This is a genomic window from Bradyrhizobium agreste, from assembly GCF_016031625.1.
Lineage (GTDB): Bacteria > Pseudomonadota > Alphaproteobacteria > Rhizobiales > Xanthobacteraceae > Bradyrhizobium > Bradyrhizobium agreste.
On sequence record NZ_JACCHP010000003.1, the window covers coordinates 337,030 to 393,844 of the forward strand.

Sequence of the window (56,815 nt, forward strand, 5' to 3'; positions counted from 1 at the left end):
GCGGGCAGACGACAGATCCGCCCGCGACCAGAGCGCCGAGCAATCGCGCGCGGATGACCGCGGCCTCAATCCAGATGGAACTTCGCCAGCTCGCGATGCTCGGCCTTGATGTAGCGCACGGTACCGGTGACCGAGCGCATCACCACCGTCTCGGTCTCGATCACGCCGTCCTTGCGGAATTTGACGCCCGAGAGCAGCGAGCCCGTGGTGACGCCGGTGGCGGCGAACAGGCAGTCGCCGCGCGCCATGTCCTCGATGCCGTAGATCATCTTGGGATCGTTGACGCCCATCTTGGCGGCGCGCTCGCGCTTCTCCTCGGAATCGAGGATGAGGCGGCACTGCATCTGGCCGCCGATGCAGCGCAGTGCCACCGCGGCGAGCACGCCTTCCGGTGCACCGCCGGTGCCAAGGTACATGTCGACACCGGTATTGTCGGGATCGGCGCAGTGGATCACGCCGGCGACGTCGCCATCGGTGATCAGGCGCACGGCCGCACCGGTCGAGCGCACGCTGGCGATGATGTCGGCGTGGCGCGGACGATCGAGCACGAGGACCGTGATGCCATCAGGCTTGACGCCCTTGGCCTTGGCGAGGCGGCGGACATTGTCGGCCGGCGAGGCATCGAGATCGACGACGCCCTTGTCGTAGCCGGGGCCGATCGCGAGCTTCTGCATGTAGACGTCGGGGGCGTGCAGCAGCGTGCCGCCGTCGGCCATCGCCATGGTGGCGATCGAGCCCGGCATGTTCTTGGCGCACAGCGTGGTGCCTTCGAGCGGGTCGACCGCGATATCGACTTCGGGACCCGCCTTGAGGCCGACCTGCTCGCCGATATAGAGCATCGGGGCCTCGTCGCGCTCGCCCTCGCCGATCACGATGGTGCCCTGGATCGGCAGCTTGTTGAGCTCGCGCCGCATGGCGTCGACGGCGGCCTGGTCGGCCGCCTTCTCGTTGCCGTGGCCGCGCAACCGCGCCGACGACACCGCCGCCCGCTCCGTCACCCGCACGATCTCCAGCGTGAGGATGCGCTCGAGCAAGGCGTGCGGGGGGACTTCAATATGGGTCGACATCGGCTTACTCCTTCGAAACGTTTGGGACGGACATCTCCGTCCGCATCAACTCACAACGCCCGGTGTTCGTTCGAACGAACGACCGCCTCAGTTCTTCTCGATCCTGATCACCTGTGGCCGTCCGCTGATCACCTTGTCCTTCTGTACGGCGGCGAGCGCACGGCGCACGGCATCCTCGTGCGTGGCATAGGTGATCAGGATGACGGGCACGGGGACCGCCTTGCCGTCAGCGGGCGCAGCGCCGCCATTGGGATGACGCTGCACGATCGACTCGATCGAAATCTTCTGCTCGGCAAGCCGCGTTGCGATCGCAGCCGCCGTGCCGGGGAAATCGCGCGCGAGCAGGCGAATGTAATAGCCGCCCTCGTGGCGCTCCATCGGCGCCTTCTTGGTGTCGCGAAGCTGCCCGATCGGCCGGCCGAACGGGTTGGCGCGGATGCCGCGCGCGACGTCGGCGATGTCGGCAACGACGGCAGATGCGGTCGCCGCACCGCCTGCGCCGGGGCCGACCAGCGTGATCGGCGGAATGCCCTCGCCATCGATCGTGACTGCATTGGTGACACCCATCACCTGCGCGATCGAGGAGGATTTCGGCACCATGGTCGGATGCACGCGCTGCTCGATGCCCTTGGCGGTGCGAACGGCAACACCGAGCAGCTTGACGCGGTAACCGAGATCGGCCGCGGCGCGAAGATCTTCCGGCGCGATGGATGAGATGCCTTCGACATACACGGCACTTTGAGCAACTTTCGTGCCGAAAGCGAGGCTGGCGAGAATGGCGAGCTTTTGCGCGGTGTCGTGGCCGTCGACGTCAAAGGACGGATCGGCCTCGGCATAGCCGAGCCGCTGCGCGTCCTTGAGGCATTCGGTGAAGGACAGGCCCTCCTGCTCCATCCGGGTCAGGATGTAATTGCAGGTGCCGTTGAGGATCCCGTAGACTCGGTTGATGCCGGTTCCCGCAAGACCTTCACGTAACGTCTTGATGACGGGGATCGCGGCTCCGACCGCTGCCTCGAAATTCAGCGCTCCGCCGTGCTTTTCGGCCGCCTTGGCGAGCTTGAGGCCGTGCTTGGCGAGCAGCGCCTTGTTGGCTGTGACGACCGACTTGCCGGCGCCGAGCGCGGCGTCCACCGCCGACAGCGCGGGATCGCCGGCGCCGCCCATCAGCTCGACGAAGCAATCGACCTCCGGATGCGTGGCGAGCGCCATCGGATCCTTCGCCCATTCGACGCCGCGCAAATCGATGCCGCGCTTCTTCGATTTCGAGCGCGCGGTGACGGCAACGACACGGATGCCGCGGCCGCTGCGGCCCGCGAGCACGCGCGCCTGCGTCTCGATCAAACGGACAACTTCGGCGCCCACGGTGCCGAGCCCCGCTATGCCCACTTTCAGGGGTGCAACCATGATGTCTTAGAAAACCTGCCGAAGAGAACTCAACGCCGATTGGCGAGCGGAACGACGTTGTGCAACGTTTCGATCCCGCTTTCAAGGAAGCGGCGCACGCCGCGCGCGGCCTGCCTGATCCGTTGCTCGTTTTCCACCATGGCGATGCGGACATATCCTTCACCATGCTCGCCGAAGCCGACGCCGGGCGAGACCGCGACGCCGGATTTCTCCACCAACAGCGTGGCGAACTGCATGCTGCCGACGCTGCGGAACGCCTCCGGCAGCGGCACCCAGGCGAACATCGAGGCTTCCGGCGGCGGGATGTCCCATCCCGCCCGGCCGAACGATTCCACCAGCGCATCGCGGCGCTTGCGGTAGGTGTCGCGCATCTCCTTGATGCAATCGTCAGGGCCGTTCAGCGCCGCGGTCGCCGCGACCTGCACCGGCGTGAACGCGCCGTAATCGAGGTAGGATTTGACGCGGGCGAGCGCGGCGATCACGCGCTCATTGCCGACCGCAAAACCCATGCGCCAGCCGGCCATCGAATAGGTCTTAGACATCGAGGTGAACTCGACGGTGCAGTCCATCGCGCCCGGCACCTGCAGCACCGAGGGCGGCGGGTTGCTCTCGTCGAAATAGACCTCGGCGTAAGCGAGATCGGACAGGATCAGGATCTCGTGCTTCTTGGCGAAGGCGACGAGGTCCTTGTAGAAATCCAGGTTCGCGACATAGGCGGTCGGATTCGAGGGATAGCAGACGACGAGCGCGATCGGCTTGGGGATCGAATGCACGATCGCCCGCTCCGCCGCCTCGAAGAATTGCGGCGTCGGCTCCGACGGCACTGAGCGGATGACGCCGCCGGCCATCAAGAAGCCGAAGGCGTGAATGGGATAGCTCGGGTTCGGACAGAGGATGACGTCGCCCGGCGCGGTGATCGCCTGCGCCACGTTGGCAAAACCTTCCTTCGAGCCCAGCGTCGCCACGACCTGGGTGTCGGGGTTCAGCTTCACACCGAAGCGGCGGGCGTAATAGGCGGCCTGGGCCCGGCGCAGCCCGGGGATGCCGCGCGAGGCCGAGTAGCGGTCGGTGCGCGGCTTGCCGAGCGTCTCCTTCAGCTTCTCCAGCACATGAGGCGGCGCCGGCAGGTCCGGATTGCCCATGCCGAGGTCGATGATGTCGGCACCGGCATTGCGCGCAGCCGCCTTGGCCCGGTTGACCTGCTCGAACACGTAAGGCGGAAGGCGGCGAATGCGGTAAAATTCTTCCATGGCTCTCTGGGCTCCGGGCAACCGGTCAGGACAGAATCGACAGGCCGCAAGGCCCATTCCGAATGCAGTCGGGCATCATCACGAAAATTACTCAAAATCAAATACTTAGAGCAATCGTCGGCGACGAAGATTGAAGTCGTTCGCCCTGACTCTTGGCTGAACCGAGGTCTTTTAGCACGGCAAAGCGGAGGCGCCAGCGATTACCTTGCCGGTCTCGCGGGTCACCGGCCTATTTGGCGTCCTTGGCGGCAGCGGCCTGGCGATCGCGCGCGGCGGCGAGCTCGGCCTCGATCTTGGCGCGCTGCTCCAGCGGGATGATCGCCTGATCGCGATCCGGCGGCAGATCGTGCACCGGCAGATAGGTCCCGGGCTCCCTGGCACGCGGCGGCGCATCCGCCGGCGCCAGATCCGCGATCTGGCTCGAACACCCGCCCAGGGTGAGCGCCGCAATCAGCACCACGCCGCAGATGGGCAGCGTCTTTTGCAGGTCCCATAACGCCAACACTTGGGAAATCCCCTACTCGTCCCAATGCACGGCCCCGGACAAGCTTACCCAAGACCATGCCCAAGCTCAAACCATTGCTGCCCACAATGGCGCGAGCGAGAAAACAGCCGACATCCAACAAACCGAGCCGTGCGGCCCGATTGTGACGGAACCAAGAAAATTTGTCGCAGTGCAACACATCTTGGAGAGCGTTTAACGTCAAACATGCGAGCTTCGCGGTGACGAATACGGAATGAATCGCTACTGTTCTGCGCATGAGTATGGCCACCACCGATACGCCGAAACCCGAGACGAAGTTCGATGCCGAAGCCTTCGCGATGAACGTCGCACGGGCGATGGAGAGCGGCGGCAAGGCGCTCGCCGCCTACCTCAAGCCGCGCGAGAGCGGCGAGGTGCAGGATCGCCCGCCGGCCGAGCTTGCCGAGGTCGTCAAGACGTTCACATCGGTCGCCGAATATTGGCTGTCGGACTCGTCCCGCTCGTCCGATCTCCAGACCAAGCTCGCCAAGGATTATCTCGACCTGTGGGGCTCGACGGTGCGCCGCATGGCCGGTCAGGACGCCGAGCCCGCGATCGCCCCCTCGCCGCGCGACAAGCGCTTTGCCGATCCGGAATGGAAGTCGAACCAGTTCTTCGACTTCGTCATGCAGCTCTATCTGCTCACGACCAAATGGGCGCAGGAGCTGGTGCGCGACGCCGAAGGCCTCGATCCGCACACGCGCCGCAAGGCCGAGTTCTACGTCCAGCAGGTCACCAACGCGCTCTCGCCATCGAATTTCGTGCTGACCAACCCCGAGGTGCTGCGCGAGACGGTGGCATCCAGCGGCGAGAACCTTGCGCGCGGTCTGCAGATGCTGGCCGAGGACATCGCCGCGGGCAAGGGCATGCTGAAGATCCGCCAGTCCAACCCGGACAATCTCGTCGTCGGCGTCAACATGGCGACGACGCCGGGCAAGGTGATCTACCAGAACGAGATGATGCAGCTGATCCAGTATTCGCCGACGACGGAGAAGGTGTTGCGGACCCCGCTCCTGATCGTGCCGCCCTGGATCAACAAGTTCTACATCCTCGATCTCAAGCCGGAGAAATCCTACATCAAGTGGTGCGTCGACCAGGGCATCACGGTCTTCGTGATCTCATGGGTCAATCCGGACAAACGGCTCGGCAACAAGGGCTGGGAAGACTACATGAAGGAAGGCCCGCTCACGGCGATGGACGTGATCGAGAAGATCACCGGCGAGATGAAGGTGCACACCGCCGGCTATTGCGTCGGCGGCACGATGCTCGCGACCACGCTGGCCTGGCTCGCCGAGAAGCGCCGCCAGCGCGTGTCGTCCGCGACGTTCTTCGCGGCCCAGGTCGACTTCACCCATGCCGGCGATCTCCTCGTGTTCGTCGACGAGGAGCAGATCGCGGCGCTCGAGCAGGATATGAAAACGGTCGGCGTGCTCGAAGGCTCGAAGATGGCCATGGCCTTCAACATGCTGCGCTCCAACGACCTGATCTGGTCCTACGTGGTCAGCAATTATCTGAAGGGCCAGCAGCCGAGCGCGTTCGACCTGTTGCACTGGAACTCCGATGCGACACGGATGACGCAGGCCAACCATTCCTATTACCTGCGCAATTGCTACCTGGAGAACCGGCTCTCCACCGGCACGATGGCGCTCGACAACACCCTGCTCGATCTCTCCAAGGTGAAGGTGCCGGTCTACAATCTCGCCACCCGCGAGGACCACATCGCGCCCGCTGAATCGGTGCTCTATGGCTCGCAGTTCTTCGGCGGCCCCGTGAAATACGTGCTGTCCGGCTCGGGCCACATCGCGGGCGTGGTCAATCCGCCTGCCGCGAACAAGTACCAGTATTGGACCAACGACAACATCAAGGACGTCAGCGTCGCGCAGTGGATGAAGGGCGCCGTGGAGCACAAGGGCTCGTGGTGGCCGGACTGGCGGCAGTGGCTGGGCGAGCTCGACCCCGAGGAAGTCCCGGCGCGGGCGGTCGGCAGCGACGCATTCCCGCCGATCGAGGACGCGCCCGGCAGCTACGTCAAAGTTCGCGCGTAGCGGAATCCGGCGCGTTTCGTATAGATTAATTGTTTGAGCATGATCTTTTTCGGAAAACCGCTACACACTTTTCCGGATCATGCTCGAGCCTCAATCCAGCGACGACACAGGGGACCGGCACTATGACACGCGAATTGTTCTGGCTGACACTGACGGTGATCCTGACGGGAGTTCTCTGGGTTCCCTACATCATCAATCGCTGCCAGGTTCGCGGGTTGAGCGGGGCCATGGCCAACCCCTCGCGCGGCGACAAGCCGCAGGCGGAATGGGCGAACCGGCTGATGTTCGCGCATGACAACGCGGTCGAGAACCTCGTCATCTTCGCGCCGCTGGTGCTGATCCTGAACGCGATCGACTATTCCACGAAATGGACGGTGCTCGCCTGCGCCGTCTATTTCTGGTCGCGCGTCGCACACACCATCGTCTACTCGCTCGGAATCCCGGTGTTCCGCACCCTCGCCTTCACCGTCGGCTTCCTCGCCCAGGCCGTGCTGGCGCTGGCGATCTTCGGATTGGTTTAGTCTCGTGTCCCGGACAAGGCGCGGCACGTCAGTGACGTGCCGTAGAGCCGGGATCCAGAACGCCACAAGCGAAGCAAAGATGGGCCCCGGCTCTGCAGCGCATCACCGAACAGGTGCTGCGCTGCGTCCGGGGCACCGGAGTTAGCCCTATTCTTCCGGCAGGCCCAGCATCAGCCGCATGTTCTGCACGGCTGCGCCGGATGCTCCCTTGCCGAGATTGTCGAGCCGGGCGACCAGGAGCGCCTGGTGATATTTGTCGCTGGCGAAGACGTAGAGCTCGAGCATGTTGGTCTCGTTGAGCGCCTCCGGCTCGAGCCGCCCGCCCTTGCTCGCCTCGTTCTGCAGCGGCATCACCCTGACGTATTTCGAACCGGCGTAACGCTTTGCCATGGCCGCCTGCAGGTCGGCGCCGCCAGGCTTGCCCGGCAGCGTGTCGAGCTGGAGCGGCACCGAGACCAGCATGCCCTGCCGATAATTGCCGACCGAGGGAATGAAGATCGGCCGCCGCGTCAGGTTCGAATAGAGCTGCATCTCCGGCAGATGCTTGTGCTCGAAGCCGAGGCCGTAGAGCTCGAACGACGGCGCGCTGCCATCCTCGAAGCTTGCGATCATCGACTTGCCACCGCCGGAATAGCCGCTCACCGCGTTGACGGTGACGGGATAATCAGGCGCCAGCAGGCCGGCATCGACGATCGGCCGCAGCAGCGCGATCGCCCCGGTCGGATAGCAGCCGGGATTGGAGACCTTCTTCGCCGCCTTGATCTTGCCGGCCTGCTCTGGCGTCAGCTCCGGAAAGCCGTAGGCCCAGTCCGGCGCGACCCGGTAGGCGGTCGAGGCGTCCAGCACCTTCGGCGCGTGAGCCCCCATGCTGTCGACCAGGGCAACGGTTTCCTTGGCGGCATCGTCGGGCAGGCAGAGGATGACGAGATCCACCTCCTCCATCAGCGCCTTCTTGGCGGCGGGGTCCTTGCGCTTGTCGTCCGGAAGCGTCTTCACGACGACGTCGTTCTGGTGCTTCAGCCGCTCATTGATGCCGAGGCCAGTGGTGCCGGAACCGCCGTCGACGAAGACGGTGGCCAGCTTCTTGGCCGCGCTGGTGGCCGGAGCTTTGGTGGTGTCAGCGAGGGTCATGGCGCGCTCCCTTCGAGCATGTTCGTGTCGTCTGCGAAAGCTTGCGGCTTGGCCTGCCGCATCAGTTCTGAAATCTGCCGGGCGTCGGCATCGCCGGCACTGAGCGCACCAGCGATCGCCGCATAATCGGCGTCGGACTTGTGCTGGTTCAGCTTGAAGCTGCCTTCGACCTCTTCAACCGCCATGACCAGACCCACAATCCCCTTCTTCATCGCCTCGAGCCGGCCCGCCGTCATCTTACCCGAGGTCCAGGGCTTCTTCGGCAACAGCCGACTCTCGAATTTGGCGCTGAGCGTGTCGACCTGCACCGACAGCTCCTCATCCGACAGCAGCCGCACCGGCCCGCTCAGATGCACCGACTGGTAGAGCCAGGTCGGAACCTGATCCGGCGAGACGTACCAGTCCGGCGATACATAGGCATCGGGACCGTTGACCGCGAGCAGCCACGACGCCTCACCACCGGCAAGCTTTAGCAGCGGATTGTGACGGGCGAGATGAAACGCGGCGTGCGGCGTGCCGTCAGCCGCATAGGTCAAATAGAACGGCAACGGCGATGCGATCGGCCGCTTGCCGTCGAAGGCGCACATCATGCCGAAGCCGCGCTCCTCGGCGAATTTCAGGCTCGCGGCGCGGTCCTGCTTGAAAAAGGGTGGCGTGTACATCGTGGTCTCCTGCTAGGCCTCCTCGGGGGGCCGCCGGATCAGATCGCGCTGACAGGAGAGAGAATGCCGCGGATCGGATCCAGCGGCAAAGACGATGATCTCAAACGCGATCGACCGCCCAAACCGCTAAGCTGCGGCGGCGGCGACGGGCGAACAGGATGGTCGCGGCGTTGATCATGGCGCGCGGCTATAAGGCCAGCGGGTTCCATGGTCAAGAGCAAATCGGTTCGGTGGGACGGCACCATGCGCACAGATGTCATCGGGCCGCCGTGGAATTTCCATTAGCAAGGGGGGTTCCGGAGAAAGACCGACGCGTCACAACCGCGCCGGTCCAAGCCTTTCATAACCAGCTTCAGGACATCGCCATGACCGAGATTACCCGTCGCGCAACGCTAGCCGGCGCCGCCGCCTCGGCGCTCCTGCCTTTCGTCAAGACCTCGCCCGCGAGCGCCGCCGCGCCCCTGGCCGAGAAACAGAATGCGAGCTTCTATCGCTACAACGTCGGGACCCATCAGGTCACGGTGGTCTGCGATGGCGTTGCGACCGTCAATCTGACCGACAATTACGCCGCCGGCGCCAGCAAGGACGACATAAACAAAGTGTTCGCCGAGTACGACTTGCCGGCCGACAAGGTCACCCACACCTTCAACCCGGTCGTGGTCAACACAGGACCGAAGCTCGTCGTCATCGATACCGGTCTCGGTCCCGACCAGTTCACGCAGACGAAGGGCAAGGTCGGCCAATTCCAGAACAATCTCGCCGCCGCCGGCATCGATCGCGCGGCGGTCGACACCGTGATCATTTCCCACTTCCATGGCGACCACATCAACGGCCTGCTGGCGGCCGAGAACAAGCCCGCCTTCCCCAATGCCGAGATCATGGTGCCGGCGGTGGAATGGAAGTTCTGGATGGACGACGGCGAGATGAGCAAGGGGATGGGCAATCCGATCCTCGAGGGCAATTTCAAGAACATCCGCCGCGTGTTCGATGCCCTTGGCCGCAAGGTCACGCAATATGAGGCCGGCAAGGAAGTCGCGCCCGGCATCACCTCGGTGGCGAGCCCCGGCCACACGCCGGGCCACAATTCCTTCGTCGTCGCCTCAGGCGCCGAGAAGGTGCTGGTGCAGGTGGATATCACCGCGGGCGCAGCGTTCCTGTTCGTGAAGCATCCCGAATGGAACATCGCCTCCGACGTCGACAAGCCGCTGGCCCAGCAGACGCGCCGCAAGCTCTACGACATGGCGATTGCCGAGAAGATGCCGATCCAGGCCTTCCACGCCGCCTTCCCGGGCCTCGTCCGGGTCGAGAAGGAAAAGGACGGCTCCGGTTATCGCTGGATCCCCGCGATCTGGAATGCATCGCTGTAGGCTTTGCCTGAGACCTGACCGGGCGGACCGGTTGCCCGGTCAGATCACCCGCCAGATCCATTCCATGATCTTGGCGAGCACGTCGCCGAACAGCAGGAGCACGGCTGACCAGATCAGCGCCGAGACGAAATTGGCGGCCTGGAAGCTCCAATAGGGCATCTCGAAGATGCCGGCCGCGAGCGGCACCGAGGCGCGCAAGGGGCCGAAGAAGCGGCCAATGAAGATGCTGGGGATGCCCCAGCTGCGCACGAAAGCCTCGCCTCTGGGCAAGAGTTCCGGATAGCGCGACAGCGGCCACATCTGGGCAACCTGCTCCTTGTAGCGGTAGCCGAACCAGTAGGAGACCCAGTCGCCCAGCGCCGCGCCGAGGCCGCCGGCGATCCAGACCGGAACGAAGTTGATGCCGCTGACCCCGATCAGCGCGCCGATCGCCACCAGCGCGCCCCAGGCCGGGACCAGCAGCGAGATGAAGGCTAGCGACTCTCCGAAGGCCAGCAGGAACACGATTGGCGCCGCCCAAGCCTGGTGAACGCGCACGAAATCAGCAAGGGCGTGCGCAAACTGCTCCATCCAAAATAGCCTTCCCGCCCCGTCTCAAGGTGCTGCTCGATGAAAAGGACTGGTAAGCCAAGGACTTGTGTGACATCAAGTCACAAAACCCGACCATCACCAAGGCCCGCACGTCAAATTGCCGGGAAATGGCGAGGCTGCGGCGTAAAATCGCCGGGATTGGCTCCCAACCCACGGCGCCCGGCCCGCCCTACGGTAACCTTTCCGAGTCAGAAGTGGCATAGTCGGCCTAACCGATTCGCCGCTTCCGCGGCCCTCAAAACGCATCAAGATATATGTCCAAGCAGTTGAAGCCAAAAGCAAAAGACGATTTCTTCGGCGGTGACGAGCCGAAGCCCCGCGCCGCCGCCAAGGCGGCGCCGCGCAGTGGCGGGGAAGCCGATTACACGGCGGCCGACATCGAGGTGCTCGAAGGGCTGGAACCGGTGCGGCGCCGGCCTGGCATGTATATCGGCGGCACCGACGAGAAGGCGCTGCATCATCTGTTCGCCGAGGTCATCGACAATTCGATGGACGAGGCGCTGGCCGGGCACGCGACCTTCATCGGAGTCGAGCTGAGTGCGGACGGTTTCCTGACCGTCACCGACAACGGCCGCGGCATCCCGATCGATCCGCATCCGAAATTCCCGAAGAAGTCGGCGCTCGAAGTCATCATGTGCACGCTGCATTCGGGCGGCAAGTTCGACAGCAAGGTTTATGAGACCTCGGGCGGTCTGCACGGCGTCGGCATCTCGGTGGTGAACGCCCTCTCCTCGCGTCTCGAGGTCGAGGTCGCGCGCAGCCAGAAGCTGTACCGCATGACCTTCGAGCGCGGCCATCCCAAGGGCAAGCTCGAGGACCTCGGCAAGGTCAACAATCGCCGCGGCACGCGGGTGCGCTTCAAGCCCGACACCGACATCTTCGGGCAGAAGGCCGCGTTCAAGCCGCAGCGCCTGTTCAAGATGACGCGCTCGAAGGCCTACCTGTTTGGCGGCGTCGAGATCCGCTGGAACTGCGCGCCCGAACTGCTCAAGGGCATCGAGGACGTGCCGGCGGAAGCGACGTTCCACTTCCCGGGCGGCCTCAAGGACTATCTTGCTGCCGCGATCCACGCCGACACGCTGGTGCATCCGGACATCTTCTCCGGCAAGTCGGGGCGCAACGGCGCGCACGGCGCCTGCGAATGGGCGGTGGCCTGGACCGCGGATGCCGACGGCTTCCTCTCCTCCTACACCAACACCGTGCCGACGCCCGACGGCGGCACCCACGAATCCGGCCTGCGCAGCGCGCTGCTGCGCGGCCTGAAGGATCACGCCGAGCGCGTCGGCCAGGGCAAGCGCGCCGCCTCCGTCACCTCGGAAGACGTGATGGTGGGCGCCGCCGTCATGCTTTCAGTGTTCGTGCGCGAGCCCGAATTCCAGGGCCAGACCAAGGATCGCCTCGCCACCGCCGAAGCGCAGCGCATCGTCGAGCAGGCGATGAAGGACCCGTTCGACCATTGGCTGTCGGGCAATCCGAACATGGCCAACCGGCTGCTCGACTTCGTGATCGACCGCGCCGAGGAGCGGCTGCGGCGGCGGCAAGAGAAGGAGACCGCGCGCAAAACGGCCGGCAAGAAGCTGCGCCTGCCCGGCAAGCTGGCCGACTGCACCGATGCCGGCACCGAGGGCTCGGAGCTGTTCATCGTCGAGGGTGACTCGGCCGGCGGCAGCGCCAAGCAGGCGCGCGACCGCAAGACCCAGGCCGTGCTGCCGCTGCGCGGCAAGATCCTCAACGTCGCTTCCGCCGGCAAGGACAAGCTGACGGCCAATGCGCAGCTCTCCGACCTCGTGCAGGCGATCGGCTGCGGCACGCTCGCGCAATATCGCGAGGAGGATCTGCGCTACCAGCGCATCATCATCATGACCGACGCCGACGTCGACGGCGCCCACATCGCCTCGCTCCTGATCACCTTCTTCTACCGCCAGATGCCGCGGCTGATCGACGAGGGCCACCTCTTCCTCGCGGTGCCGCCGCTCTACAAGCTGACCCACGGCTCCAAGTCGGTCTATGCCCGCGACGACGCCCACAAGGAGGCGCTGCTCAAGAGCGCGTTCAACGCCAACGCCAAGGTCGAGGTGAACCGCTTCAAAGGTCTCGGCGAGATGATGCCGGCGCAGCTCAAGGAGACCACCATGGACCCGGCCAAGCGGACCCTGCTCAAGGTGGTGCTGCTGGCCGACGACCGCGACACCACGGCGGATTCGGTCGAACGGCTGATGGGCACCAAGGCCGAGGCACGCTTTGCCTTCATCTCTGATAAGGCCGAGTTTGCAAGCGACGAGCTGCTGGACGTCTGAGGCTAGCACAGAGAGCGCTACACGCTCGCAAGATTGCGCCGCCAACTCGGCTCAGACCTGCTCTTGGAAGCTCCGGCGGGCAGCGCGGCATGAGTTCTTGGGACACGGCTCCCGCTAAACGGTGATTCCTTCTTGCTGATTCCTTTGTCCGGCAAACGGCGATTCTCGAGGCTGAAGCCTCGGGGCGGTTTGCGGGCAGAAAGGCGAACTCGGAAGCGAAGTCCCCCGCAGCCGTGTTCGATGGTTTCACCGATTGCGCAGCAAGCCATTGATTATCTTATAAATTATTTCAACTAAGGTGCACCCGACGTCCGGTGTGTCCTCCGTACAACTGCGGACCCTTTTCCGTCAGTTGTGTCCGTCGGGCAACAGCATTTGGGCGAGAACCGTCTATAGTTCGGGCATCAGATTGGAATGGAACGGCGCTCGCGCTGCACAGGTTGGGGACTTGGATATGAAAAAGATTGTACTCGCTCTGACCGCGATCGCGGCAATGACCGGTTCGGCTTCGGCCGCCGATCTCGCGGCTCGCCCCTACGCCAAGGCTCCGGTGGCCGCTCCGGTTGCCAACTGGACCGGCTTCTATGTGTTTGGCGGCGGCGGCGGCGGGCTCTGGAACGCCGATAGCAACGTTCAGAGCACTGGTGTTGTTGGCCCGTTCGGCACCTTCGGTGCTGCGGGCACCGCGCTGACCCGCGATCAGCGTTTGGGTGGTAGCGGCTGGTTCGGCACGGTCGGTGTTGGCTATGATTGGCAAGCCACCCCGAGCTGGGTTGTGGGCGTCTTCGCCGATGGTCAATTTGGTGACATTCGCGGCTCCCTCAGCGACTCCTTAAATGGCGTTGAAGGACGCGAGAAGCTCCGGACAAGCTACGCCGCTGGCGCCCGGGTCGGTTATTTGGTTGCCCCCAACGTTCTATCGTACGTGAACGCTGGTTATTCCGGGTCGGAATGGTCTGGCGCCAGCCTCTCCTCACTGGCGGCTGGTGGAAGCCCGACGTTCCTGACCACGCCTTCCTTCCGGCGTGACGGCTGGTTCGTCGGCGGTGGTGTCGAAAACAACCTCAACATCTTCGGCATCAGCGCGCCCGGTTGGTTTATGAAGACCGAATATCGTTCTGCCTTCTATGACCGGATCAGCCTGCCTGAGACCTGTACCGTCGCCGGCTGCGGTGTCACTGGGCCGCTTGGTACCGCTGTCACCTTCAAGCCCTGGGTGCAGACCATCTCGACCTCGCTGGTCTACCGCTTCAACTGGAGCGGTCCGGTCGTCGCGAAGTACTGATCTGATCTCACGATCAAACGTCAAAGCCCCGGCATCGCCGGGGCTTTTTCGTATTGAGATCTACCGTCCGACACTCGCCTTGAGCGGTCCATAGGCCCCGGCGAGCCGCGCCTCGATCGCGGCCCAATCCGCATCGGTGATCGCCTCGCCCCGTGCATCGCGAAACGGCCCGGTCAACCCCGAACCGCCGGATGCCGGAATCGTCATCTGCCCTGCCATAGGTCAGCGCCGCAACGCGCGCGATGGTCAGGCCATGATCGCGCGGGGCGACCGCCTCACGTCGCGCCTGCCACCAATCGAGCTCGAGCCGGGCGGCCTGCTCCACGTCGAATGCAAGGGGAGCGGCCGACGCAAGGTTCCGGTAATAGGTCGTGAGCGGCGGCAGCGCCGCAGCCGCCTCCCCGCGCGACCGCGTCGGCTGGAACGTCTTCGCGGCCTCGGCCGCGCTGAGGGCGACGCGCAGGCTCTGCAGCGGCGAAAATCCGAACTGAGCCCGGATCGAGTGATAGAGATGGAGGAACAGCGCGGCATAGCGCTTGTCGTAATAGTCGCGCCACATCGCGGCCTCCAAACGCGCCATCTCGGCCGGATCGAAGGCGCGCAGATCCGCCTGACGTGGGATCGCGGCGTAGGCGACGGCGAGTGCGGCCGCAGCCACCACCCCCAGGATGATCTTGCGCATCGACATGCGTCCTCCTCGCTCCCCTTGCGGCCACGGCCCATTGTATCCGCACCAGAGCTACGGCTAGTCTGACGCCAAGTTTTCGTGGCTGCGGCAAATCGTTGATTGCCGTAGAGCGCGACAGAAGCGGACCGATGGGAGGGAATGCATGCGCAGATTTCTGCTTGTCGCAGGCCTGTTTGCAACCGCTCTCGGGCTGCTCTGGATCGGACAGGGCACGGGCAAAGTTCCGTGGCCGCGATCGAGCTTCATGGTCAACCAGCTGCAATGGGCCGGCTATGGCGCGGCCATGGCAGGCTTCGGGCTGGTGCTGATCTGGCAGAGCAACCGATAGAAGAAACCAGGGAATACCAGAATGACATCCAGCCGGTTTGATCTCCGCGGCAAGGTCGCGATCGTCACGGGAGGCAATGGCGGCATCGGGCTCGGCATGGCGCGCGGCCTCGCCGATGCCGGCGCCGATATTGCCGTGGTCGGACGCAACGAGACCAAGTCCGCCGCCGCCGTGGCCGATCTCAGGCAGCGCGGCGTGAAGGCGATCGCCGTCGCCACCGACGTGACCGACAAGGCGGCGGTCGCAGCAATGATCGACCGTGTCGTCAAGGAGCTCGGCCGCATCGACGTCCTCGTCAACAATGCCGGCATGAGCATCCGCAAGCCGCCGCACGAGCTCGAGCTCGACGAGTGGAACAAGGTGATCGACACCAACCTCACCAGCGCCTTCGTGTGCTCGAAGCTGGCCTATCCGGCGCTGAAGGCGTCCGGCAACGGTAAGGTGATCAACATCGGCTCGATGATGTCGATCTTCGGGGCGAGCTTCGCGACCGCCTATGCGGCCAGCAAGGGCGGCATCGTGCAGTATACCCGCGCCTGCGCCAATGCCTGGGCGCCCGACAACATACAGGTCAACGCCATCCTGCCGGGCTGGATCGACACCGATCTCACCCGCGGCGCGCGGCAGCAGGTTTCGGGGCTGCACGAGCGCGTGCTGGCGCGCACGCCCGCGGGCCGTTGGGGCGACATCGACGACTTCGCCGGCATCGCCGTTTTCCTCGCCTCGCCCGCGTCGAATTTCGTCACGGGCACGGCGATCCCGGTCGACGGCGGATTCTCGGTGATGGCCTGAGGCCGGCCTGCCAGCGCTTCAACAACCCGAAAAGAAGCCCCGGACAAAGGCCGGGGCTTTTGAATTGAGGCAGTGCTTTTCTTGATCGTTGGTCGCGTTGCGTCGACGTGCTCAGTAGCGGGCGATGGTGGGTGCGTCGAACTTGTAGCTCGCGCGCACCACGGCCCACTGAATGTCGCGCGGCTTGGCATCGAAGGTGTAGTTTCCGGAGGTCCCGCCGAGCTGATAGGTCTGGCTGACGAAGGCCGCATAATTGTATTCGAGGCCGACGATCCAGTTGCGGGTGACGCCGTATTCCCAGCCGGCGCCGACGGTCCAGCCGTTGGCCCAATGGGTTTGTCCGCCCGAGCCCGTCGCCACACCGACGGTATCGGTGACCGAGAGGCGGTTGTTCGCGCCGGCATAGCCGCCCTTGATGTAGAAGAGGTTGTTCTGCACCGCGAAGCCGGCGCGGCCGACGACGGTCGCGAGCACGTTGGTACGCCAGGAGAACACGTCGTCCGCGACGCCAAACACGTTGTTTACGACGGTGCCCTTGTTGTCGAGGCCGGAGATCGTGCCCTCCACGCCGAACACGTAGTTGTTGGCCTGCCAGTTGTAGCCGATCTGGGCACCACCCATCACGCCCGAATTGCGCTGACGGAAGCCCTCGCCCGGCGAAAGATCGCCGAACGCCGCGCCCGTGCCGTTATTGATGAACTGCTGGTTGGTCCATGCGCCACCGATGTGGCCGCCGACATAGAAGCCGGTCCAGTTGAACAGCGGTTCGACATAAGCGGGCGCCTTCGTGTAGCGCGCACCGAGATCGGCGGCGGAGGCCGCACCCGTCGAAACCAGAGCGGTCGTGCAGGCGAAGGCGGCAATCAATTTATTACGCATGGTACACCCCGTGTCCTTGGATGGGCGCACGGTCACAGACGGCTCTTACTAAAATTGAAATCAACACGGTTAATGTGGCGGTTGGGCACGCATCGCGCCGTGAATCCGGTGGCGATGTTGCAAGCGTGCAACGCATCGCGCGCAAATTCACACGGCGTTATCCCTACCGAAGTCCTACGATTGCGGTGCGGCGCGCGAATGCACGTGCTCGGGCCGCACGCCGAGCGCAAGCAGGCGCGCCGGAATGCCCTGCAGCCATGGCAGCGCGGTGATGAGCCGCACGATCAGCGGTACCTTCAGCGGCCGATCGCCGCCTTGCAAGGCGCCGCTGATGATGTTGTTCTGCACGACCACCTGCATTGCTTGCGTCATCTTCACCGGGAACTCGCGACGGCGCCTGACGGCATCAAGCTCGTGCTCGGACGGGCAGCCATGCTGCAGCTTGTCCGCCAGGAGGTTCGCGGTCGCAACCGCGTCCTGCACGGCGAGATTGACGCCGACGCCACCGACAGGCGACATCGCATGCGCGGCATCACCGATGCACAACAGGCCCGGCTGCGTCCAGCGCGTCAGACGGTTGATCGCGACGGTGAGCAGCTTGACGTCGTCGAAGCTCTTCACATCAGTGATGCCGGAGCGGAGGATCGGCGCCATGCGCACGACGTCGTCGAGCAACGCCGATAGTCCCCTCGCCTTCACCGCCTCGTACTGTCCCTTGGCGATGACATAGGCGCACTGCCAATAATCGCCGCGGTCGAAGGTGATCATCATCTTGCCGGGCTCGACCCGCGCGAGCACGCGCTCGGTCTCGTCGGGTCGGCGGCCGGCGCGGAACCACAGCACGTCCATCGGCGCGCCGATCTCCTCGACGCTAAGCCCGGCGCGCTCGCGCACCGTCGAATGCCGACCATCGCAGGCGACGGTGAGATCGGCTTCGATGTCGATGATGCCGTCAGGCGTCTTCGCCCGCACGCCGGCGATCGTCTCGCCGCGGCGGATCAGATCGATCGCTTCCGTGCTCATCATGACCTCGAGCGAAGCAAAGCGCCGGCCGGCCTCGCGCAAAAAATTCAAGAAGTCCCATTGCGGCATGAAGGCGATGAAGGGGTATTTGGTATGGAGCCGGCTGAGATCGGCAATGCGCACCGGCGTGCCGCCAAACAGACCATCCATCTTCTGCAGGCGCTGGTGCGGCAGCTTCAGGAAGCCGTCGATCAGGCCGAGTTCATCCATCACCTGAAGCGTCGACGGATGCACGGTGTCGCCGCGGAAGTCGCGGAAGAAATCCGCGTGCTTCTCCAGCACCACGACCTCGATGCCGGCCCTCCCCAGGAGGTAACCGAGCATCATGCCGGCAGGCCCCCCGCCGACGATACAGCAACGGACTTTCTTCGTCCGCTTCGCTTGTTGATCGGATGTCATTGCCGCCGCGATCTAGCTATCGATCAAGAAATGCTTGACGATACTAGCGCGGTTCACGCCGAAGGCGGTCTCAATTTGCAGCGATAGCCCGCGCGGCCCGTTCGCAGCATACAAAGGCCCGCAGAGCGCGGGCCTTTGCCTGAAGCCGGATGACTATTTCTGGTCTTCGTTGCTGGTCCCGGTCCCTGGACTGCCGATCGGCAAGCCATTGGGCGCATGACCGACGCCCGAGTTTCGCTCAGCTTGGGCGGCAGCAGGCGTCCTACCGTTCGGGGTCGGTGGCTGAACGTTCGGATTGTTCAGGCTGGTGTTGGTGTTGACGTTCGCTCCGGTGGTGGTGCCGTGGGTTCCCATTCCGGAGGGAGCCGATGGTCCCGAATTGGCGCTGCTGGGGGACGTGCCCGTTCCGGCACCTGAGCTTGCCGCAGATCCCGCGCCGGCGCCACTGGCACCGCCCGCACCGCCGCCGCCACCTCCGCCTTGAGCAAGAGCGGTCGTCGAGACTGCAGCACAAGCGATCATCACGAGAATGGATTTGCGGATCATGGATCGTCTCCCTGGTTTGGCAGACAATCCAAGCGACCAATGAGTTGTTCCTTGCGCCAGAATCGACGTTCGCTTGCTTCAGGGCCTTTGCGACTTGCGTTTCCTCCCCGGCGGCCAAACAGACGGTCAATTATTGCTCCGGTTCGCGCTCCTGAAGCTCTTGATCTCCGACACGCTGCCGTCGCGATAGGTCAGCTCCACCGAGACGGATTTCGTGCTCGGCGCGAGCTTCATGTAGAGCGGCATGCCGGCGGTGACTGCGCTGGGGTCGCGCATGTCGCAAGGCGGCATCTTCAGCACCTGGTTGGGCACGGCGGTGTCGATGCCGATGCGCACCTCGCGGATAGCGCAGCGGTAGGAGACGAGGTGGGTGTAGTAGACGAGCAGCCCGTTGAACTCGCGGAACGACAGCCAGCTCGTCGAGGTCATATCGAGGATCTTGCGCTGGTCGCGGATCAGCGCAGCCTCGGGATCGAACCTGATCGGGAACGGGCCCTGCATGTCGCCGGACTGATCGACGTAACGGACCTCGATGGTCCCGGCCTGCGCATCCGGCGGCAGCTCGATCGACGGGTTCGGCATCCGCTTGCGCGTGCGCGGATCGAGCGTATCGATGAAGCCGGTCTCGCGGAAATCGCCCTGGCCTGCCATGCGCCAGGAAATGCCGAGCGTCGGATCGGCGAAGGAGAAGGTCACGCTCCATCCGCCATTGTGCCGCGAGAAGCTCGCGATCGGCGCGTTGAGGGTCTCCTCCTTGGGCATCTTCGGCACCGACACCGGCGGCAGCGCCGCAAGCTTCGTTGGCGGCGGATCGTCCGAACGCGCGACGGCGTCTTTGGCGAGGCCGCTGAGGAAGACATCGTCGACCATCTGGTCGAAATAGACCGGCACCTGCCTGTGCTTCACGCTCTCGGCCATCTCGCTGACGGCACGGCGGGTGCGCTGCGCCACCTGCACCAGATTCTCGCCGGGCTTGAGCAGCTCCTTGGCGAAAGTGCGCGTGAACACCGAGTTTGGATTGGCGTCGTCATTGGAGAGGCGATCGAGCGCGGTCTGGCGGGGACCGGCGGAGAACACCGAGAACACGCCCTCCGGCAGCTGCGTCATCGGCGCGAGCCCGCCGCCGCCGGCAACCGCGCGGATGCCCTTGCGCTCGAACGGATTGTTGCGGCAGGCGTCGAACACCAGGATCGAGGTTCGCGCCTTCTTGTTCTGCAGCCGCTCGACGATGCGGTCGGCCAGGATCGAGGCGTCGCGCACCAATTCTTCCTGACCTTCGGTCGCCGCCGGCACGTCGGTCGGCAGCAGATAGTTCTGGCCGGCGATCTCGAAGCCGTGGCCGGCGTAGAAGAAGAACGCGGTGTCGCCGGGCTCGATCGCCTTGTCGAAGGCGAGCAGCGTCTCGGAGAATTGCTGCCGGTTCTGGTTTTCCGCGACCATCACCGAGAAGCCGAGCTGGCTCAAGGTGTCGCCCATGGTGCGGGCGTCATTGACCGCCTTGAGCAGCTTCGGCACGTTCTTGTATTCGTTGTTGCCGACGACGAGCGCGACGCGCTTCTCTGCCCAGGCGGGCGCTGCGAAACCGCTCAGGCTTGCTGCGAGGCCAAGGGCCGCCAGAATTCTGAAAAGCCGACGCGTCATTGCAAAATATCCCGTTGCAGAACCGGCCCTGCCGCCGATCTTCGAACGGCAGTTCCTGGGACCCCCTGCCGCTGTGTGATAGTCGGCCCAGACCTGACCACGGTTCAAGGACCCGGGGCTCCGATTGGACGATCCGGCTATGGCCGATTCCGCTGGAATCTGCTTCCTTCTGAACAATTTCGCCGGAAGCGAGGGCGCCGTGTTGCATTGGTGTACGGACGAGGTCGACCCGAAGGATCGCTTCGACTATTGGCGCGAGGTGCGCGCCAAGGGGTTGTTCGGCGTCACCGCCGAGCTCGCGCGCGAGCGGCGCGCGGACTTCTTCGGCGAATTCTCGCTGCGCCAGCTGGGCGGCGCCGGCCTCGTCGAGCTGAAGGCCTCGCCCTACACGGTCGAGCGCAGCGCGTCGGACATCGCCAACGCCCCGGGGGAGGCGATCTGCGTCTATCAGCAGCTCGGCAGCGGGAGCTGGTTCGGCGGCATGCGCACGAATGGCAGCTTCGCCACCAGCCATACCGATCAGCCTTACCGCACCGCGCCGCTGGGCATCGGGGGCTTCCACCTGCGGATCCTCAAGATCCCCGTGAGGCACATCCCGGTGCAGGACAAGCGCCTGCGCGAGCTGACGCCCAGGATCTTCAACGATCCGGCCCTGGCGCCCCTGCTCGCAGCATGCTTTGCCGATCTCGGCGAGATCGCTGCGGACGATGCGCCCTCCGCCGCCCAGACCTCCTTGGTCCAAGCCACCTTGGTTCAAGCCACCTTGGTTCAAGCCTTGGCCCATCTGGCGCTGATCGAGCGCGGCATCGTGCGGCCCGGCAGCCGGCGGGGACAGGCCGCGCTGCGGACCGCCCGCCTCTCGCAGGCCCGGCGGCTGATCGCGCGCCAGCTTCGGGACCCCAATCTGGCGCCGGCCATGGTCGCCGACCTGCTCGGCGTGTCCGTGCGTCACCTCCACATGCTGTTCGAGACGGCGGAGAAAAGCTTCTCCCAGACGGTGACCGACGAGCGCCTGAAACAGAGCCGGAAGCTGCTGCGCGAGGCCCCGGAGCGGCTGATCGCGGATATCGCCGCCTCGTGCGGCTTCGAGAGTCTGGCGACCTATTACCGGGTGTTCAATGCCGCCTATGGCATGGCCCCCGGCGACTTCAGGCAAAGGGCTCGGACGAGCGTTAGCTCCCCCGGGGGAAAACCCCAGCCGCGCCCATGATTTGGGCAAAAACCTCAGGTTTTTTAGAGCCTTCCCGCGCCCGCTCCATTGACTTTGGCCAATTCCCCCCTATGTTCCGGGGCGACGCGGCTCAGATCGAAGATCGATTCCTGAGCCTTGCGCTTTGTTCGCGTGAGTCAGCACCCCCAGCTTCTTTGAGAGCGCGCCGTTTCGGGGTGGAACGCGATAGCCTTACTACCCTCGATTCCGAACGGCGGTTTCGACCAGAGGCTCAATGTCCTTTTCAAATCTCGGACTGTCCGAAAAAGTCCTCGCCGCAGTGGCGGCCACCGGTTACACCACCCCCACCCCCATCCAGGAACAGGCGATCCCCCACGTCCTCGCACGCAAGGACGTGCTCGGCATCGCCCAGACCGGCACCGGCAAGACCGCGGCCTTCGTGCTGCCGATGCTCACCATCCTCGAAAAGGGCCGCGCCCGGGCGCGCATGCCGCGCACGCTAATCCTCGAGCCGACCCGCGAGCTGGCGGCCCAGGTGAAGGAAAACTTCGACCGCTACGGCGCCGGCCAGAAGCTCAACGTCGCCCTCCTGATCGGCGGTGTCTCGTTCGGCGACCAGGATGCCAAGCTGATGCGCGGCGTCGACGTGCTGATCGCGACCCCCGGCCGCCTGCTCGACCACACCGAGCGCGGCGGCCTCCTGCTCACCGGCGTCGAGCTGCTCGTCATCGACGAAGCCGACCGCATGCTGGACATGGGCTTCATCCCCGACATCGAGCGCATCTGCAAGCTCGTCCCCTTCACGCGGCAGACCCTGTTCTTCACCGCGACCATGCCGCCGGAAATCCGGCGCATCACCGAGGCCTTCCTGCACAATCCGCAGAAGGTCGAGGTCTCCAGGCCCGCCACGACCGCCGTCACCGTTACGCAAGCCCAGGTGCCCGCCGGCCGCGAGGCGCACGAGAAGCGCGAATTGCTCCGCCGTTTGCTGCGCGAGGCCAAGGACCTCAAGAACGCGATCATCTTCTGCAATCGCAAGCGCGAGGTCGCGATCGTTCACAAATCGCTGCAGAAGCACGGCTTCAGCGTCGGCGCCCTGCACGGCGACATGGACCAGCCGGCCCGTATGGCTGCGCTCGACCAGTTCCGCAAGGGTGAGCTGCCCCTCCTCGTCGCCTCCGACGTCGCCGCCCGCGGCCTCGACATCCCCGAGGTCAGCCACGTCTTCAATTTCGATGTTCCCCACCACGCCGACGACTACGTCCACCGCATCGGCCGTACCGGCCGCGCCGGCCGAACCGGCACCGCGATCTCGATCGTGACGCCGCTCGACCAGAAGTCGATGGCGGCGATCGAGAAGCTGATCGGCCAGAGCATTCCGCGCGCCGAAGGCGATTACGACGCCCCCGCCGAAGTGGGCGATCAAGGCGACCGTCCGCGCGAGCAGCGCGGCCGCGAGCGTTCACGCGGCGGACGCGGCAAGCCGCAGCGCGGCGAGCGGCGCGGACATGACCGCGAACGCAGCCACGAGCCGCGCGAAGCGCGTGGCGAAGCACGCCCGGCTGGCGAGGCGAGGCCCGCACGCGAGGCACGGCCTCCGCGCGAAGCCAGGCAATCATCCGAGCCGCGCCATGGTGCGCGCCCGCAAGCGAATTCGTCGCATGTGCCCTCGATCGGCCGTCCCGAGCCGCGCCGCCAGCGCGAGGTCGACAGCGAGCCGGGCGATCACTCGCATCTGCCGGCGTTTCTGCTGCGTCCCGTGCGTTCCCCCGCCGGCGCCTGAAGCGCGTTGGCGCTGCAGATTTCGATTGAAGAACCTCACTTTGCAATTTTTTGGATGTCTCCGTGAACGTATATTTACGGGGCGTTCACGATCGTCCGTTAGCCTACGAACATAATTTAGGGATTGCTGCGGTCGATGGCGCGTCGGCCGCTGTGGGGATGTTCAGTGATCAAGGTGCTCGACGAACACGAACGCACGCTGGCGTTCGCCGAGGTGGCGCTCGGCCAGATCCGATCGCTCAGACAGACGGCCATTCCCCGCAATTACGAGATCTGGTACGTCTACGCCACCGGCTACAACGCACCACTCAACAAGATCATCAATGAGACGCTGGCGCGCAGCGGCAAGCTGACCGAGGCCGATCTCGAGCAGATCTACGAGACCTATCTCTCCCACATCAAGACCACCGACCGCATCGACAAGGTCGGCGCGCGCGTCGTCGGCGAGATCGACGACGTGGTGAAGGTACTGGGCGAGGCGCTCGGCATGACCGGGGCCTACGATAGCAGCCTGTCGGATGCGGCCGAGAAACTGTCGTCGGCGGAAAGCCGCGACCAGATCAAGGCGATCGTCGAGGCGCTGCTGCGCTCCACCAGCGAGATGCGCGAGACCAACAAGGCGCTGGAAGACCGGCTGACGCTGTCGAAGAACGAGATCAGCAATCTCCAGCAGAGCCTGGAGGCGATCCGCGCCGAAAGCCTGACCGATCCGCTCACGGGCCTGGGAAATCGCAAATATTTCGACCGCATGATCGGCATGGCGGTGCAGAGCGCGCTCGCCTCGGGCGAGCCGCTGTCGCTGCTGCTGTTCGACATCGATCACTTCAAGTCGTTCAACGATTCCTACGGCCATCTCACCGGCGACCAGGTGCTGCGGCTCGTCGGCCTTTCGCTGAAGCAGACCATCAAGGGCCAGGACATCACCGCGCGCTACGGCGGCGAGGAATTCGCGGTCGTGCTGCCCAACACCGCGATGCGCCAGGCGCTGACGGTGGCCGATCATATCCGCCGCGCCGTGATGGCGAAGGAATTGAAGAAGAAATCCACCGGCGAGATCCTCGGCCGCGTCACCATCTCCGTCGGCGTTTCCATGCTCAGGGAAGGCGACGACACCGACGCGCTGATCGAGCGTGCCGATGCCTGCCTCTACGCCGCCAAGCGCAACGGCCGCAACCGCGTGATCTGCGAAGCCGATCCGGAATTCGCGGTCGAGAGCCACAGCCGGGTGGCGTGACGCGGCCGTCGTCCGTTCTTGACATTCCAACTTGCCAACCGACATCTTCCTCGCCGCCGTGGCGCCTGACCGCGGCTTCGAGGACTTACGCCTTGCCCAATCCTCATGATTTCCATACGCCGCAACCGTCCTACACCAGGGGCGAGCTGCTGAGATCGAGCGAAGGCGGCTATTTCGGTCCGGGCAATGCGCAATTGCCTGCGCCGCCGATGCTGATGATGGACCGGATCACGGAGATCAGCCTGGACGGCGGCGAGTTCGGCAAGGGCCATGTCGTCGGCGAGCTCGATATCGTGCCGACGCACTGGTTCTTCGATTGCCATTACCGCGGCGACGCCATTATGCCTCCGACGCTGGCACTGGACGCCATGTGGCAGATGGTCGGCTATTGGCTCGGCTGGTCGGGTTCGCCCGGCAAGGGCCGCGCTATCGGCGTAGGCGAAGTTGAGTGCACCGGCGAGATCACACCGAACACACAACGCGTGCGCTACGAGGTCGCCATGCGCATGGTCCGGCGCGGCAAGCTGGTGCTCGGGATCGCTGATGGGCGTGTGCTTGCGGATGGCATCTGCGTGTTCACGGCGAAGGACATGAGGGTCGGCCTGACCAAGGCCACAGACTGAGGTCTCGTAGGGTGGGCAAAGGCGCAAAGCGCCGTGCCCACGATCTCGGCACGATTATCTTGAGCCGTGGGCACGCTTCGCTTTGCCTACCCTACGCACCGCCTTCTTGGCACCCTTCTTCGGCGCTGCCTTCTTCGGTGCGCCCTTCTTCGCCGCTGCCTTCTTCGCCTTCGGTCGCTTCTTCACCTTGGCGCGCTGGGCGGCGGCGAGGGCCGCCCTCGCCCATTGGGCAAGCTCTGCGGAATCATCGAACAGGCGTGCCGGCAGCTCCCAGTAGGAGTTGACCACCACGGTCTTGGCGCGGGTCGAATACTGGAACGGCTTTGAGCCTTCGGCTTCGAAGTCGGGAATGGTCGTCTCGTCGGCGCGGAAGAACAGGCCGGCACGCAGTGACAGCGCGAAATTGACGCCGTCGGCGGAGATGCCGTAGCCGGAGAACATTTTCCGTATGGTGACCGGGCCGAAATCGGCGAACAGGTCGATCAGGAATTCGCGGTCCATGGTCACGCTCTCTCGTGCCCCGGACGCAGCGCAGCGTACAACGCTGCGCTGCTGAGCCGGGGCCCAGGCTTCTGCACCGATGACTATAGCTTGGCTCCCGGCTCTGCGCAGCAGCGCCATAAGCGCGTTTACGCGCGTCTTCGACGCGCTATGGCGCTGCAGCGCGTCCGGGACAAGAGAGCAGAGCGTAGGCTGAAATTACCCGTCGATCTTGGCCGGCCGCAGCTCGACCGATTCGCCGCAACCGCAGGCGGAGATCTGGTTGGGATTGTTGAAGACGAACTGGGCCTGCATCTTGTCGGCCTTGTAGTCCATCTCGGTGCCGAGCAGGAACAGCACGGCCTTGGGATCGACCAGGATCTTGACGCCCTTGTCCTCGACGACCTCGTCGGTCGGGCGGATCTCGTGGGCGTATTCGACCGTGTAGGACTGGCCTGCGCAGCCGCCGTTCTTCACGCCGACGCGCAGACCCACGATCTCCGAGTCCGCACGTTGGGTCAGCTCGGTGATGCGCTGGGCAGCGGCATCCGTCAGCCGCATCACCTGCGGGCGCGGCCGCCGCGGCTTCGGAGTGGATGCTGGTGTTGCCTGGGTCATGTTGTCTATGTGGTCCGTTGCGGAGCGAATTCAATGCAGGCCGAGGGCGTCACCACATGTTCAGCACGAGGCGGGCCTCGTCGCTCATGCGCTCGGGCGACCACGGCGGCTCCCAGACGACCTTGACGTCGACCACGCCGACGCCGGGCACGCTCGCCACCGCGTTCTCGACCATAGTCGGCAGCTCGCCGGCGGCCGGACAGTTCGGCGTCGTCAGCGTCATCTGCACGTCCACGGAACGGTCGTCCTTGATCTCGACCTTGTAGATCAGGCCGAGCTCGTAGATGTCGGCGGGGATTTCCGGGTCGAACACGGTCTTGAGCCCGGCGATGATCTCGCGGGTCAACCGCTCGGTCTCCTCCGGCGGCAGCGCCGAATGAGTCTCCATCGGATTGGCTTTGATTTCGGCCGTGTCACTCATGCAAACAAATCCCGCGCCTTCAAAAGCGCCTGTGCCAGATGATCGACTTCTTCCCGCGTATTATACATGCCGAACGATGCCCGGCAGGTGGCCGTGACGTTGAACCGCTCTAAAAGCGGCATCACGCAATGGGTGCCGGCGCGCACCGCGATGCCCTGGCGGTCGATCACGGTGGCGACATCGTGCGCGTGCGCGCCCTTGAGCTCGAAGGAGATCACCGGACCCTTGCCCCGCGCCGTGCCGATCAGCCGCAGCGAGTTGATCTCGCGCAGGCGCTCCTGGGCGTAGGCGGTGAGGTCGGCCTCGTGGGCAGCGATGCGCTCCTTGCCAATCGAATTGACGTAGTCGATGGCGGCGCCAAGACCGACCGCCTCGACGATCGCCGGCGTGCCCGCCTCGAACTTGTGCGGGGGATCGCCATAGGTGACGACATCGCGCGAGACCTCGCGGATCATCTCGCCGCCGCCGTTGAACGGGCGCATCGCGACGAGGTGGTCGTACTTGGCCCAGAGCACGCCGATGCCGGTCGGACCATAGACCTTGTGGCCGGTGAAGACGTAGAAGTCGCAGCCGAGGTCCTGGACGTCGACGGGCAGATGCACCGCGCCCTGGCTGCCGTCGACCAGCACCGGAATGCCGCGCGCATGCGCGATCTTCACGACGTCCTTGATCGGGACGATGGTGCCGAGCGCATTCGACATCTGCGTGATCGCGACCAGCTTGGTCTTCGACGTCAGCAGCTTCTCGAACTCGTCGATGAGGAAATTGCCCTCGTCGTCGACCGGCGCCCACTTGATCACGGCGCCCTGGCGTTCCCTCAGGAAATGCCAGGGCACGATGTTGGAGTGGTGCTCCATGATCGAGATGACGATCTCGTCGCCTTCGTTGATGTTCGGCCCGCCCCAGGACGAGGCGACCAGGTTGATCGCCTCGGTCGCGTTGCGGGTGAAGATCACTTCTTCGGTGCGCGGCGCGTTGATGAACTGCGCCACCTTGGTGCGGCCGCCCTCATAGGCTTCGGTCGCGGCATTGGCGAGATAGTGCAGACCGCGATGCACGTTGGCGTATTCGGACGTATAGGCCTGCGTCATGCGATCGAGCACGGCGCTCGGCTTCTGCGCCGAGGCAGCATTGTCGAGATAGACCAGCTTCTTGCCATAGACCTGCAGGGCGAGCGCCGGAAAATCCTGGCGCACGCGCGCAACGTCATAGGCGCCGTTCTTGACCGCCGGATGCGTGCTCATGACCGCCGCTCCAGCCAGCGCTCGGCGATGCCGATCACGTGCTCGCGCAAAGTATCATCGGCGATCTGCTCGATCGCCTCGCCGACGAAGGCCTGGATCAGCAGCGCCTGGGCCTGCTTCTCCGGCAGGCCGCGGGCCTTCAGGTAGAACAGCAGGCTGTCGTCGAGCGCGCCGGCGGTGGCACCGTGGCCGCAGGAGACGTCGTCGGCAAAAATCTCGAGCTCGGGCTTGTTGTCGGCCTCGGCTTCGTCCGACAGCAGCAGCGCACGGGTCATCATCTTGCCGTCGGTCTTCTGCGCATCGGGACGTACGATGATGCGGCCCTGGAACACCGAATGGGCGCGGTCGTCAATCACGGCGCGGAAGGTCTCGCGGCTGACGCAGTTCGGCACGGCATGGTCGACCACCAGCGTGGTGTCGCCATGTTCGGTCTTCTTCAACAGGTTCACACCGTTGGCCGAGAGCTCACTGCCCTCGCCCGCCAGCGTGATGAAACCCTGCAAGCGGCTCACCGCGGCGCCGGTGGTCATGTTGAAGAAGTTGAACTTCACATTGGCGCCGACGGTGACGAACTGCGAGGTGACGTTCACTGCGTCAGGTGCGTCGTCCATCAGGCGGATGTGCGCGACGTCGGCGTTGTCGCCGACCGAGACGATGACGGCATCGTTGACCTGGTAGGCCCCGGCTTCCGCCGCAACAAAAGTCTCGACGATAGTGACGCGAGCGCCCTTCCCGACCGAAACCTGCGAGCGGGTGAACGCCGACGCCGAAGCAGCAGTCGCGATGTGGATGATCTGGATCGGCGCGGACAGCTGCGCACCGTCAGCAATCGACAGCACGACGCCATCGGTCGCCAGCGCCGCGTTCAGCGCGATCACCGCATCGGTGGACGCGGTCTTGAGGAGGCCGGCGTCCTTATCCAGCACCTCAGGCAGAGTCTTGAAACCTGCCTCGGCGGCAAGCGCCTTCACGTCGGAAAGTTCAGCGGCGAACACGCCATCGACCAGCACCAGCTTGCAAGCGCCGTCGACCGCATGCGCCTTCACCGCGTCCGCGGCGCGCTTCAGCGCGGCGGCATCGGGGGTGGCTGCCAGCGGCAGCACCTCGCCGACCAGCGCACGCAGGTCGGTGTATTTCCATTCCTCGATCCGGCGGTGCGGCAGCCCGAGGCGCTCATAGCTCTCGAACGCCTCGCGGCGCACCGCGATCACGTCAGGCGAACCCGGCAGGCGGCCTTCAGCGCTGGCGAAAAGATCGCTCACCGCGCGGCCCTTTCCGGTCTTTGCCACAGCAACGTTCATTGCAAACAATCCTTACGCGGCGTCCTCGAACTGGGCGTAGCCGGACGCTTCCAGCTCCAGTGCCAGCTCCTTGTCGCCGCTCTTCACGACGCGGCCCTTCGACATCACGTGCACGAAATCGGGCACGATGTAGTTCAAGAGCCGCTGATAGTGGGTAATCACGATCATCGCGCGCCCCGGCGAACGCAGGGCGTTGACGCCGTCGGCGGCGATGCGCAGCGCGTCGATGTCGAGGCCGGAATCCATCTCGTCGAGGATGCACAGGCTCGGCTCGAACAGCGCCATCTGCAGCACCTCGTTGCGCTTCTTCTCGCCGCCGGAGAAGCCGACATTGACGCCGCGCTTGAGCATGTCCTGCGGGATGTTCAGCGACTTCGAGACCTCGCGGACCTTCTTGAGGAAATCAGGCGTCGAATATTCATCCTCGCCGCGCGCCTTGCGCTGGGCATTCAGCGCGGTGCGCAGGAAGTTCATGGTGGCGACGCCGGGGATCTCGACCGGATATTGGAACGCCAGGAACACGCCCTTGGCGGCGCGCTCTTCCGGCTCCATCTCCAGGAGGTCCTCGCCCCTAAACAGGATCTGGCCGTCGGTGACTTCATAGCCGGGCTTGCCGGCAATGACGTGGGACAGCGTCGACTTGCCGGAGCCGTTCGGCCCCATGATCGCGTGCACCTCGCCCTCGTTCACGGTCAGCGTCAGCCCGTGGAGGATCTCACGCTCCTCGACACGAACCTTGAGATCTTTCACTTCAAGCAAAGCCATCTTGGTATCCAGTCTATTCAATTGATGTTGGAGCGCCTGAGCGCACCGCGAGGGTCGGCGATCAGCCGACCGACCCTTCGAGCGAGATCGAGATCAGCTTCTGCGCTTCCACCGCGAATTCCATCGGCAGCTGCTGCAGCACGTCCTTGACGAAGCCGTTGACGACGAGGCCGACCGCCTCTTCCTGGCTGAGCCCGCGCTGGACGCAGTAGAACAGCACGTCCTCGGAAATCTTCGAGGTGGTCGCCTCGTGCTCGAACGTTGCCGACGAGTTCTTCGCTTCGATGTACGGCACGGTGTGCGCGCCGCACTTGTCGCCGATGAGCAGCGAGTCGCAGGCGGTGAAGTTGCGTGCGCCAGTCGCCTTGCGATGCGCCGTCACGAGGCCCCGATAGGTGTTCTGCGACTTGCCGGCGGCGATGCCCTTGGAGATGATGCGGCTCGACGTGTTCTTGCCGAGATGGATCATCTTGGTGCCCGAATCGACCTGCTGGAAGCCGTTCGAGATCGCGATCGAGTAGAACTCGCCGCGCGAATTATCGCCGCGGAGAATGCAGCTCGGATATTTCCAGGTGATGGCCGATCCCGTCTCGACCTGGGTCCAGGAGATCTTGGAATTGGCGCCGCGGCAGTCGCCGCGCTTGGTGACGAAATTGTAGATGCCGCCCTTGCCTTCCGAATTGCCGGGGTACCAGTTCTGCACCGTCGAGTACTTGATCTCGGCATCGTCCAGTGCGACGAGCTCGACCACGGCGGCATGCAGCTGGTTCTCGTCGCGCTGCGGCGCGGTGCAGCCTTCGAGATAGGAGACGTAGGCGCCCTTGTCAGCGATGATCAGCGTGCGCTCGAACTGGCCGGTGTTGCGCTCGTTGATGCGGAAATAGGTCGACAGCTCCATCGGGCAGCGCACGCCGGGCGGCACGTAGACGAACGAGCCGTCGGAGAACACCGCCGAGTTCAGCGTCGCGTAGAAATTGTCCGAGGTCGGCACCACCGATCCCAGATATTTCTGCACCAGCTCAGGATGCTCGCGGATCGCCTCCGAGATCGGCATGAAGATCACGCCGGCCTTCTTCAGCTCGGCCTTGAACGTGGTCGCGACCGAAACCGAATCGAACACCGCGTCGACCGCGATCTTGCGCTTGGCCGGATCGTCCTCGCTCACCTTGGGCTCGATGCCTTCGAGCATGGCGACTTCCCGCAGGGGAATGCCGAGCTTCTCGTAGGTCTTCAGGATCTCCGGATCGATCTCGTCGAGCGAGGTGACCGTCTTCTTCGGCTTCGGTGCCGCGTAATAGTGGATGTCCTGGAAGTCGATCTTGGGATAATTGACGCGCGCCCAGGTCGGCTCCTGCATGGTCAGCCAGCGGCGATAGGCCTCCAGCCGCCACTGGAGCATCCAGGCGGGCTCGTTCTTCTTCTGGGAGATGAATTTTACGATCTCTTCCGACAGCCCCTTGGGAGCCTTCTCGGAGTCGATCAGGGTCTCAAACCCATAACGATACTGGTCGACGTCGATGCGCTTCACGCGCTCGACCGTCTCTTGTACGGCTGGCATTCCATCCTCCGCTCGCGGTTTCAAGGACCGCGGTGGATCAAACTCGGACGAGTATTACGATATTCCGCTGCGGAAAGCACGGGCTTAGAACCATTCAAGCCGTGTTTCGTCGCTCAACCCTTAAGTAGGGTATTACCAAGCTTTCGCCAAGCCTCTAACGTCCGATTGATGTCCTCAGGTTCGGTGGACCAGCCCAGACTGAGACGCACCGCTCCCTGGGCCATCGCGGGATCATAGCCCATCGCTGAAAGGACGTGGGACGGCTGAACCTTGCCGGAGGAACAGGCGGAGCCGGAGGAGACCGCAACGCCCTCCAGATCGAAGCCGATCACGGCGGTTTCTGCCCTCAGGCCCGGCGCCGTGAAAAGCACGGTATTTGGCAACCGCGCCACGTCTTTCGCAAAGACTGTCGTGCCAGGAATGTCGCGAAGGCCATTTTCCAAACAATCTCTGAGGCTTGCCATGCGCTTCACATCCTCCGGCAGAGCCTGAAGCGCAGCCTTCACCGCTGCCCCGAAGCCGGCGATCCCGGCAATGTTCTCGGTTCCGGCCCGGCGGTTGAGCTCCTGGCCGCCGCCTCGCAGCACCGGTTCCAGGCCGCCAATCCCCTCGCTCATCACCAATGCGCCCATCCCCTTGGGGCCGCCGATCTTGTGCGCAGAAAAGGTGGCAAGGTCTGCGCCTACCGAATTGATATCGAACGGCATTTTGCCAAGTGCCTGGATCGCGTCGACATGCAGCAGGCCGCCTGCCTCGTGGACGATGCCTGCAGCCTCGGTGACGGGCTGAAGGGCGCCGGTCTCGTTGTTGGCGGCCATGATCGAGACCAGGGCCGGCGGGCCGCCCTTCAGCAGCACCTTCAAATGATCGAGGTCCACGACGCCGGAGCGCGTGACCTGGATCAGGCCGATCTTGTCGGCCGGGAACCGGCCGCCTGATAGCACCGAGGTGTGCTCGACCGCCGACACCAGCAGCCGCTCGACAGGTCCGCCGGATGGGCCACGCAGACCCGGCGAGAGCGCCAGCGCATTGGCCTCGGTCCCAGCGGAGGTGAAGACCACATTGCGCGGCTGCGCCCCGACCGCGGCGGCAAGCGTCGCGCGAGCCTCTTCGACCAGCCGCCGCGCCTCCCGCCCCTCGGCATGGACCGAGGATGGATTGCCGATCAGGTCGAAGGCCGCAACCATCGCCGCCCGCGCCTCGGGGCGCAGCGGCGTGGTCGCATTCCAGTCGAGATAGACACGGTTCGGCATCTGGCCCTCTTAGCACCTTTTGTCGTCCGGCCAACCGGAGGGCGGGGGCGCGTCAGGCCGGCTGCTGCTCCACCCTTCGCAGGGTTCGCGGCGCCGCCTTTAATCCGAACAGCGGCCGCAGCCAGGCAACACGCCGGACGATTTCGTAGCTCGCCACACATGTGAGTGCGGTCCCGAGGATGACAATGGACGCTTCGATCCCAGCCGACAGACCGCTGTCGTGCAATTGATGCGCGATCACGATGATCGCGGTCTGATGCACGATGTAGTACGGGAAGATCGCGTCGGTCAGATAGCGCCGCGCCGGGCTGTCGGCTGTGAAGGTGCGCCGCGCAAAGCCCAGCACGGCGGCGATGGCAAGCCACTGATAGCAACCATAGGCCAAGGCGGCGAACCACCCCAACATGGGCGACGGCGCAAACAGACCGGCGCGCACCAGGATGAAGGCAGCGAAGCAGGCGGCGGCCGCCAGCAGGGCCGTCCGGCGCTGGTGTTCGAGTTCGCGCCAGATCCCCTCCTGCTTGGCCAGCAGGAAACCGATCAGGAAAGCCGTCGCGTGGTCCGCGTGGTTGTACCAGTCGCCGAACAGCGCGTGCGTCGACGGGAAGGCGGGAAACAGCACCAGGCGCCAGGCCGCGAACAGCAGGCAGGGCGCGAGCAGCAGCCAACGCCCGGCGAGCATGCCCGCCAGCTTTCGGCCAAGCCAGTCGGCGCCGGCCGGCCACAGCGCGAGAACGCCGATCAGGGCCATCGTGTAGACCCACAGATAGACCACGAACCAGAGATGGTTCCAGGTCGGCAACACGATGCACGGATTCGGACAGAACTGCGCGCCGAAGGCGAAGTAGTGCCTGGTGTAGAAATCGAGGAAGCCTGCGGGATAGCCGAGGCTTTCGACGATCTGGAAGTAGGACTGCGGCGGCACGATCACGAGCATGCCGAAGACGAGCGGGATCAGGAGCCGTGCCGACCGCGCGCTGGCGAGCGAGGCGAGGCTGGACTTGCCGAGCATGAAGCGGGTCGCAACCCCGGACACCAGGAACAGCAGCGACAGCCGCCATGGGTTGACGAACAGCATCACCGGTTCCAGCCAGGTCAGCCGGTGCGCGCTCTTGATGTGGAATCCCCAGGACACGTAAAGCATGCCGACGTGGTAGAAGATCAGGAGCCCGAAGGCTAAAATCCGCACCCAGTCCAGGTCGATGCGCCTTTCCGAGCTTTGGAATTGCTGTGGTGTTGTCATGGTTTTCTGCTCCTTGACGGGACGACGAACGCGGTTTTGGGGCCATGGCTGACACCGAAAATGCTCCGTCTGGAGCGCGCGTCGAGCCGGTTTGGGATCAGAATCGGACGCGAGGGGATGAGCCGCCGACACCTGGGACGAGGCGCGGGTTTTTTGGGACCAGCGGCGGCGACCAGATGATGTTCGCGGCGATCGCGGCCGTCACGCTCGCGATCGGAATCGTCAATGCGTTTTCAGGCGCACAGGACGCGGCTTGGCGCGGCGACAGCTACGACATCGGCCGGCGGCTGTTCTGGGAGATGTCGAGCATCGCCGTCATCCTGCTGTTGCTGCCGATCCTGGTCTTGGCGGTCCGCCGCATGCGCCGGACACGAGGCCTCGCCGCACAGGCTGCCATCGGGGCGATCGCCCTGCTCGGCTTCTCCACCCTTCACGTCACCGGCATGGTCTGGGTGCGGAAGCTCGCGCTCTGGCTCGCCGGGGGCGCCTACGATTTCCGTTTCTCGCTCGCGACGGTCCTGTACGAATTCCGCAAAGACGCCATGGCCTTCATCCTGATCGCCGCCACGATCTGGCTGCTCGAAAGCCGGCGCGAGCTGAAGAGCGCGGCAGTCGCTTCGTCGGCGCCGCCGTCCCCGCCACAGCCGTCGTCACCCGATCTGATCTGGCTGCGCGACGGCACGAGCCGCATCCGCGTGGCGCCGCGCGATATCCTCTGGGTCGCCTCCGCCGGCAATTACATCGAATACAGCCTCGCCGATGGCACCCAGCACCTCATTCGGGGCACGCTGGCGGCGGCAGAAAGCGAGCTGGCGCGCTTTTCCATCGTTCGTGTTCATCGGACCAAGCTTGCCAATCTCAACCGGGTGCGCGGCGTGGACCTCAAGCCTTCCGGAGATTTCGAGCTCGCCTTCGACAACGGCCAGACGCTGGGCGGCAGCCGGCGCTACCGGCCGGCGGTCGCCTCGCTCGGAAGCCGAACGGCTCCGGCGGGAAGCGCCACCGGCGCTTCCTAAACAATCGCGATTTCAATGGGTTGAACACAGCCCTGCGCAGGACGGCCGGCTCTTGATTAGGCAGGTTGGGGTGCTTGGAGGCAAGCCGGAGATGACATTGCAATGACCGGCTAAGCTCTTGAGCTGATTGAGAGATGTCGAAGAAGCTTGCTTTTTGACCCTGGCCTTGTGTTAGAAGCGCGCGTCAGTTCACCTGCGCGCCACTCGCGCATCATCCGGGGGCGCCTCGCCACCTTTCATCCGTGCTCTCGTCGGCGGCAACGCTGCGAGGGCCACAATCGGACGATTGCGCAGGGATCACCTCCACGGGACTTAGATCAGAGATCATCCATGCCTGAAGTCATTTTCACCGGCCCTGCCGGCCGCCTCGAGGGCCGCTATCACCCGGCCAAGCAGAAGAACGCGCCGATCGCGATGATCCTGCATCCGCATCCGCAGTTCCACGGCACGATGAACCATCAGATCGTGTACCAGTGCTACTACGCCTTCGCCCATCGCGGCTTCTCGGTGCTGCGCTTCAATTTCCGCGGCGTCGGCCGCAGCCAGGGCTCGTTCGACCACGGCACCGGCGAATTGTCCGATGCGGCCGCCGCGCTCGACTGGGCGCAGACCATCAATCCCGAAGCGCGCGCCTGCTGGGTCGCCGGCTTCTCCTTCGGCGCCTGGATCGGCATGCAGCTCTTGATGCGCCGCCCCGAGGTCGAGGGCTTCATCTCGATCGCGCCGCCGGCCAACCTCTATGACTTCTCGTTCCTCGCGCCCTGCCCGTCCTCAGGTCTGATCGTGCATGGCGAGAAGGATGCGGTGGTGCCGCCCAAGGACGTCAACACGCTGGTCGAGAAGCTGAAGACGCAGAAGGGCATCGTGATCGATCAGCAGATCATCCCCGGCGCCAACCACTTCTTCGACTCCAAGCTCGAGCCGCTGATGGAAACCATCACGGCCTATCTCGACATGCGCCTCGCCAACGTGCGCTAAGCGCTAAGACCCTGTAGCCCGGATGGAGCGAAGCGAAATCCGGGACCCTGTTGCTTGTGGCGAGACCCCGGATTGCGCTTCGCTCCATCCGGGCTACGGGCTGATGGAAACCATCACAGCGTATCTCGACATGCGCCTCGCCAACGTGCGGTGAAGGCTGCGGCTCAAGCCAGCTTGAGCGCAACGATGCCCATCAAGACGAGCGCGATGCCGGCAAGCTTCATCGCGCTCAAACTCTCGCCGAACAGCACCACGCCCATCAGGAAAGTGCCGGCTGCGCCAATGCCGGTCCACACCGAATAGGCGACGCCGACCTCGAGCACCTTCAAGGCGCGTCCGAGCAGAAAGACGAAGGCCGCAAGCAGCACAAGCGAAGCAACGCTCCAGCCTGCCCGCGTGTAGCCTTCCGCGTACTTCATCGAGATCGCCCAGCCGACATCGAGCGCGCCGGCGAGCACCAGCAACAGCCAGGCCACGGATTGCGACATGCGCTCACGCCGCGAGCTTGAGCAGATGCGCGTCGTGGCGAACGAGGAAGGCGCGCAAGAGTTGCGGGTAATCCGCGCCGACCGCGCTGCGCACGCTCGGGCGCTTTGCGAGCTCGGCGCGCCAGGCGCGAACCTTCGGCACGTCGCTGAAAATCCCGTGCGCGGTCAACTCGTCGAACAGATCGAAATAGCGGAAGATCGGCGCGAACACCGCATCGACCAGGCTGAACTGCTCACCGGCAAAGAACGGCCCCGTGCCGAGCGCGGCCTCGACGCGCGCGAACTTTGCGACCAGCGCCTGCCGCTTGCTCTCGAACGTCGCGGGATCGGTGGTCGTTTCCAAGCCCCAGAGGTCGCCGAGGATCGCCGAGCCGAACTCCATCCACGCACGGTGCTCGGCCCGCTGCAACGGATCCGCCGGATGCAGCTTGTTGCCTGCTTGCGTCTCCTCGATGTATTCGCAGATCACGTTGCTCTCGAACAGCGCGACCTCGCCCCTCTCGGTCGTCACCACCAGCACCGGCACCTTGCCGAGCGGCGAGAGCTTCAAGAACCAGTCCGGCTTGTTGGCGAGATCGATATCGATCCGCTCGAAAGGCACGCCCTTCTCCTTCAGCGCGATCACCGCGCGCTGCACGTAAGGGCAAAGCTTGTGGCTGATCAGTTTCAGTGAAGCAGTCATGGCAACGATCCCGGTGGTTAGATGCAATTGCATCCAATATAGATGCACTTGCATTCACACGTCAAGATCGATGCATTTGCATCAACCGAGCGTGATCGTCAGGCAGTAATCTTCAGGGCCTGGCGATCACCCCGCCGGTCATCGGCATCGGCGCGCCCGTGGTTGCCGGATAGGACAATGGCAGGCCTTTCATGCCGCGGACGGCGAGAAAGCCGAAGGCCTGTGCCTCGATGGCGTCGGAGGCCCAGCCGAGCGTCTCGGCCGCCTCGACGGTTGCCGAGCCCACCCGCTCCCGCAGCATGCGCAGCATGGTGAGGTTGCGCGCGCCGCCACCGCAGACGATCCAGCTCCGCGGCCGCCGGGGCAACAGCGGAATGATGCGGGCGATCGCGGCTGCGGTGAAGGCGGTCAGCGTCGCCGCGCCGTCGGCAGGCAGCACGTCGCCGAGCCGCAGGGCCGCAAAATCGTTGCGGTCGAGCGATTTCGGCGGCGGGCTTGCGAAGAACGGCAGCTCCAGCGCCCGCGCGATCCAGGCTTCATCCACCTTGCCGAGGGCGGCGAATTTGCCTTCGGCATCGAACGCCTGGTTCATGGTGCGGTACATGAAATCATCCAGCAACGCGTTGCCGGGGCCGGTGTCGCAGGCGATCAACGTATCATTGCCGTCGATATAGGTGATGTTGGAGACACCACCGATATTGACCACGACGATCGGCCCTTCGCGCTCCAGCGCCTGGGCGAGCGCACGGTGGTAGACCGGCACGAGCGGCGCGCCCTGCCCGCCGGCCTCGACGTCGGCGGCGCGGAAGTCGTACATGACAGGAATATGGATGGTCCTTGCCAGCGCCGGCCCATCGCCGATCTGCACCGTCAGCCGTCGTTCGGGCCGGTGCAGCACGGTCTGGCCGTGGAAGCCGACGATGTCGACGTCCTCCGCCCTCATCCGGTTCTGGGCGAGGAAGGCTGCGACCGCCTCGGCATGGGCCTGCGTCACCGCACGCTCGGCATCGCCCAGAATGCCCGGACGGGCGTCGCGTTGCTGCAGATGCACGGCCTCGCTCAAGGCCTGGCGCAGCAGGTTGCGCTCGGCCGGGCCGTAGGGCCGGTAGCCGGACGGCCCGAACGCCTTTACCTGCTTTCCGTCGGTTTCGATCAGCGCGACATCCACCCCGTCCAGCGAGGTGCCGCTCATCAAACCGAGTGCCGTCAACATCATGGACCAGCGTCCTCAAGAGACCCGCCCTGGCATGCCGATCTTGTGCCAGAGGGACACATCTTATAATGCCAACGCGCCAAGTGGCGGGCGGCCAAACGGGTTCCCACCGAAGACCCTTAAATTGCGCCCGAAACGGTAAACCAAGAATTGTCAGGCACGCCGACAGATGACTGCATTTAAATCGGATTTCCTCAACACCCTGCAGGAACGTGGATTCATCCACCAATGCTCCGATTTCGAGGGGCTTGACGCGCTCGCCGCCAAGGGCGAGGCCACGGCCTATGTCGGCTACGATTGCACCGCCCGTTCGCTGCACATCGGCAATTACCTGACCATGATGATGCTGCACTGGCTGCAGCAGTCCGGCAACAAGCCGATCACCCTGATGGGCGGCGGCACCACCATGGTGGGCGATCCCTCCGGCAAGGATGAGACGCGCGCGATGCGCACCATCGCCGAGATCGAGGCCAACAAGGAATCGATCCGCGGCGTGTTCGCCAAGGTGCTGCGCTACGGCGAGGGCAAGAGCGACGCCGTCATGCTCGACAATGCGGAATGGCTGACCAGACTGAACTGGATCGAGATGCTGCGCGACGTTGGCCGGCACTTCTCGGTTAACCGCATGCTGACCATGGACTCCGTACGCCTGCGCCTCGAGCGCGAGCAGGAGATGAGCTTCATCGAGTTCAACTACATGGTCTGCCAGGCCTACGATTTCGTCGAGCTGGCCAAGCGCACCGGCTGCCGCCTCCAGATGGGCGGCTCGGACCAGTGGGGCAACATCATCATGGGCGTCGATCTCGGCCGCCGCATGGGCACGCACCAGCTGTTCGCGCTGACGACGCCGCTGCTGACGACCGCCTCGGGCGCCAAGATGGGCAAGACCGCGCAAGGCGCGGTGTGGCTCAACGCCGACCAGTTCAGCCCTTACGACTTCTGGCAGTATTGGCGCAACACCGAGGACGCCGACGTCGGCAAGTTCCTGAAGCTGTTCACGACGCTGCCGATGGCCGAGATCAGGAAGCTCGAGGCGCTCGGCGGCTCGGAGATCAACGAGGCCAAGAAGGTGCTCGCGACCGAAGCGACCGCGCTGCTGCACGGTCGCGACGCCGCGAACGAAGCCGCCGAAACCGCGCGCCGCACCTTCGAGGAAGGCGCGCTCGCCGAGAGCCTGCCGACGATAGAAATTCCGCGCGGCGAGCTCGACGCCGGCTTCGGCGTGCTCAACGCCTTCGTCAAGGCCGGCCTCGTCGGCTCCAACGGCGAAGCGAGGCGCCAGATCAAAGGCGGCGGCCTGCGCGTCAATGACGTATCAGTCACCGACGAGAAGATGGCGTTGTCGGCGGGCCATCTGACGCCGGAAGGCGTGATCAAGCTGTCCTTCGGCAAGAAGAAGCACGTGCTCATCAGGCCTGCATAGGCGTATGAGCTTTTCACTGCTTGTCAGGGCGCCACGAAGCGCGCTCCCTGACGGGAATGGACCAGAACACGCCCAGGGAAGCGTCGGGGGAACACGCGCGCAGTGTGCAGCAAGGCGCTGTGCGCACCGCCCTCGTCGTGCTCGGCCTGTGCTTCACGCTGGCTGTTCTTGGCCGGGGCTTGAGCGAGAGCTTCACGGTCTTCCTCAAGCCGATCTCCGAAAGCCTGGGCTGGGATCGCGCCCAGGCCGTCTCGATCTACTCCCTCACCTGGCTCATCAGCGGGCTGACCGCACCCTTGGTCGGGCGCCTGTTCGATCATTCCGGCCCACGCCTCGTCTATGCGCTTGGCTTGCTCCTGCTCGGTTCGGCCTTTCTGATCGCGAGCCATGCGCAAGCGCTCTGGCAATTCCAGCTTTCGATCGGCATCTGCGTCGGCATCGGCGTTGCCTTCATCGGCAATGTGCCCAACTCGATCCTGCTCGGCCGCTGGTTCGGACCACGCCTGCCGACCGCGATGGCGGTGGTCTATTCGGCGATGGGCGGCGGAGTGCTGGCGCTGCTGCCGGCTTCGCAGCTTCTGATCGATCATCTCGGCTGGCGCGAGACCTACCAGGTGTACGGCCTCGCCGCGCTCGGGCTGCTGGTGCCGCTGCTGCTGCTGCCCTGGCGCATGTTCGCGGCCGGCTCGCCGCTCGTCGCCAAGAAGAGCGATCCTGACTTCGTCGACAGCGGCTGGACGCTTGCGAGCGCGATGCGGCACCATGCCTTCTGGGCGCTGTTCTCGACCTTCTTCTTCACTGCAGTCGGCATGTATTCGATCGCGGCGCAGATCGTGGCCTATCTGATCGACGCCGGCTTTCCGCCGCTCCAGGCAGCCACCGCCTGGGGCTTCTCCGGCGTCGTGCTGGTGTTCGGCATGCTCGGCGTCTCCGCGCTGGACGGCCTGATCGGACGCCGGCCGTCGGTGCTGCTCAGCTACGCGATCTCGATCCTCGGCATCATTCTGTTGTGGCTGCTGCAGTACTATCCGAATGTCGTCCTGCTCACCGGCTTCGTCGTCTGCTTCGGCAGCATGATGGGCTCGCGCGGACCGCTGATCAGCGCCACCGCGATGAAGATCTTTCGCGGCAAGCGCGTCGGCACGATCTTCGGCACCATCTCGATCGGCAGCGGCCTCGGCTCGGCCTTCGGCTCATGGAGCGGCGGCCTGATCCACGATGCCACGCACGGCTACAATCTCCTGCTCGTTTTCGCACTTGCGAGCGTGATCCTCGGAATGATTCCGTTCCTGGTCGTCCCTGCTTTGCGGGAATAGGTCTCTTCGAGGTAACCAGCGCAAGTTCGTGTCACCGGGAAACTACTGACGCAGACGACGAAAAAATACGGCTCGTGCGAGACGGAACCCTCAACCTGCGGTGTTTTGTCCGACATGACGAAAATGTCAGCGCGGAATTGATCCGGGGTGGCTTGCGAGGCGGAGCTGAATACGCTCCTAGTCGCGCATTGGATGGAGGGCACAAACACGATGGACTTTCCTTTTCTCGCTCGCTTTCAACCGGTTCTTCTGAGCCTGTTTCGCTTCATCACCGGGCTCTTGCTGTTCCAGTACGGCATCGCCAAGCTGTTCAAGTTCCCGCCTGTGCCAATGTTCGCGAAAGTCGAACTGATGTCACTCTACGGCGCGGCCGGGACGCTCGAGCTGGTGCTTGGCGGGCTGTTGATGATCGGCCTGTTCTCGCGCCTCGCCGCTTTCATCCTTTCGGGTGAAATGGCCTTCGCCTACTTCATGGGCCACATGTTCAGGGGCGAGACGCCAGTTTTCCTGCCGCTGCTCAATGGCGGCACCGCAGCGATCCTGTTCTGCTTCGCCTGCCTCTACCTGTCGGCCGCCGGCGGCGGTCCGATCAGCGTCGATGCCGCGATGGGCAAGGAGAGCGGCGCAGCCGGCGGCGCGTTCGCGCGGCGTTGAGGCGCCCGCAGATCACCTCGCAAGCAGGACGGTACCGGCAGACCCGCCGGTGCCGTCTCAGCGCGCCCCCAGCACGTTCCAGATCAGAACGAGGGCCGCGACGAGCAGCAGAGACATGATGATGCGATGAACGAATCGAGTCATTGCAGGTCCGTCCGGACTCTCTAGCTGCCAAAACCCAAGATCGATCCTCTGGCCTTGAGCCCGTCGGCAGGGCGATTTGCCTGCACCATTGCGCACGCGCCTGCGAACGCTGTCCGCGCGGCGGGCCGTTGCATGCCTCCATTCATGATTGGTAAGAACTTCATGCTACCGGTGCGAGCAACAACAACCATTCCGTAGGGGCTGTGATGAAGCTGCTGAGTCATCTGAAGATCCGTACCAAGCTTGCCAGCATGGTCTGCCTTGCGGCTCTCACGGTCACAGCCATCATCGGCGTATCGGCCGTGCTCAGCAAGAGCCGCATGATGGAGGACCGCGTCCAGCAGATGCGGACCGCCGTCGAGCTCCTCTACAACTACGCCCAAGCGCTCCAGGACGAGGTGACCGCCGGCAAGCTGACGCCGGCCGAGGCCAAGAGCCTGTTCCACCAGCGCGGCCGCCGCATGAACTTCAACGGCAACCAAGGCTATCCGGTGGTTTACAATCCGGATGGCTCACTGGTCGTGAACGGCGCCAATCAGCAGCTCGAAGGCAAGATCACCGGCGCCAAGGATTCCAACGGCGTGCTGATCGCCGACGCCATCATCAAGGCCGGCAGCGAGACTGCGCAGGGCGGCGTCACCTCCTATCTCTATCCCCGTCCCGGCCAGACCGAGCCGCTCCGCAAGACCGTGTTCGCGCGCAAGTTCGCGCCCTGGAACGTGATCATCAGCTACGGCCTCTATGTCGACGACATCGACGCCGACGTGCGCGCCTTGACGCTGGAGCTTGGCGCCATCGGCATCGGCCTGATGCTGCTGATGGCGGCGCTGTCCTGGCTGATCGCCCGCGACGTGCTCGGCGCGCTCGACCGTCAGAAGAACCGCATGCAGGCGATTTCCGAAGGCGCCATCGACAAGCCGGTCGAGGAGACCGACCGCGGCGACGAGATCGGCCGCATGGCCGAGACGCTCGAAGTCCTCAGGCAGACTGCGCTGACGGCCCGCACGCTGGAGGCCGAGCAGGTCGCGGCCAAGGCGCGCAGCGAGCAGGAGAAGCGCGAGGCCCTGATCGCCCTTGCCGACCGCTTCGATGCCTCCGTCGGCCAGCTCGTCGGCCTGATGGCCTCTGGCTCCGGTGAATTGGAGACCACTGCCAAGTCGATGTCGTCGACCGCCGAAGGTACCAATCGCCGCGCCGCCTTGGTCGGCTCGGCCGCCACCGAAGCCAGCCAGCGCGTCCAGACCGTCGCCGCTGCCGCCGAGGAGCTCTCCTCTTCCATCACCGAGATCAGCCGGCAGGTTGCGCAATCCGCCGAGGTCACCGGCCGCGCGGTGGACAGCGCCCGCCGCACCGACACCATCGTGCGTGCGCTGTCCGACGGCGCCCAGCAGATCGAGCACGTCGCCGAATTGATCTCCATCATCGCGGCGCAGACCAACCTGCTCGCCCTCAACGCCACCATCGAGGCCGCCCGCGCCGGCGAAGCCGGCCGCGGCTTTGCCGTCGTCGCCTCCGAGGTGAAGTCGCTGGCGAGCCAGACCGCGGAAGCCACCCGCGAGATCGGCGACAAGATCGCCCAGATCCAGGGCGCGACCAGGGAAGCGGTCGATGCCATCGGCGGCATCACCGCCACCATCGAGGAGGTCAGCCGCATCGCGACCTCGATCGGCGCGGCCATCGAAGAGCAAGGCGCCGCCACCGCCGAGATCGCCCGCAGCGTATCCCAGACCGCGGAGGCGACCAAGGAGGTCACCACCAATATCGGCGGCGTCTCGACCGCCGCGAACGAGACCGGCAATGCCGCCGGCATGGTGCTCGCAGCAGCCTCGAACCTCTCCAAGCAGGCCGACCAGCTCTCCGGCGAGGTCGGAACGTTCCTGAAGGGCGTGCGCGCGGCCTAACGCGCCACTCCAGTCTCAAAACGTTTGGCGCGAAAGCGTCGCCACATTCGTCATGGCCGGGCTTGTCCCGGCCATCCACGTTTTTAACCGCGCCGCACGAAGAACGTGGATGCCCGGGACAAGCCCGGGCATGACGAGCACCTGGGAATGTGGGTGGTTACCGCCGCGCGAGGGTGCAACCGTTCGACAGCTGGCGGGTCGAGCCGTCGTGCGACTGCGACGGGAATTCCTCGAACGGCGAGTTCTGCTTGCCGGTGTTGAACTCGAATATCTTGCGGAACAGGCCCGGCGCCATCGCCGAGATCGGATTGACGCGCATCACGGGCGCGGCCGGCGTGCCGACGACCTCGTAGGTCACGCCGATCAGCCCCTCGTTGTTGCCGCCGCCGAGGAAGATGCCGAACAGCGGGATCTGGCCGAAGATGTTGTTGACCCCGTACATCGGCACGAAGGTGCCGCTCATGCAGACCTGGTTGCCGGGATAGTCGATCGAGCCCTCGATAGTGGCGCCGATCATCGGCCCCTTGACCACGCCATCGCGGATCGTGAGCGCGCCGTTCTGCCGGGTGAACTCGGCGCGCAGCGCGCTGAAGGAGACGCCGTTTCCGGTCCCGTTGGGCGCGCCGGCAGCCACGCGCTCCAGCTGCGCCTCGCCCTTCACCGTGAAGTCGCGCACGTTGATGAGGCCTTCACGCGCCGTGTTCGGCTCGGAGGTCGGCGGCTCCATCGCAACCACCATCTGGCCGCCGACCGCCTTGGTGTAGGTGTCGGTGAAGCGCAGCAGCGCGCCGGCATCGTTGGTCTGGAGATAAATCACCTCGCGGTTGCCTTGCGCGCGGCCGCCACGCAGATCGGCAGCGACAGGCGTGTCGCGGCCGACCTTGCCGCTCAACGTGAACGCCTTGATGGCACCATTGCGCTTCGACATCTTGGCATCGAGGCTACGCATGGCCTCGCCGTTGAAGCCGGCGACGGCACCGAGCTTCACGTCGATGTCGAAATCGACGTTCTTCAACTTGTTCTTGTCGTCCTTGGAATTGCCTGAGATCGCCGACTTCAGGAAGCCGCGGCCGTCGAACACGTCGCCGCGCATCGTGCCGCGCACCACGCCGTCCTGGCTGCGCTCCACTCTGAGCGAGGCCTTGTCGCCGTCGGACGGCGAATAGGTCGGGAAGTTCGCATTCACGAGATCGCCGTTCGCGTCGAGCTCGAGCGAGCCCTTGATCGAGGCGCCGCCACCTTCGATGACGATGTCCTCGAAACGCGTCGATTGCGCCGTCGGCACCACCTTGAAGCTGGCCTTGCCGGACTTGCCCGGCAGCTTGACCCAGCCGGGCAGGATGTTGTCGAGCTTGAGCGAGGTCAGGTCGGCCTCGACGCCGAGCTTCGTCGCCTGATCCGCGCTGCTCGCGATCTTGCCCGACAGCTTGATCGGCAACGATCCGCTGACGGCGGGGCTGAGATCGAAGCCGAGCCGCGAGCGGCTGGCATCGTCCAGCGTCGCCTGCAACCTGACGTCCGCGTCGCCCTCGGCCGGCTTGCGATAATCGAGCGAGGCCGCCTGGCCGTTGATCTTGACCTCGCCCTTGACCTGATAACCCTGGTTGTTGGCGACGATCTTGAGGTTGTTGGCTTCCAGTTTCTGGTTCATCACCAGCTTGTCGGCGGCAAAACCGTTGAGATCGGCGGTGACGGCGTAGGTCGTGTCGGCCTTGGTCAGCTCGCCCTTGACCGGCATGCCGAGCTGGATGTTCGCCGCGAACGTTCCCTTGCTGGTGTTGGGATCGACGACGGTCGCCGACAGGTCGCTCAGCCGATCATTGGCGAGCATTTCAGCGGCCGCAGGCACCGGGCCCTCGACACGGAATCTGCTCCGCGACGGTGACGGCTTGGGCGCCATGTCGGGCACCTCGAACACGAAGTCGGAGATCGTGACCTTGCGGCCGGCAGGCGTATCGGCAATCCCCTGCCCGATGTTGACGGTCGCGGTCCGTCCGGTCACGCGCGCCTTCAGGTCGGCATCGCGCACCACTGGCATGCCGTCCACGGGCCGCACCGCAACGCCGCTCGCCACGATATTGACCGACAGGCCGTCGTCCGGAATGGGCGGGCCCTTGCGCGGCAGGTTCCTGGTCGGCGAGTTGACGCCGATCTCGATGCGCTGGAGCGTGCCGCGCTCGATCCGTTCGATCACCCATTCACGCAATTCGGGGACGATCAGCGTCGGCCACATTCGCTTCAAGGCGGAGGCCGACATCGGCGTGCCCGCAAAGCCGAGGGTGAGCCGCGGCTCGCCGGAATAGTCGAGGGCACCGGTGCCGGCAACGCCGATCTCGCCGTTGGAGACGTCGGCCTGCGTCAGCAGGATGCGCTTGTGGTCGGTGTCGAAGCGGAAGCCGATCGCAATGCGGTTGAAGACGAGCGGCGGCTCGTTGTCGATGCCGCCGAGCAGGATCGACCCGCCGCTGAAGCCGAGCTGCCAGTCGTTGATCTTGCCGTTGGGCGGCTCGAGATGCGCCAGAAGCGTCAGGCGGTTGGCGCCGGAGAGGATCTTGAACGGCGCGACCAGCACCCGCCGGTTCGCATCCCACTCGACATTGATCTCGGCCGAGTCGATGGCCATGGGGTAATCGGGCGTGTCGGTGTCAATGATGTTGCCGGTGCCCATAGTGATCTTGCCGCGGAAGAAGGTCGGCACGCCGTCGCGGCCGAGCTCGCCCTTGAGCTCGCCCGTCAGCGGCAGGTCGGCGGTGTAGGTGAGGTCCTTCACCCGCAGCGCCAGCAGGATGTTGGAGGTCGAGACCTTGTCTGCCTTGATGTCGACCGAGCGCACGCCGTTCTCGGCCGGGCCGATCGTGGCGCGCAGCATCCACGGGCGCGCGCCCTCCTCGCCGAGGCTGAGCGCGACGCCGCCGCGGCTCGGACGGCGCAGGCTGAGCGTGATGTTCTCGAACGACCATTTGCTGCCGCGCTGCTGATCGTCGACGATCAGGACGCCGTTCTTCAGACCGATCTCGTTGAGGTTCTGACCGTCGAGGCCGGTCATGCTCAGGCTGTCGAGCCAGTCGAGGCCTTGCAGGATGCCGCTCTGCGCAGTCGCCTGCGGTGCGGCCTGCGATGCGTCCGGGCTCGCAGGCGCGGTCGCGAATGGCGGCGGGGGGACACCGCTGCGCGGGAATGTCGGCGGCAGGCCCGCGTCCTTCTTGGACGCGACACCGGTCGCCAGCGGCTTTGCGGTGTCGCCGGCGGACACGGTGACGGTGCCGTCAGGCGCAATGCGGATGGCGAGCTCGGCATCGACGAGGTTGAGGCTCTCGGCCCGCAGGTGCCCCATCAGGAGGGCCGCGCCCGACAGCTTCACTTCGGCCTTCGGCGCGCTGGCGACCACGGCATGATCGCGGTCGCGAACGATGATGTCTCGGATGCGAACGGCGATACGGACCCGCCCAGCCCGCTCGATCTGAGTGCCGCCGACCTCAACCGTGTTGCCGTGGCCGATATTGTCCTCGATCGCGGCTGCGAGCCACGGCGTCGCGATGTCCAGATTGATCGGACCGGCGCCGAGCCGCCACCACAGCGCACCGAAACAGCCGACGAAAATGACGATGACGGTGGCGACGGCCACGGCCATGCGCTTCAGCCAGCGACCCCCACCGGCCCAGCGGCGCAGCGCGCCGAATCCGCCACCGAAGCGAAGGAAGCCCGAACCGGAATGCGCCAGCAACCGGCGCGCGCGATGGCGCGCCGCCGCTTCCTGATCCGGATCCCAGTCGGCGTCGTCCCATTCCTGCGGCTCAAATTGGCCGCCGCGCCGATCAAGATCCCGGTTGTAGTCCTGGGGCGACGTATTCCTTGCCATTGCCTCTCGATACAGGCGCCCGTCAGAGGATTGAGCGCCGCCGGGACCGCAGCCGTTCGCGGGAAGTGCAACTCCCTGCGCCGGCACTGCCGCCATACCTCGAATATTCCTGCTGTTCGTCATTTCGCCCCGGGAGCGCGTTCAACGAGCAGTGGGGTGGTGCGTGGAATTCCTTGTAACCATACTCCGGCGTGGTCAGACTTGCCCACCCAAGGGCGCGATTCCGGCTCGCCGGACAAGAGCTGCAATACCGCTTCGGTTGACCTGCCGAAAGCGTCGAAAGGAAGGCGTATGTCCAAGAAATCCCGAAAGAAATCGTCCAAAACGCCCTCCGGCAGTCCGACCGCGAAAAAGAAGTCCGCAAAAACGCGGGCATCGACTCAGACAAGGTCCGCGAAAACGCAGCGGACACCGGCACGCAAATCAGCCGTGACCATAGCAAAAGCAGGATCACATAAGGCCGCATCGAAACAGTTAAAATCCTCCAAATCGGCCTCCTCTCCGGCTGCGGCGAAGTCCGGCCTGGCCGAGGGCGAAAAGGCGCCCGCCTTCCGCCTGCCGCGCGACGGCGGCGACGTGGTCACGCTGGCGGACTTTGCCGGCCGAAAGCTGGTCCTGTTCTTCTACCCCCGCGCCGACACTCCCGGCTGCACGCGGGAGGCGATCGACTTCACGCGCCTGGCCGACGCCTTCGCTGCCGCCGGCACCGCGGTCCTTGGCATCTCCGCCGATCCGGTCAAGACCCAGGAGAAATTCCGCGACAAGCACAAGCTCGGAATTCCCCTCGTCTCGGACGAGACTCACGAGATGCTGGAGGCCTATGGCGCTTGGGGCGAAAAGTCCATGTACGGCAAGAGCTTCCTTGGAATTATTCGCACCACAGTTTTGGTCGGGGCGGACGGTAAGGTGGCGCGGATCTGGCGCAATGTCCGGGTCGACGGCCATGCCGACGAGGTGCTGGAGGCGGCAAGGAGCCTTTAACCAATCCTTTCAATTCGCGCGTTCCCATTTGCGGAAAATTAACCATGAGCAGCCCAGATTGCTGCGGCAATTGAGCCGCAAGGAACCCATCCGACCGGCGCGGGAGTGCCGATGTCGAAAAGTTCTGCCCAATATTCGCAGTACCCCCAACATCATCCTCACGACCACGGACGGGCCTTCCAGCGCCGTCCAGCTGCCCCGGCGGCGGTGACCGCGATTCCCCTGCCCGCCACCGACGATGCCTACACCATCGTTCATGCCGGCAAGCAGGTCCGCTTCGGGCCCGTGGTGTTCTGGATCGTGGTCGGCACCGTGGTGCTGCTCGGGCTGTGGTCGGCCGCCACAGCCACCTATTTCGCGTTCCGTGACGACGTCCTGACCCGGCTGATCGCCCGCCAGGCCGAGATGCAATACGCCTATGAGGACCGCATCGCCGAGCTGCGCGCCAAGGTCGACCGCGCCACCAGCCGCCAGCTGCTCGACCAGGAACAGTTCGACCAGAAGCTCGACCAGATCATGAAGCGCCAGACGGCGCTGGAGTCCCGGGCAACGGCGCTCGGCGCCATGCCCGACGTGACCGGCTCGATCCCCCGCTCTGCCCCGCAGCGCGGCGATTCAAGCCAGACCACGCCAAAACCGTCGCCGATCAGCGACACCGTGATCTTCGTGGCGCCGCCGGATCGCGAAGCGCGGCTCGAGTCGCGCGCGCCGAGCGTCGTGGCAGCGCCGACCAGCCAGTTCGCCAAGAACCAGGGTTTCGACAACGTGCTGGTCCGGCTCACGACCTCGCTTGACCAGGTCGAGCGGCGCCAGATGGCGACGCTCAGCGCCGTCGAGGAAAGCATGGATTCGCGCATGCGCCGGATGCGCAGCGTGGTCAGCGATCTCGGCCTGAACCTTTCCCATCTCGAAGCCGCCGTGCCGCGCAGTGCGATGGGCGGACCGTTCGTCCCCGTCAAGCTGACGGCGAATGCCGGACCATTCGAGAAGCAGCTCCATCGCATCCACACCACGCGTGCCGAGATGGACCGTCTCAACCGCACGCTGGCGCTGGTGCCCTACCGCAAGCCCGTTATCGGCGAGGTCGAGTTCACCTCGGGCTTCGGTGTGCGCAGCGATCCTTTCCTGGGCCGGCCCGCGATGCACACCGGCCTCGATTTCCGCGCCGCCAGCGGTGACCCCGTCCGCGTCACCGCCTACGGCAAGGTGGTTTCCGCCGGCTGGTCCGGCGGCTATGGCCGCATGGTCGAGGTCGACCACGGCAACGGGCTTTCGACCCGCTACGGCCATCTCTCCGAGGTCAACGTCAAGGTCGGCGAGGTCGTGAAGATCGGCCAGGTCATTGGCCTCGTCGGCTCGACCGGCCGCTCCACCGGTCCGCATCTGCACTATGAGACTCGCATCGAAGGTGAAGCGGTGGATCCGCAGAAATTCTTGCGCGCCGGCGTGCGGCTCAGCGCGGGCTGAGGCCGCGGCGCAGCAGGCAAAGCGCACGCCCGTCGATCACGAGCAGCGCGCTGCCGATGACGATTGCGCCCGCGATCTCGCGGCTCGAGATCGGCTCACCCAGCACCAGCCAGCCCAACAGGATGGCGGTGACGGGAATGAGCAGCGTCACCAGCATCACATTGCCCGCACCCGAGCGCCGCACGATCTGAAAGAAGACGATGTAGGCGAGCGCCGTCGAAAGCGCGGAGAGGCCGAGCACAGCGAGCCAGGTCGTGGGGCTCGGGATCGGGAGCTGCCATGGCTGCTCCACCAGGCCAGCGACGACAGCCATCATCACGGTGGATGCCATTAATTGAAACGTTGCAGTCCCAAGCGGCAGAGAGTCCTTCAGCAATCGCCGCGCCGCCAGCGCCGCAAAGCCGTAGCTCAGTGCGCCGCTGAGGCAGAGCACGATGCCGAACCCCTGCCCCGGCCTTGTCTCGAAGCCCCATCCGCGCAGAAGGATCACGCCGGCGAGGCCCATCGCAACCCCGGCCAGGCGGCGCATCTGCAAGGCTTCCTCGCCCGCTGCAATCATGACGACGACCGTGAACATCGGCGTGGTCGCGTTCAGGATCGAGGCCAGCCCACTCGGAATGAAAGTCTGGCCGATCACGATTAGCGAGAACGGGACGACGTTGTTGAGCAGCCCGATCGCGATGAACGGCCCCCAGTCCGCCCAGCTCTTGGGAAAGCCGATGCCATGTGCGCGCAGCAGCGGCAGCAGCATGGCCGCACCGAGCGCCACGCGCAAAAACACCAGTGTCAGCGGCGGCAATTCCCGCAAGGCCGCGCCGTTGAAGAAGAACGAGCCGCCCCAGAGGATCGAGAGCACGGCAAGCAGCGACCAGTCGCGCGCGTCGATCCGGTTGTCATTGGCGGGCATGGGGTCTTACCTCCGCCCCATCGCCTAGAAGGGTGCGATCAATGTCGCCACCCGATTTCTGAGGAGGTACCGGTCTGCAAAACCGATGCTTGGCGCGAAAGGGGTGACCCGAGGCGGTCACCAGTTGGTGCGGTGTCGCTAGGACGGCTTCTTCGGCCGCGACACCAGCTCGATCATCCTGCCTTCATCATCGTCGGGCATTGCCACCTTCGCCTGCGCGTAGGCCTCGACCGCGGCGCGTGCCACCAGCGGCTTGCCCGCGAGCAGGCTCTCGGCGAGCTTCACCGCATAGGCCGCATCCTTGTGCCGGAGCGCTGCCGTGAAGGTCGCGCCGGAAAAATCGCGGGCGACCATACGCTTGGAGTGGCGCGCTACCTGCGGGCTTGCGGCGACGCCCGCCTGGATCGAGTCCAGCACCAGGTTCATGTCGAGCCCGGCCTGCTCGGCAATCGCAAGGCCCTCGGCGAGGCCGGCGATCTGGATCGCGCCCATGAGATTGTTGATGAGCTTGTAGACCGTGCCGGAGCCGACCGCGCCGAAATGGCGGATGGTCGTGCCGATCGGCGTCAAATACGGCCGCGCGCGCTCGAGATCGGCCGCGTCGGCGCCGACCAGAAGCGTCAACGTCCCGGCTGCCGCCGCGTCCGGCAATCCCGTCACGGGGCAGTCGATGTAAATCAGCCCGCGCGCATTGAGCTCGCGCCCCATCTCGCGGGCGTGGTCATAAGAGACGGTGGAGCATTCGATTGCGATGGTCCCGGCCTTCGCTGTCTTCGCCGCTCCTTGCGGCCCCAGCCAAACCGCGCGCGAAGCTTCATCGTCGGCGACCATGGTCACGACCGCGTCGGCATCGATCGCGGCATCTTCCGGCGAGGTCGCCCAGATCGCGCCGCGCGCGATCAAGTCCTCGGCCTTTGCCTTGCTGCGATTCCAGACCGTCACCGTGAAGCCGGCATCGAGATAGCGGCCGGCCATGCCATGGCCCATCCGCCCAAGCCCGATGAAGGCGACGCGGGGCATGGCTAGTCCACGTCCTCGACGTCACCGGCGGTGGTGCCGAAGGCACGCTGCGCCAGCGTCGCGGCCATGAACTCGTCGAGATCGCCGCCGAGCACGCCCGCGGTATCAGAGGTCTGCACGCCCGTGCGCAAATCCTTCACCATCTGATAGGGCTGCAGCACGTAGGAGCGGATCTGGTGGCCCCAGCCGATATCGGTCTTGGCGGCCTGGTCGGCGGCGGCCTTCTCCTCGCGCTTCTTCAGCTCGATCTCGTACAGACGCGCGCGCAGCATGTCCCAGGCCTGCGCCCGGTTCTTGTGCTGCGAGCGGCCGGCTTGGCAGACCACCGCGACGCCGGTCGGGATATGCGTCAGGCGCACCGCGGATTCGGTCTTGTTGACGTGCTGGCCGCCGGCACCGCCCGATCGCATCGTGTCGACGCGGACGTCGGATTCCTTGATGTCGATCTTGATGCTGTCGTCGATGACGGGGAACACCTGTACGCTCGAGAACGAGGTGTGCCGCCGCGCGTTGGAATCGAACGGCGAGATGCGCACGAGGCGGTGCACGCCGGCTTCGGTCTTCAGCCAGCCATAGGCGTTGTGCCCGGAAACCTGGATGGTCGCCGACTTGATGCCGGCCTCTTCGCCTTCGGATTCTTCGAGGTACTCGACCTTGAAGCCGTGCGTTTCGGCCCAGCGCGTGTACATGCGCAGGAGCATCTGCGCCCAATCCTGGCTCTCGGTGCCGCCGGCACCGGCATGGACTTCGAGATAGGAATCGAAGCGGTCGGCTTCGCCGGACAGCAGCGCCTCGAGCTCGCGCCGCGCCACTTCCTTCTTGAGATTTTTCAGCGCGGCTTCGGCTTCGGCAACGACACCGTCATCGCCCTCGGCCTCGCCGAGCTCGATCATGCCGATGTCGTCTTCGAGCTCCTGCTCGACCTTGCCGATGCCCGAGAGCGCATCCTCCAGCGAGGTGCGCTCCTGCATCAGCTTCTGGGCTTTCTGGGGGTCGTTCCAGAGGTTGGGATCTTCTGCGAGCTTGTTCAGCTCGGCGAGGCGCGCCGTCGATTTCTCGACGTCAAAGATGCCTCCTCAGCAGCCCGACCGACTGCTTGATCTCTTCTACCAACCGTTCGATTTCGGCGCGCATGTCGTTCTCTGGTCTCGCGGAATTGAATCGCGTTTCGGGGCATGTAGCGGCGGCAGCGCGAAAGCGCAACCGCCCCCTCGTGCGGATCAGGTGTTATCCGCTACCACAATCCGCCGGTGCCCGGCCGCATGAGGAAACCGGAATCCGGCTGTTGCTGGTAGGTCGGCATGCCGCCGCGCCCGTCGGCGTCGGCCACGCCGATGACGGAGTAATTATCCGGCGGCGCCGTGCCCGGCTTGAAGGCTTCGAGGATGGTTCCGCCGGTCTCGCCGGGGCCTGCACGCATGCCGGTCTTGGCGACGACGCGGACGAGCTTGATGCCGGCCGGCACCTTGAACGGAACGGCGGGCTTGTCGGCGAGCGCGAGCTTGAGGAAATCGCGCGCGATCGGAGCGGCCAGATGGCCACCGGTTGCGGCGTTGCCTTTGCCGAGCGGACGCGGCTTGTCGTAACCCATGTAGATGGCGACGGCGACGTCGGGCGAGAAGCCGACGAACCAGGCGTCCTTGGCCTCGTTGGTGGTGCCGGTCTTGCCGGCGACGGGCTTGCCGACCTCCTTGACCACGGTCGCGGTGCCGGCCTGGACCACGCCTTCCATCAGCTCGGTGATCTGATAGGCGGTCATGGAATCCAGCACCTGCTCGCGCCGGTCGATCAGCTGCGGCTCGGGCTGGTTCTTCCAGCCCCCCGGCGCATCGCAGCCGCGGCATTCGCGCTGGTCGTGCTTGAAGATGGTGCGGCCGTAACGGTCCTGGATGCGGTCGATCAGCGTCGGCTTCACGCGGCGGCCGCCATTGGCGAGCATCGAGTACGCCGTGACCATGCGCATCGCTGTCGTCTCGCCGGCGCCGAGCGCGTAGGAGAGATAGTTCGGCAGCTCGTCATAGACGCCAAAGCGGCGGGCATATTCGCCGATCAAGGGCATGCCGATGTCCTGCGCGAGGCGCACCGTCACCGTATTGAGCGACTGCCGCAGCGCATTGCGCAGCGTCACCGGTCCCTGGAATTTGCCGGAGGAGAAGTTTTCCGGGCGCCACACGCCGGCCCCCTGGCCCTGATCGATCTCGATGGGCGCGTCGAGCACGACGGTCGAGGGCGTATAGCCGTTGTCGAGCGCGGCCGAATAGACGATCGGCTTGAACGATGAACCCGGCTGCCGGTAGGCCTGCGTCGCGCGATTGAACTGGCTCTGGTCGAACGAGAAGCCGCCGACCATCGCGAGCACGCGGCCGGTCCAGGGGTCCATTACCACCATCGCGCCGGAGACTTCCGGAATCTGGCGAAGCCGGTACTGGCCCTCGACCGGGTGCCCGTCCTTGTAGAGCGGATCGGCATAGATCACGTCGCCGGGCTGGAGCACCTGCGACACCGCGGTCGGCGTCTTGCCCTTGGCGTTGCCTTGAGCGGCCCGCGCCCAGCGCACGCCGTCGACCGTGACGATGCCGGTCTCGCGCTGCTTGCTGACGGCCCCGCCAAGCTCGCGGCCCGGCTGGAAGCCGATGCGCGCCGACTGGTCGCTGGTCTCGAGCACCACCGCCATGCGCCACGGTGAGATGTCGGACAGCGACTTGATCTCGGCGAGCTTCACGCCCCAGTCGCCCGAAATGTCGAGCTTGCTGATGGCGCCGCGATAACCCTGCTGCTCGTCGTAGTTCACCAGACCTGTGACCATGGCCTTGCGTGCCATGACCTGGATCTTCGGATCAAGCGTGGTGCGAACCGACAGGCCGCCCTCGTAGAGCTTCTTCTCGCCGTAGCGCTCGAAAATATCGCGGCGGACTTCCTCGGCGAAATATTCGCCGGCAAAGGTGTGGGCGCCGTTGGAACGGCTGGTGACGGCGAGCGGCTCCTTGCGCGCCTTGTCGGCGTCGGCCTGCTTGATCCAACCGTTCTCGACGAGACGGTCGATCACGTAATTACGGCGCTCGACGGCGCGGTCGCGGTTGCGGACCGGATGCAGCGTCGCCGGCATCTTCGGCAGCGCCGCCAGATAGGACGCTTCCGCAACCGTCAGCTCGTTCACCGACTTGTCGAAATAGACCAGCGAGGCCGCCGCGATGCCGTAGGCGCCGAGGCCGAGATAGATCTCGTTGAGATACAGCTCGAGAATCTTGTCCTTCGAATAGGTCTTCTCGATGCGCATCGCCAGCAAGGCTTCCTTGATCTTGCGGGCAAAGGAGACCTCGTTGGTGAGCAGGAAGTTCTTGGCGACCTGCTGGGTGATCGTGGACGCACCCTGCGGACGGCGGTTGGAGCCGTAGTTCTGCAGATAAAGCAGGCCTGCGCGCGCCATGCCGGTGTAGTCGATGCCGCCGTGCTCGTAGAAATTCTTGTCCTCGGCCGCGAGGAACGCGTTGATCACGAGCTTCGGCACCGCCTGGATCGGCAGATACAGCCGCCGCTCCTTGGCGTATTCGCCGACCAGCGAACCGTCGACCGCGTGCACACGCGTCATCACCGGCGGCTCGTAATCCTGAAGCTGAGAGTAGTCCGGCAAGTCCTTGGAGAAATGCCAGATCAGGCCTGCCACGGCCCCGACACCGACAAGGAACACCACTGTTCCCGCGGCGAACAGGAAGCCCATGAACCGCACTAGCAAGCGCATTATCTGTTTATCCGTTCAAACTCTGGATCAGCCCAGTATCAGCCCCATGGGACCTAAAAACTGGCACCCCAAACTGGCGCCAACCTCACGTCGCGAATTCACCGGCTTACGCAATCACATCGAGGCCGGACTTAAGACGCTTGCCGAACGGGATTCTCGCCGATTCCGGAACCCCCTACCGGTTTCTATAAAGCGTCCGCTGTGGCCAAACTAGGGCCTTCGGGTCTGCAAGAACAAACAAGAACAAACCGGTTCAGTTCGACGTCCCGGCGGTGGCCATCCGTTTGGTCAAAAATCCGTCGATCGCCTGCGCCATCGAGCCCACGGCGCGGGACCGCCAGCCCTCTGAGACCAGGTGCTCGAGATCCCCCTTGTTGGAGACGTAGCCGATCTCGACCAGCACCGATGGCACGTCGGGCGCCTTCAGGACGCGGAAGCCGGCAGATTTCAGGGGATGCTTGTGCATCCGCACCGTCTGCTTCATTTCGCTCATCAAAAGGCGGGCGAAACGGTTTGAAAAGGTGCGGGTTTCGCGCTGCGTGAGGTCGATCAGGATGTCGGCGACGTCGGTCGGCTCCTCCGCGAGGTTGAAGCCGGCGATCGCATCGGCCCGGTTCTCGGCATCCGCCAGCCGCTGGGCCTCGGCGTCGGAGGCCTTGTCGGAGAGCGTATAGATGGTCGCGCCTTGCGCATCGCCCTCGGCCCGCGGCAGCGCATCAGCGTGGATCGAGACGAACAAGGCCGCCTTCAGATTGCGGGCGATCCTGGTGCGGTCATTGAGGGGAATGAAGGTGTCGTCGTCCCGCGTCATGACCACGCGGTACTTGCCGGCCTTCTCCAGCTTGTCGCGGAGCGCCAGGCCGAACGCCAGCACCAGGTTCTTTTCGCTCTCGCC

General features: G+C 64.8%; 50 protein-coding genes (2 of these 50 running past the window's edge). 20 read left to right on the plus strand and 30 right to left on the minus strand.

Translation table 11 applies throughout. The features are described from left to right. Position 1 carries a 1-nt sliver of a hypothetical protein gene (locus HZZ13_RS06440; RefSeq protein ID WP_246504323.1) on the plus strand. The gene continues 1,022 nt to the left of window position 1, outside the view, so a 1-nt sliver of its 1,023-nt coding sequence is all that appears in the window; the start codon falls outside the window, past its left edge; the stop codon is cut by the window's left edge — 1 of its three bases falls inside, at position 1. A gap of 64 nt (positions 2-65) precedes the next feature. Here the strand turns inward: HZZ13_RS06440 and glpX are convergent, their stop codons facing one another. The 4 genes from glpX to HZZ13_RS06460 all read right to left on the minus strand — a co-directional run bounded on the left by glpX (position 66) and on the right by HZZ13_RS06460 (position 4,226). Continuing rightward, the gene (gene glpX, locus HZZ13_RS06445) at positions 66-1,067 is read right to left on the minus strand and encodes a class II fructose-bisphosphatase (RefSeq protein ID WP_197952955.1); all 1,002 of its coding nucleotides are present in this window, start codon (positions 1,065-1,067) and stop codon (positions 66-68) included. 87 nt (positions 1,068-1,154) lie between these two features. Beyond that, positions 1,155-2,471: a homoserine dehydrogenase gene (locus HZZ13_RS06450; protein ID WP_197958791.1), complete on the minus strand. Its 1,317-nt coding sequence runs from the start codon at positions 2,469-2,471 to the stop codon at positions 1,155-1,157. A gap of 29 nt (positions 2,472-2,500) precedes the next feature. After that, positions 2,501-3,721, minus strand: a complete 1,221-nt coding sequence (locus tag HZZ13_RS06455; RefSeq protein WP_197958792.1) for an LL-diaminopimelate aminotransferase — start codon at positions 3,719-3,721, stop codon at positions 2,501-2,503. 229 nt (positions 3,722-3,950) lie between these two features. Next, positions 3,951-4,226, minus strand: coding sequence for a hypothetical protein (locus HZZ13_RS06460; RefSeq protein WP_197958793.1), 276 nt, complete (start codon positions 4,224-4,226; stop codon positions 3,951-3,953). Positions 4,227-4,480: 254 nt separating this feature from the next. Between HZZ13_RS06460 and HZZ13_RS06465 the strand changes: the two genes are divergently transcribed. After that, entirely contained in the window at positions 4,481-6,289 is a 1,809-nt protein-coding gene (locus tag HZZ13_RS06465; RefSeq protein WP_197958794.1) for a PHA/PHB synthase family protein, read from the plus strand. A gap of 122 nt (positions 6,290-6,411) precedes the next feature. Beyond that, a complete protein-coding gene (locus tag HZZ13_RS06470) occupies positions 6,412-6,810 on the plus strand; it encodes an MAPEG family protein (RefSeq protein ID WP_197958795.1) in 399 nt (132 codons plus the stop codon). 147 nt (positions 6,811-6,957) lie between these two features. Here the strand turns inward: HZZ13_RS06470 and argC are convergent, their stop codons facing one another. Both argC and HZZ13_RS06480 read right to left on the minus strand, forming a co-directional pair. After that, on the minus strand, positions 6,958-7,941 hold the full coding sequence (gene argC / locus HZZ13_RS06475; protein ID WP_197958796.1) for an N-acetyl-gamma-glutamyl-phosphate reductase: 984 nt from the start codon (positions 7,939-7,941) through the stop codon (positions 6,958-6,960). After that, positions 7,938-8,603 (minus strand): FMN-binding negative transcriptional regulator, encoded by a 666-nt coding sequence (locus tag HZZ13_RS06480; RefSeq protein WP_197958797.1) that lies wholly within the window; start codon positions 8,601-8,603, stop codon positions 7,938-7,940. Before HZZ13_RS06480 ends, argC begins: the two co-directional genes overlap by 4 nt. A 365-nt stretch (positions 8,604-8,968) precedes the next feature. Here HZZ13_RS06480 and HZZ13_RS06485 point away from each other — a divergent pair, with 365 nt between their 5' ends. Further along, a complete protein-coding gene (locus HZZ13_RS06485; RefSeq protein ID WP_197958798.1) occupies positions 8,969-9,970 on the plus strand; it encodes an MBL fold metallo-hydrolase in 1,002 nt (333 codons plus the stop codon). Between the two features lie 39 nt (positions 9,971-10,009). Here the strand turns inward: HZZ13_RS06485 and HZZ13_RS06490 are convergent, their stop codons facing one another. Beyond that, positions 10,010-10,540: a DedA family protein gene (locus HZZ13_RS06490; protein WP_197952964.1), complete on the minus strand. Its 531-nt coding sequence runs from the start codon at positions 10,538-10,540 to the stop codon at positions 10,010-10,012. A 275-nt stretch (positions 10,541-10,815) separates the two neighbouring features. Here HZZ13_RS06490 and parE point away from each other — a divergent pair, with 275 nt between their 5' ends. Both parE and HZZ13_RS06500 read left to right on the plus strand, forming a co-directional pair. Beyond that, positions 10,816-12,858 (plus strand): DNA topoisomerase IV subunit B, encoded by a 2,043-nt coding sequence (parE, locus tag HZZ13_RS06495; protein ID WP_197958799.1) that lies wholly within the window; start codon positions 10,816-10,818, stop codon positions 12,856-12,858. 454 nt (positions 12,859-13,312) lie between these two features. Then, positions 13,313-14,143, plus strand: coding sequence for an outer membrane protein (locus HZZ13_RS06500; RefSeq protein WP_197958800.1), 831 nt, complete (start codon positions 13,313-13,315; stop codon positions 14,141-14,143). A gap of 13 nt (positions 14,144-14,156) precedes the next feature. Here the strand turns inward: HZZ13_RS06500 and HZZ13_RS06505 are convergent, their stop codons facing one another. Next, complete coding sequence (locus tag HZZ13_RS06505; RefSeq protein WP_197958801.1) at positions 14,157-14,831, minus strand: hypothetical protein; 675 nt, start codon at positions 14,829-14,831, stop codon at positions 14,157-14,159. 142 nt (positions 14,832-14,973) lie between these two features. Between HZZ13_RS06505 and HZZ13_RS06510 the strand changes: the two genes are divergently transcribed. Together HZZ13_RS06510 and HZZ13_RS06515 are read left to right on the plus strand one after the other, a co-directional pair. Beyond that, a complete protein-coding gene (locus HZZ13_RS06510; RefSeq protein ID WP_197958802.1) occupies positions 14,974-15,159 on the plus strand; it encodes a hypothetical protein in 186 nt (61 codons plus the stop codon). A 21-nt stretch (positions 15,160-15,180) separates the two neighbouring features. Next, positions 15,181-15,951 (plus strand): SDR family NAD(P)-dependent oxidoreductase, encoded by a 771-nt coding sequence (locus tag HZZ13_RS06515; protein WP_197958803.1) that lies wholly within the window; start codon positions 15,181-15,183, stop codon positions 15,949-15,951. Between the two features lie 111 nt (positions 15,952-16,062). Here the strand turns inward: HZZ13_RS06515 and HZZ13_RS06520 are convergent, their stop codons facing one another. From HZZ13_RS06520 to HZZ13_RS06535, 4 genes are all read right to left on the minus strand, one after another. Next, complete coding sequence (locus HZZ13_RS06520) at positions 16,063-16,830, minus strand: outer membrane protein (protein ID WP_197958804.1); 768 nt, start codon at positions 16,828-16,830, stop codon at positions 16,063-16,065. Between the two features lie 174 nt (positions 16,831-17,004). Beyond that, positions 17,005-18,252 (minus strand): FAD-dependent oxidoreductase, encoded by a 1,248-nt coding sequence (locus tag HZZ13_RS06525; protein ID WP_197958805.1) that lies wholly within the window; start codon positions 18,250-18,252, stop codon positions 17,005-17,007. A gap of 153 nt (positions 18,253-18,405) precedes the next feature. Then, positions 18,406-18,798 carry a hypothetical protein gene (locus HZZ13_RS06530; protein WP_197958806.1) on the minus strand — a complete coding sequence of 131 codons (393 nt, stop codon included), beginning with the start codon at positions 18,796-18,798 and terminating at the stop codon, positions 18,406-18,408. A gap of 126 nt (positions 18,799-18,924) precedes the next feature. Further along, on the minus strand, positions 18,925-20,439 hold the full coding sequence (locus HZZ13_RS06535; RefSeq protein ID WP_197958807.1) for a caspase family protein: 1,515 nt from the start codon (positions 20,437-20,439) through the stop codon (positions 18,925-18,927). A gap of 199 nt (positions 20,440-20,638) precedes the next feature. Here HZZ13_RS06535 and HZZ13_RS06540 point away from each other — a divergent pair, with 199 nt between their 5' ends. The 4 genes from HZZ13_RS06540 (at position 20,639) to fabA (ending at position 25,249) form a co-directional block, all read left to right on the plus strand. Further along, a complete protein-coding gene (locus HZZ13_RS06540; RefSeq protein WP_197958889.1) occupies positions 20,639-21,649 on the plus strand; it encodes a helix-turn-helix transcriptional regulator in 1,011 nt (336 codons plus the stop codon). A 235-nt stretch (positions 21,650-21,884) separates the two neighbouring features. Then, a complete protein-coding gene (locus HZZ13_RS06545) occupies positions 21,885-23,393 on the plus strand; it encodes a DEAD/DEAH box helicase (protein WP_197958808.1) in 1,509 nt (502 codons plus the stop codon). 165 nt (positions 23,394-23,558) lie between these two features. Continuing rightward, positions 23,559-24,626 carry a GGDEF domain-containing protein gene (locus tag HZZ13_RS06550; RefSeq protein ID WP_197958809.1) on the plus strand — a complete coding sequence of 356 codons (1,068 nt, stop codon included), beginning with the start codon at positions 23,559-23,561 and terminating at the stop codon, positions 24,624-24,626. 92 nt (positions 24,627-24,718) lie between these two features. Then, on the plus strand, positions 24,719-25,249 hold the full coding sequence (fabA, locus tag HZZ13_RS06555; protein WP_197958810.1) for a bifunctional 3-hydroxydecanoyl-ACP dehydratase/trans-2-decenoyl-ACP isomerase: 531 nt from the start codon (positions 24,719-24,721) through the stop codon (positions 25,247-25,249). Positions 25,250-25,303: 54 nt separating this feature from the next. On the opposite strand, the gene HZZ13_RS06560 is transcribed toward fabA, so the two are convergent. The 9 genes from HZZ13_RS06560 to HZZ13_RS06600 all read right to left on the minus strand — a co-directional run bounded on the left by HZZ13_RS06560 (position 25,304) and on the right by HZZ13_RS06600 (position 34,132). Continuing rightward, a complete protein-coding gene (locus HZZ13_RS06560; RefSeq protein ID WP_197958890.1) occupies positions 25,304-25,750 on the minus strand; it encodes a TfoX/Sxy family protein in 447 nt (148 codons plus the stop codon). Positions 25,751-25,948: 198 nt separating this feature from the next. Next, on the minus strand, positions 25,949-26,347 hold the full coding sequence (locus HZZ13_RS06565; protein ID WP_074123211.1) for a HesB/IscA family protein: 399 nt from the start codon (positions 26,345-26,347) through the stop codon (positions 25,949-25,951). Between the two features lie 49 nt (positions 26,348-26,396). Then, positions 26,397-26,768, minus strand: coding sequence for an SUF system Fe-S cluster assembly protein (locus HZZ13_RS06570; RefSeq protein ID WP_018641712.1), 372 nt, complete (start codon positions 26,766-26,768; stop codon positions 26,397-26,399). Beyond that, positions 26,765-28,012, minus strand: a complete 1,248-nt coding sequence (locus HZZ13_RS06575; protein ID WP_197958811.1) for a cysteine desulfurase — start codon at positions 28,010-28,012, stop codon at positions 26,765-26,767. The genes HZZ13_RS06570 and HZZ13_RS06575 overlap by 4 nt, the downstream gene beginning before the upstream one ends. Next, a complete protein-coding gene (gene sufD, locus HZZ13_RS06580; protein WP_197958812.1) occupies positions 28,009-29,313 on the minus strand; it encodes a Fe-S cluster assembly protein SufD in 1,305 nt (434 codons plus the stop codon). The genes HZZ13_RS06575 and sufD overlap by 4 nt, the downstream gene beginning before the upstream one ends. 12 nt (positions 29,314-29,325) lie before the next feature. After that, the gene (sufC, locus tag HZZ13_RS06585) at positions 29,326-30,078 is read right to left on the minus strand and encodes a Fe-S cluster assembly ATPase SufC (protein WP_197958813.1); all 753 of its coding nucleotides are present in this window, start codon (positions 30,076-30,078) and stop codon (positions 29,326-29,328) included. A gap of 61 nt (positions 30,079-30,139) precedes the next feature. Further along, the gene (sufB, locus tag HZZ13_RS06590) at positions 30,140-31,636 is read right to left on the minus strand and encodes a Fe-S cluster assembly protein SufB (protein WP_197958814.1); all 1,497 of its coding nucleotides are present in this window, start codon (positions 31,634-31,636) and stop codon (positions 30,140-30,142) included. 113 nt (positions 31,637-31,749) lie between these two features. Beyond that, positions 31,750-32,889, minus strand: a complete 1,140-nt coding sequence (locus HZZ13_RS06595; protein ID WP_197958815.1) for a cysteine desulfurase family protein — start codon at positions 32,887-32,889, stop codon at positions 31,750-31,752. A gap of 52 nt (positions 32,890-32,941) precedes the next feature. Continuing rightward, the gene (locus HZZ13_RS06600) at positions 32,942-34,132 is read right to left on the minus strand and encodes an acyltransferase family protein (RefSeq protein WP_197958816.1); all 1,191 of its coding nucleotides are present in this window, start codon (positions 34,130-34,132) and stop codon (positions 32,942-32,944) included. A gap of 176 nt (positions 34,133-34,308) precedes the next feature. On the opposite strand from HZZ13_RS06600, the gene HZZ13_RS06605 reads away from it, so the two are divergent. Together HZZ13_RS06605 and HZZ13_RS06610 are read left to right on the plus strand one after the other, a co-directional pair. Beyond that, positions 34,309-35,148 carry a LytTR family DNA-binding domain-containing protein gene (locus tag HZZ13_RS06605; protein ID WP_246504324.1) on the plus strand — a complete coding sequence of 280 codons (840 nt, stop codon included), beginning with the start codon at positions 34,309-34,311 and terminating at the stop codon, positions 35,146-35,148. Between the two features lie 330 nt (positions 35,149-35,478). Continuing rightward, the gene (locus tag HZZ13_RS06610) at positions 35,479-36,126 is read left to right on the plus strand and encodes an alpha/beta hydrolase (RefSeq protein WP_025036034.1); all 648 of its coding nucleotides are present in this window, start codon (positions 35,479-35,481) and stop codon (positions 36,124-36,126) included. A 164-nt stretch (positions 36,127-36,290) separates the two neighbouring features. On the opposite strand, the gene HZZ13_RS06615 is transcribed toward HZZ13_RS06610, so the two are convergent. The 3 genes from HZZ13_RS06615 to HZZ13_RS06625 all read right to left on the minus strand — a co-directional run bounded on the left by HZZ13_RS06615 (position 36,291) and on the right by HZZ13_RS06625 (position 38,512). Beyond that, positions 36,291-36,614, minus strand: a complete 324-nt coding sequence (locus tag HZZ13_RS06615) for a DMT family transporter (RefSeq protein ID WP_197958818.1) — start codon at positions 36,612-36,614, stop codon at positions 36,291-36,293. Positions 36,615-36,618: 4 nt separating this feature from the next. Next, a complete protein-coding gene (locus HZZ13_RS06620; RefSeq protein WP_197958819.1) occupies positions 36,619-37,296 on the minus strand; it encodes a glutathione S-transferase family protein in 678 nt (225 codons plus the stop codon). A gap of 112 nt (positions 37,297-37,408) precedes the next feature. After that, positions 37,409-38,512, minus strand: coding sequence for an anhydro-N-acetylmuramic acid kinase (locus HZZ13_RS06625; protein ID WP_197958820.1), 1,104 nt, complete (start codon positions 38,510-38,512; stop codon positions 37,409-37,411). Positions 38,513-38,678: 166 nt separating this feature from the next. On the opposite strand from HZZ13_RS06625, the gene tyrS reads away from it, so the two are divergent. The 4 genes from tyrS (at position 38,679) to HZZ13_RS06645 (ending at position 43,947) form a co-directional block, all read left to right on the plus strand. Continuing rightward, positions 38,679-39,932, plus strand: coding sequence for a tyrosine--tRNA ligase (gene tyrS / locus HZZ13_RS06630; protein WP_197958821.1), 1,254 nt, complete (start codon positions 38,679-38,681; stop codon positions 39,930-39,932). 56 nt (positions 39,933-39,988) lie between these two features. Beyond that, positions 39,989-41,248: an MFS transporter gene (locus tag HZZ13_RS06635; RefSeq protein WP_197958891.1), complete on the plus strand. Its 1,260-nt coding sequence runs from the start codon at positions 39,989-39,991 to the stop codon at positions 41,246-41,248. A 210-nt stretch (positions 41,249-41,458) separates the two neighbouring features. Then, positions 41,459-41,902, plus strand: a complete 444-nt coding sequence (locus HZZ13_RS06640; RefSeq protein ID WP_197958822.1) for a DoxX family protein — start codon at positions 41,459-41,461, stop codon at positions 41,900-41,902. A gap of 350 nt (positions 41,903-42,252) precedes the next feature. Next, entirely contained in the window at positions 42,253-43,947 is a 1,695-nt protein-coding gene (locus HZZ13_RS06645) for a methyl-accepting chemotaxis protein (protein ID WP_197958823.1), read from the plus strand. 157 nt (positions 43,948-44,104) lie between these two features. On the opposite strand, the gene HZZ13_RS06650 is transcribed toward HZZ13_RS06645, so the two are convergent. Beyond that, positions 44,105-47,902, minus strand: a complete 3,798-nt coding sequence (locus HZZ13_RS06650; protein ID WP_197958824.1) for a YhdP family protein — start codon at positions 47,900-47,902, stop codon at positions 44,105-44,107. Between the two features lie 195 nt (positions 47,903-48,097). Here HZZ13_RS06650 and HZZ13_RS06655 point away from each other — a divergent pair, with 195 nt between their 5' ends. Both HZZ13_RS06655 and HZZ13_RS06660 read left to right on the plus strand, forming a co-directional pair. After that, positions 48,098-48,787 carry a peroxiredoxin gene (locus HZZ13_RS06655; RefSeq protein WP_197958892.1) on the plus strand — a complete coding sequence of 230 codons (690 nt, stop codon included), beginning with the start codon at positions 48,098-48,100 and terminating at the stop codon, positions 48,785-48,787. 111 nt (positions 48,788-48,898) lie between these two features. Continuing rightward, a complete protein-coding gene (locus HZZ13_RS06660) occupies positions 48,899-50,254 on the plus strand; it encodes a M23 family metallopeptidase (protein ID WP_197958825.1) in 1,356 nt (451 codons plus the stop codon). Here the strand turns inward: HZZ13_RS06660 and HZZ13_RS06665 are convergent. From HZZ13_RS06665 to HZZ13_RS06685, 5 genes are all read right to left on the minus strand, one after another. Beyond that, entirely contained in the window at positions 50,241-51,161 is a 921-nt protein-coding gene (locus HZZ13_RS06665; protein WP_197958826.1) for a DMT family transporter, read from the minus strand. The two genes, HZZ13_RS06660 and HZZ13_RS06665, sit on opposite strands and share 14 nt — an antisense overlap. 138 nt (positions 51,162-51,299) lie before the next feature. Beyond that, a complete protein-coding gene (locus HZZ13_RS06670) occupies positions 51,300-52,181 on the minus strand; it encodes an NAD(P)-dependent oxidoreductase (RefSeq protein ID WP_197958827.1) in 882 nt (293 codons plus the stop codon). A 2-nt stretch (positions 52,182-52,183) separates the two neighbouring features. Further along, a protein-coding gene (prfB, locus tag HZZ13_RS06675; protein WP_197958828.1) for a peptide chain release factor 2 occupies positions 52,184-53,315 on the minus strand; the annotation gives its coding sequence in 2 pieces (ribosomal slippage) (positions 52,184-53,245 and positions 53,247-53,315; 1,131 coding nt in all). Positions 53,316-53,415: 100 nt separating this feature from the next. Next, positions 53,416-55,920 (minus strand): penicillin-binding protein 1A, encoded by a 2,505-nt coding sequence (locus HZZ13_RS06680; RefSeq protein ID WP_197958829.1) that lies wholly within the window; start codon positions 55,918-55,920, stop codon positions 53,416-53,418. Between the two features lie 253 nt (positions 55,921-56,173). Beyond that, positions 56,174-56,815, minus strand: partial view of an N-acetylmuramoyl-L-alanine amidase gene (locus HZZ13_RS06685; protein WP_197958830.1) — the 3' end only. It continues 654 nt past the right edge of the window; the window shows 642 of its 1,296 coding nt (coding positions 655-1,296); its start codon lies beyond the right edge, outside the window — the gene reads right to left on this strand; it ends in the stop codon at positions 56,174-56,176.

What these genes read in the sequence shown, in the direction of transcription:
- HZZ13_RS06625 (WP_197958820.1), bottom strand. Translation starts at nt 38,512, where the DNA reads ATGATGTTGACGGCACTCGGTTTGATGAGCGGCACCTCGCTGGACGGG.
- HZZ13_RS06650 (WP_197958824.1), bottom strand. Translation starts at nt 47,902, where the DNA reads ATGGCGGCAGTGCCGGCGCAGGGAGTTGCACTTCCCGCGAACGGCTGC.
- HZZ13_RS06525 (WP_197958805.1), bottom strand. Translation starts at nt 18,252, where the DNA reads ATGACATCCGATCAACAAGCGAAGCGGACGAAGAAAGTCCGTTGCTGT.
- HZZ13_RS06530 (WP_197958806.1), bottom strand. Translation starts at nt 18,798, where the DNA reads ATGATCCGCAAATCCATTCTCGTGATGATCGCTTGTGCTGCAGTCTCG.
- sufC (WP_197958813.1), bottom strand. Translation starts at nt 30,078, where the DNA reads ATGGCTTTGCTTGAAGTGAAAGATCTCAAGGTTCGTGTCGAGGAGCGT.
- HZZ13_RS06660 (WP_197958825.1), top strand. Translation starts at nt 48,899, where the DNA reads ATGTCGAAAAGTTCTGCCCAATATTCGCAGTACCCCCAACATCATCCT.
- HZZ13_RS06680 (WP_197958829.1), bottom strand. Translation starts at nt 55,920, where the DNA reads ATGCGCTTGCTAGTGCGGTTCATGGGCTTCCTGTTCGCCGCGGGAACA.
- HZZ13_RS06570 (WP_018641712.1), bottom strand. Translation starts at nt 26,768, where the DNA reads ATGAGTGACACGGCCGAAATCAAAGCCAATCCGATGGAGACTCATTCG.
- HZZ13_RS06515 (WP_197958803.1), top strand. Translation starts at nt 15,181, where the DNA reads ATGACATCCAGCCGGTTTGATCTCCGCGGCAAGGTCGCGATCGTCACG.
- HZZ13_RS06575 (WP_197958811.1), bottom strand. Translation starts at nt 28,012, where the DNA reads ATGAGCACGCATCCGGCGGTCAAGAACGGCGCCTATGACGTTGCGCGC.
- HZZ13_RS06470 (WP_197958795.1), top strand. Translation starts at nt 6,412, where the DNA reads ATGACACGCGAATTGTTCTGGCTGACACTGACGGTGATCCTGACGGGA.
- HZZ13_RS06615 (WP_197958818.1), bottom strand. Translation starts at nt 36,614, where the DNA reads ATGTCGCAATCCGTGGCCTGGCTGTTGCTGGTGCTCGCCGGCGCGCTC.
- HZZ13_RS06605 (WP_246504324.1), top strand. Translation starts at nt 34,309, where the DNA reads ATGATGTTCGCGGCGATCGCGGCCGTCACGCTCGCGATCGGAATCGTC.
- HZZ13_RS06595 (WP_197958815.1), bottom strand. Translation starts at nt 32,889, where the DNA reads ATGCCGAACCGTGTCTATCTCGACTGGAATGCGACCACGCCGCTGCGC.
- HZZ13_RS06665 (WP_197958826.1), bottom strand. Translation starts at nt 51,161, where the DNA reads ATGCCCGCCAATGACAACCGGATCGACGCGCGCGACTGGTCGCTGCTT.
- HZZ13_RS06490 (WP_197952964.1), bottom strand. Translation starts at nt 10,540, where the DNA reads ATGGAGCAGTTTGCGCACGCCCTTGCTGATTTCGTGCGCGTTCACCAG.
- HZZ13_RS06465 (WP_197958794.1), top strand. Translation starts at nt 4,481, where the DNA reads ATGAGTATGGCCACCACCGATACGCCGAAACCCGAGACGAAGTTCGAT.
- HZZ13_RS06545 (WP_197958808.1), top strand. Translation starts at nt 21,885, where the DNA reads ATGTCCTTTTCAAATCTCGGACTGTCCGAAAAAGTCCTCGCCGCAGTG.
- argC (WP_197958796.1), bottom strand. Translation starts at nt 7,941, where the DNA reads ATGACCCTCGCTGACACCACCAAAGCTCCGGCCACCAGCGCGGCCAAG.
- HZZ13_RS06560 (WP_197958890.1), bottom strand. Translation starts at nt 25,750, where the DNA reads ATGGACCGCGAATTCCTGATCGACCTGTTCGCCGATTTCGGCCCGGTC.
- HZZ13_RS06670 (WP_197958827.1), bottom strand. Translation starts at nt 52,181, where the DNA reads ATGCCCCGCGTCGCCTTCATCGGGCTTGGGCGGATGGGCCATGGCATG.
- sufB (WP_197958814.1), bottom strand. Translation starts at nt 31,636, where the DNA reads ATGCCAGCCGTACAAGAGACGGTCGAGCGCGTGAAGCGCATCGACGTC.
- HZZ13_RS06455 (WP_197958792.1), bottom strand. Translation starts at nt 3,721, where the DNA reads ATGGAAGAATTTTACCGCATTCGCCGCCTTCCGCCTTACGTGTTCGAG.
- HZZ13_RS06640 (WP_197958822.1), top strand. Translation starts at nt 41,459, where the DNA reads ATGGACTTTCCTTTTCTCGCTCGCTTTCAACCGGTTCTTCTGAGCCTG.
- glpX (WP_197952955.1), bottom strand. Translation starts at nt 1,067, where the DNA reads ATGTCGACCCATATTGAAGTCCCCCCGCACGCCTTGCTCGAGCGCATC.
- HZZ13_RS06655 (WP_197958892.1), top strand. Translation starts at nt 48,098, where the DNA reads ATGTCCAAGAAATCCCGAAAGAAATCGTCCAAAACGCCCTCCGGCAGT.
- HZZ13_RS06505 (WP_197958801.1), bottom strand. Translation starts at nt 14,831, where the DNA reads ATGTCGATGCGCAAGATCATCCTGGGGGTGGTGGCTGCGGCCGCACTC.
- HZZ13_RS06620 (WP_197958819.1), bottom strand. Translation starts at nt 37,296, where the DNA reads ATGACTGCTTCACTGAAACTGATCAGCCACAAGCTTTGCCCTTACGTG.
- HZZ13_RS06510 (WP_197958802.1), top strand. Translation starts at nt 14,974, where the DNA reads ATGCGCAGATTTCTGCTTGTCGCAGGCCTGTTTGCAACCGCTCTCGGG.
- HZZ13_RS06535 (WP_197958807.1), bottom strand. Translation starts at nt 20,439, where the DNA reads ATGACGCGTCGGCTTTTCAGAATTCTGGCGGCCCTTGGCCTCGCAGCA.
- HZZ13_RS06500 (WP_197958800.1), top strand. Translation starts at nt 13,313, where the DNA reads ATGAAAAAGATTGTACTCGCTCTGACCGCGATCGCGGCAATGACCGGT.
- HZZ13_RS06480 (WP_197958797.1), bottom strand. Translation starts at nt 8,603, where the DNA reads ATGTACACGCCACCCTTTTTCAAGCAGGACCGCGCCGCGAGCCTGAAA.
- HZZ13_RS06645 (WP_197958823.1), top strand. Translation starts at nt 42,253, where the DNA reads ATGAAGCTGCTGAGTCATCTGAAGATCCGTACCAAGCTTGCCAGCATG.
- sufD (WP_197958812.1), bottom strand. Translation starts at nt 29,313, where the DNA reads ATGAACGTTGCTGTGGCAAAGACCGGAAAGGGCCGCGCGGTGAGCGAT.
- HZZ13_RS06600 (WP_197958816.1), bottom strand. Translation starts at nt 34,132, where the DNA reads ATGACAACACCACAGCAATTCCAAAGCTCGGAAAGGCGCATCGACCTG.
- tyrS (WP_197958821.1), top strand. Translation starts at nt 38,679, where the DNA reads ATGACTGCATTTAAATCGGATTTCCTCAACACCCTGCAGGAACGTGGA.
- HZZ13_RS06485 (WP_197958798.1), top strand. Translation starts at nt 8,969, where the DNA reads ATGACCGAGATTACCCGTCGCGCAACGCTAGCCGGCGCCGCCGCCTCG.
- HZZ13_RS06610 (WP_025036034.1), top strand. Translation starts at nt 35,479, where the DNA reads ATGCCTGAAGTCATTTTCACCGGCCCTGCCGGCCGCCTCGAGGGCCGC.
- HZZ13_RS06635 (WP_197958891.1), top strand. Translation starts at nt 39,989, where the DNA reads ATGGACCAGAACACGCCCAGGGAAGCGTCGGGGGAACACGCGCGCAGT.
- HZZ13_RS06565 (WP_074123211.1), bottom strand. Translation starts at nt 26,347, where the DNA reads ATGACCCAGGCAACACCAGCATCCACTCCGAAGCCGCGGCGGCCGCGC.
- parE (WP_197958799.1), top strand. Translation starts at nt 10,816, where the DNA reads ATGTCCAAGCAGTTGAAGCCAAAAGCAAAAGACGATTTCTTCGGCGGT.
- HZZ13_RS06450 (WP_197958791.1), bottom strand. Translation starts at nt 2,471, where the DNA reads ATGGTTGCACCCCTGAAAGTGGGCATAGCGGGGCTCGGCACCGTGGGC.
- HZZ13_RS06520 (WP_197958804.1), bottom strand. Translation starts at nt 16,830, where the DNA reads ATGCGTAATAAATTGATTGCCGCCTTCGCCTGCACGACCGCTCTGGTT.